General features: G+C 69.7%; 39 protein-coding genes and 2 pseudogenes. 25 read left to right on the top strand and 16 right to left on the bottom strand.

Annotated elements, in window-relative coordinates; translation table 11 throughout:
- Positions 1–142: 142 nt before the first annotated feature.
- The 3 genes from ACWDR4_RS43175 to ACWDR4_RS43165 are packed head-to-tail and all read right to left on the bottom strand — an operon-like array spanning position 143 to position 2,431.
- A complete protein-coding gene (locus ACWDR4_RS43175; protein ID WP_450416799.1) occupies positions 143–1,240 on the bottom strand; it encodes a hypothetical protein in 1,098 nt (365 codons plus the stop codon).
- A gap of 10 nt (positions 1,241–1,250) precedes the next feature.
- The gene (locus tag ACWDR4_RS43170; RefSeq protein WP_450416797.1) at positions 1,251–1,505 is read right to left on the bottom strand and encodes a MoaD/ThiS family protein; all 255 of its coding nucleotides are present in this window, start codon (positions 1,503–1,505) and stop codon (positions 1,251–1,253) included.
- A 38-nt stretch (positions 1,506–1,543) separates the two neighbouring features.
- A complete protein-coding gene (locus tag ACWDR4_RS43165; RefSeq protein ID WP_450416795.1) occupies positions 1,544–2,431 on the bottom strand; it encodes an alpha/beta hydrolase in 888 nt (295 codons plus the stop codon).
- Positions 2,432–2,699: 268 nt separating this feature from the next.
- Here ACWDR4_RS43165 and ACWDR4_RS43160 point away from each other — a divergent pair, with 268 nt between their 5' ends.
- The 6 genes from ACWDR4_RS43160 (at position 2,700) to ACWDR4_RS43135 (ending at position 8,549) form a co-directional block, all read left to right on the top strand.
- Entirely contained in the window at positions 2,700–3,500 is an 801-nt protein-coding gene (locus ACWDR4_RS43160) for a response regulator transcription factor (protein ID WP_450416793.1), read from the top strand.
- Between the two features lie 116 nt (positions 3,501–3,616).
- On the top strand, positions 3,617–4,660 hold the full coding sequence (locus ACWDR4_RS43155; protein ID WP_450416791.1) for a LacI family DNA-binding transcriptional regulator: 1,044 nt from the start codon (positions 3,617–3,619) through the stop codon (positions 4,658–4,660).
- Between the two features lie 113 nt (positions 4,661–4,773).
- Positions 4,774–5,979 (top strand): S1C family serine protease, encoded by a 1,206-nt coding sequence (locus ACWDR4_RS43150; RefSeq protein WP_450416789.1) that lies wholly within the window; start codon positions 4,774–4,776, stop codon positions 5,977–5,979.
- A 69-nt stretch (positions 5,980–6,048) separates the two neighbouring features.
- Positions 6,049–6,246, top strand: a complete 198-nt coding sequence (locus ACWDR4_RS43145) for a hypothetical protein (protein WP_450416787.1) — start codon at positions 6,049–6,051, stop codon at positions 6,244–6,246.
- A gap of 117 nt (positions 6,247–6,363) precedes the next feature.
- Positions 6,364–7,101 carry a response regulator transcription factor gene (locus tag ACWDR4_RS43140; RefSeq protein WP_235477107.1) on the top strand — a complete coding sequence of 246 codons (738 nt, stop codon included), beginning with the start codon at positions 6,364–6,366 and terminating at the stop codon, positions 7,099–7,101.
- On the top strand, positions 7,098–8,549 hold the full coding sequence (locus tag ACWDR4_RS43135; protein ID WP_450416785.1) for a sensor histidine kinase: 1,452 nt from the start codon (positions 7,098–7,100) through the stop codon (positions 8,547–8,549). The genes ACWDR4_RS43140 and ACWDR4_RS43135 overlap by 4 nt, the downstream gene beginning before the upstream one ends.
- Positions 8,550–8,779: 230 nt before the next feature.
- Here the strand turns inward: ACWDR4_RS43135 and ACWDR4_RS43130 are convergent, their stop codons facing one another.
- A complete protein-coding gene (locus ACWDR4_RS43130; RefSeq protein ID WP_450416783.1) occupies positions 8,780–9,757 on the bottom strand; it encodes an AraC family transcriptional regulator in 978 nt (325 codons plus the stop codon).
- Between the two features lie 131 nt (positions 9,758–9,888).
- Here ACWDR4_RS43130 and ACWDR4_RS43125 point away from each other — a divergent pair, with 131 nt between their 5' ends.
- Positions 9,889–11,994: a pectinesterase family protein gene (locus ACWDR4_RS43125; RefSeq protein ID WP_450416781.1), complete on the top strand. Its 2,106-nt coding sequence runs from the start codon at positions 9,889–9,891 to the stop codon at positions 11,992–11,994.
- Positions 11,995–12,179: 185 nt separating this feature from the next.
- Positions 12,180–12,902, top strand: coding sequence for a response regulator transcription factor (locus tag ACWDR4_RS43120; protein ID WP_450416779.1), 723 nt, complete (start codon positions 12,180–12,182; stop codon positions 12,900–12,902).
- Here the strand turns inward: ACWDR4_RS43120 and ACWDR4_RS43115 are convergent.
- The 3 genes from ACWDR4_RS43115 to ACWDR4_RS43105 form a co-directional block, all read right to left on the bottom strand.
- A complete protein-coding gene (locus ACWDR4_RS43115) occupies positions 12,860–14,656 on the bottom strand; it encodes an ABC transporter ATP-binding protein (RefSeq protein ID WP_450416777.1) in 1,797 nt (598 codons plus the stop codon). The genes ACWDR4_RS43120 and ACWDR4_RS43115 overlap by 43 nt on opposite strands.
- Before the next feature lie 69 nt (positions 14,657–14,725).
- A complete protein-coding gene (locus ACWDR4_RS43110) occupies positions 14,726–14,848 on the bottom strand; it encodes a hypothetical protein (protein ID WP_450416775.1) in 123 nt (40 codons plus the stop codon).
- Between the two features lie 395 nt (positions 14,849–15,243).
- Complete coding sequence (locus tag ACWDR4_RS43105; protein WP_450416773.1) at positions 15,244–17,058, bottom strand: bifunctional metallophosphatase/5'-nucleotidase; 1,815 nt, start codon at positions 17,056–17,058, stop codon at positions 15,244–15,246.
- Positions 17,059–17,248: 190 nt separating this feature from the next.
- On the opposite strand from ACWDR4_RS43105, the gene mshD reads away from it, so the two are divergent.
- The 10 genes from mshD to ACWDR4_RS43055 all read left to right on the top strand — a co-directional run bounded on the left by mshD (position 17,249) and on the right by ACWDR4_RS43055 (position 27,144).
- Positions 17,249–18,184: a mycothiol synthase gene (mshD, locus tag ACWDR4_RS43100; protein ID WP_450416771.1), complete on the top strand. Its 936-nt coding sequence runs from the start codon at positions 17,249–17,251 to the stop codon at positions 18,182–18,184.
- Positions 18,185–18,276: 92 nt separating this feature from the next.
- Positions 18,277–18,663: a GntR family transcriptional regulator gene (locus ACWDR4_RS43095; protein WP_450416769.1), complete on the top strand. Its 387-nt coding sequence runs from the start codon at positions 18,277–18,279 to the stop codon at positions 18,661–18,663.
- Complete coding sequence (locus tag ACWDR4_RS43090) at positions 18,660–19,586, top strand: ABC transporter ATP-binding protein (RefSeq protein ID WP_450416768.1); 927 nt, start codon at positions 18,660–18,662, stop codon at positions 19,584–19,586. The genes ACWDR4_RS43095 and ACWDR4_RS43090 overlap by 4 nt, the downstream gene beginning before the upstream one ends.
- The gene (locus ACWDR4_RS43085) at positions 19,583–20,587 is read left to right on the top strand and encodes an ABC transporter permease (RefSeq protein WP_450416766.1); all 1,005 of its coding nucleotides are present in this window, start codon (positions 19,583–19,585) and stop codon (positions 20,585–20,587) included. Before ACWDR4_RS43090 ends, ACWDR4_RS43085 begins: the two co-directional genes overlap by 4 nt.
- Positions 20,584–21,582, top strand: a complete 999-nt coding sequence (locus ACWDR4_RS43080; protein WP_450416764.1) for an ABC transporter permease — start codon at positions 20,584–20,586, stop codon at positions 21,580–21,582. The genes ACWDR4_RS43085 and ACWDR4_RS43080 overlap by 4 nt, the downstream gene beginning before the upstream one ends.
- A gap of 160 nt (positions 21,583–21,742) precedes the next feature.
- A complete protein-coding gene (locus tag ACWDR4_RS43075; protein WP_450416762.1) occupies positions 21,743–24,112 on the top strand; it encodes an RNA degradosome polyphosphate kinase in 2,370 nt (789 codons plus the stop codon).
- On the top strand, positions 24,093–25,241 hold the full coding sequence (locus ACWDR4_RS43070; RefSeq protein WP_450416760.1) for a CHAD domain-containing protein: 1,149 nt from the start codon (positions 24,093–24,095) through the stop codon (positions 25,239–25,241). The genes ACWDR4_RS43075 and ACWDR4_RS43070 overlap by 20 nt, the downstream gene beginning before the upstream one ends.
- Positions 25,238–25,657: an NUDIX hydrolase gene (locus ACWDR4_RS43065; protein WP_450416758.1), complete on the top strand. Its 420-nt coding sequence runs from the start codon at positions 25,238–25,240 to the stop codon at positions 25,655–25,657. Before ACWDR4_RS43070 ends, ACWDR4_RS43065 begins: the two co-directional genes overlap by 4 nt.
- 298 nt (positions 25,658–25,955) lie before the next feature.
- Positions 25,956–26,801 (top strand): hypothetical protein, encoded by an 846-nt coding sequence (locus tag ACWDR4_RS43060; protein ID WP_450416757.1) that lies wholly within the window; start codon positions 25,956–25,958, stop codon positions 26,799–26,801.
- A gap of 154 nt (positions 26,802–26,955) precedes the next feature.
- Positions 26,956–27,144 (top strand): hypothetical protein, encoded by a 189-nt coding sequence (locus tag ACWDR4_RS43055; protein WP_450416755.1) that lies wholly within the window; start codon positions 26,956–26,958, stop codon positions 27,142–27,144.
- 54 nt (positions 27,145–27,198) lie between these two features.
- On the opposite strand, the gene ACWDR4_RS43050 is transcribed toward ACWDR4_RS43055, so the two are convergent.
- Positions 27,199–27,519 (bottom strand): metal-sensitive transcriptional regulator, encoded by a 321-nt coding sequence (locus ACWDR4_RS43050; protein ID WP_450416753.1) that lies wholly within the window; start codon positions 27,517–27,519, stop codon positions 27,199–27,201.
- Between the two features lie 247 nt (positions 27,520–27,766).
- Here ACWDR4_RS43050 and ACWDR4_RS43045 point away from each other — a divergent pair, with 247 nt between their 5' ends.
- Both ACWDR4_RS43045 and ACWDR4_RS43040 read left to right on the top strand, forming a co-directional pair.
- Positions 27,767–28,387, top strand: coding sequence for a DUF47 domain-containing protein (locus ACWDR4_RS43045; protein ID WP_450416751.1), 621 nt, complete (start codon positions 27,767–27,769; stop codon positions 28,385–28,387).
- Between the two features lie 7 nt (positions 28,388–28,394).
- Positions 28,395–29,393 (top strand): anion permease, encoded by a 999-nt coding sequence (locus ACWDR4_RS43040; protein WP_450416749.1) that lies wholly within the window; start codon positions 28,395–28,397, stop codon positions 29,391–29,393.
- Positions 29,394–29,444: 51 nt separating this feature from the next.
- On the opposite strand, the gene ACWDR4_RS43035 is transcribed toward ACWDR4_RS43040, so the two are convergent.
- Entirely contained in the window at positions 29,445–29,729 is a 285-nt protein-coding gene (locus ACWDR4_RS43035; protein WP_450416747.1) for a hypothetical protein, read from the bottom strand.
- Between ACWDR4_RS43035 and ACWDR4_RS43030 the strand changes: the two are divergent.
- Positions 29,713–30,029, top strand: a pseudogene (locus ACWDR4_RS43030) (hypothetical protein). The gene ACWDR4_RS43035 and the pseudogene ACWDR4_RS43030 sit on opposite strands and share 17 nt — an antisense overlap.
- A 20-nt stretch (positions 30,030–30,049) precedes the next feature.
- Here the strand turns inward: ACWDR4_RS43030 and ACWDR4_RS43025 are convergent.
- Positions 30,050–31,066 carry a helix-turn-helix domain-containing protein gene (locus ACWDR4_RS43025; RefSeq protein WP_450416746.1) on the bottom strand — a complete coding sequence of 339 codons (1,017 nt, stop codon included), beginning with the start codon at positions 31,064–31,066 and terminating at the stop codon, positions 30,050–30,052.
- A gap of 149 nt (positions 31,067–31,215) precedes the next feature.
- Between ACWDR4_RS43025 and ACWDR4_RS43020 the strand changes: the two genes are divergently transcribed.
- Positions 31,216–31,581: a peptidoglycan-binding domain-containing protein gene (locus ACWDR4_RS43020; RefSeq protein WP_450416744.1), complete on the top strand. Its 366-nt coding sequence runs from the start codon at positions 31,216–31,218 to the stop codon at positions 31,579–31,581.
- 122 nt (positions 31,582–31,703) lie between these two features.
- On the opposite strand, the gene pstB is transcribed toward ACWDR4_RS43020, so the two are convergent.
- The 4 genes from pstB to pstS all read right to left on the bottom strand — a co-directional run bounded on the left by pstB (position 31,704) and on the right by pstS (position 35,869).
- Entirely contained in the window at positions 31,704–32,480 is a 777-nt protein-coding gene (gene pstB / locus ACWDR4_RS43015) for a phosphate ABC transporter ATP-binding protein PstB (RefSeq protein WP_450416742.1), read from the bottom strand.
- Between the two features lie 71 nt (positions 32,481–32,551).
- Complete coding sequence (gene pstA, locus ACWDR4_RS43010) at positions 32,552–33,610, bottom strand: phosphate ABC transporter permease PstA (protein ID WP_450416740.1); 1,059 nt, start codon at positions 33,608–33,610, stop codon at positions 32,552–32,554.
- Positions 33,607–34,617 (bottom strand): phosphate ABC transporter permease subunit PstC, encoded by a 1,011-nt coding sequence (gene pstC / locus ACWDR4_RS43005; RefSeq protein WP_450416738.1) that lies wholly within the window; start codon positions 34,615–34,617, stop codon positions 33,607–33,609. Before pstC ends, pstA begins: the two co-directional genes overlap by 4 nt.
- A gap of 124 nt (positions 34,618–34,741) precedes the next feature.
- The gene (pstS, locus tag ACWDR4_RS43000; RefSeq protein ID WP_450416736.1) at positions 34,742–35,869 is read right to left on the bottom strand and encodes a phosphate ABC transporter substrate-binding protein PstS; all 1,128 of its coding nucleotides are present in this window, start codon (positions 35,867–35,869) and stop codon (positions 34,742–34,744) included.
- 490 nt (positions 35,870–36,359) lie between these two features.
- On the opposite strand from pstS, the gene ACWDR4_RS42995 reads away from it, so the two are divergent.
- Positions 36,360–37,922: an FAD-binding oxidoreductase gene (locus ACWDR4_RS42995; RefSeq protein ID WP_450416734.1), complete on the top strand. Its 1,563-nt coding sequence runs from the start codon at positions 36,360–36,362 to the stop codon at positions 37,920–37,922.
- Positions 37,923–38,294: 372 nt separating this feature from the next.
- Here the strand turns inward: ACWDR4_RS42995 and ACWDR4_RS42990 are convergent.
- Together ACWDR4_RS42990 and ACWDR4_RS42985 are read right to left on the bottom strand one after the other, a co-directional pair.
- Positions 38,295–38,447: pseudogene (locus ACWDR4_RS42990) on the bottom strand (acyl carrier protein); the annotation flags it as partial.
- Between the two features lie 122 nt (positions 38,448–38,569).
- The gene (locus tag ACWDR4_RS42985) at positions 38,570–38,929 is read right to left on the bottom strand and encodes a CAP domain-containing protein (protein WP_450416733.1); all 360 of its coding nucleotides are present in this window, start codon (positions 38,927–38,929) and stop codon (positions 38,570–38,572) included.
- 7 nt (positions 38,930–38,936) lie between these two features.
- On the opposite strand from ACWDR4_RS42985, the gene ACWDR4_RS42980 reads away from it, so the two are divergent.
- A complete protein-coding gene (locus ACWDR4_RS42980) occupies positions 38,937–39,290 on the top strand; it encodes a hypothetical protein (protein ID WP_450416732.1) in 354 nt (117 codons plus the stop codon).
- Between the two features lie 655 nt (positions 39,291–39,945).
- Entirely contained in the window at positions 39,946–43,173 is a 3,228-nt protein-coding gene (locus ACWDR4_RS42975; RefSeq protein WP_450416730.1) for an alpha-L-rhamnosidase, read from the top strand.
- Positions 43,174–43,431 lie beyond the last annotated feature (258 nt).

Genomic DNA, 43,431 nt, shown 5'->3' with positions numbered 1-43,431 from the left:
ATCCCGCCCACCCGCCCCAGGCACCCCCAGCCCGTCCGGCGATTGAGGACAAGGCCCGTTCAGGGCCGGAGCGGGGGTCTGGGGCGCAGCCCCCAGGAACGGGATGGGACGGGTAGGGGCGGCGGGGGCGAAGGAAAAGCCCTTAAGCCAGCGCCCGCCCCACCAGATACACCGCCGGAGCCGCCGCCGCCAACGGCAGCGCCACCCCGGCCGTGAAGTGCACGAACCTCGACGGGTAGTCGTAGCTGGCCACCCGGTGTCCGACGAGCGCACAGGCTCCCGCCGCCACCCCGAGGAACGCCCCCTCGCTCCCCAGGTCCGTCATCCCCCCGACCGCGACCCCGGCCCCCGCAGCCGCCAGCAGGGCGACGACCACCGACGCCACCGTCGGCAACGGCAGCGCGCGGGCGAGCACCGCCACGGCGACCGCAGCCGCCCCGACCGTCACCGCGTCCGGCTCCGCCGCGAGGTGACCGGCCGCGATGATCGCCAGCGCCGCCGAAGCGACCGTGGCCATCAGGCCGGACATCCGGGTGTCCGGATCCGCGTGGGACCGGAGCTGGAGGACCAGGGTCAGCAGGACCCAGACAGCGAGCGTGCCGAGGATCGCCGCCGGCCCGTTCTCGCGCCCCGCCGCCAGCAGGGCCACGTCCGCCGTGAGCCCGCCCGCGAAGGCGAGGGCGATGCCCTGCCGGGCCGGCCACATGCCGTTCAGCCGGAACCAGCCCGCCGCGGTGACCGCCTGGAGGATGACGAGGGGCACGACGAGCGCGTACGACCCGATGGCCGCCGTACCGGAGAGGAGCAGTCCCAGCACAGCGGTGAGCGCAGCCGGTTGCATTCCGGGTTCGATGATCGGCGAACGTCCTTCGAGGCGGGCCCGCTGCGCGTCCGTGATCCGGGCGTTGCCCGCGACCGTGGCGGGCCCGTACCCGGAGTCCCCGGCAGCGTTCTGCGGGGGCAGGTACGGAGTCTCCGGCACCTCCGCCACCGCGGCCGGGGCGGCCTGGGGAGTCGTCACCGGGGCCTGCATCTGCGTCTCCCAGGTCTGGCCCTGCCACTGCTGCGTGTACTGCTGCGCCTGCGCCTCGTCGTACGCCTGCTGCTGCCCGGGCCAGGCCTGAGGCTGCTGCGGCTGTTGTTGCTGGTACGGGTCGTACCCCTGGTTCTGGTACCCGTCCCGCCCGTCCCCGTACTGGCCGTCGTACTGCTGCCCGTACGGCTGCTGCTGATCGCTCATAGCCCTGTGCTCACCCTCCTGCGAACGGCGGGAGCACCTCGACCGTGCCGCCCTCGGCCAGCCGTACCGTCTCATGTTCGCGGGTGCCCACGGGGTCACCGTCGATGAGGAACGAGCATCGGCGCAGGACGCGGACGAGTTCACCGGGGTGTCGCTCGCGGACCTCGTCGAGCGCCTCGGCGAGGGTGACCGCGTCGTACGGCTCCTCGGCGACCCCGGCCGCGGCCTTCGCGGCGGCCCAGTAGCGCACCGTGACCTTCGCCATCTCTTCTTCCTCATCGATCGGCTGTGACAGCCTTCAGGCTAGCCCGCTCGCGCGACGGCCCAGTCCCCGATCCGCCGCAACAGTTCGTCGCCCGCAGCGTTCTCCGCGTGCCCCATCCCCGGTTCCAGCCACAGTTCGCCCGCGTCCCCCGCCGCCTCCGCGAGCATCCGGGGGTGGTCCAGCGGGAAGTAGCCGTCCCGGTCGCCGTGGACGATGAGGAGCGGGGTCGGCGCGATCCGTGGCACCGCCTCCACCGGGGAGAGGGGTACGGGGTTCCAGTCCCGGTGGTGGATGCGCGTACGGAGGCCATAGCGGCCCACCAGGCGGCCCTCGGGGCGGGTCACCAGCCAGTGCACGCGTCGCATGGGGGCCGTACCCCGGTAGTACCAACGGGCCGGCGCACTCACCGAAACCACGGCGTCCGACACCGCGTCCGTGCGCCCCTCGTGCTTCTGCTGGCCCGAGGTCCCGTACAGCGCCGCGTGCCGGAGCACCACCGAGCCGCCCATCGAGAAGCCGACCGTGGCCACCCGGGTGTGCCCGAGCTCACGTGCCCAGCGGACCGCGGCGGCCAGGTCGAGGACCTCGCGGTCGCCGACCGTCGAACGTCCGCCCGAGGCCCCGTGGCCCCGGAAGGAGAACGTCACCACGGCGCCGTACTGCGCGAACGTCTCCGCCACCCGTCGAATGTGTGGCCGGTCAGCATCCCCGGTGAAACCGTGCGCGACGACGAACGCCAGATGATCGGAAAGGTGACCGGGAGGTGGCGCCGAAGCGTCGTATACAACACCTCCCGGCTCGTATACGGCATCGATCGTCACCCCGTCGTCGGTGCTCAGAAACCTACGCAGCGGGGTGCGATCGGCCGTCTCAGAGTTCGGGACGGCGAAAGATCGCGTCACATGACCTGCCGGACCAGTGCTCATGTGGGCTATTCTGCTGGGCAGAGGACTCGGGCAGCGCAGCCCCCGAGTCCTTTTGTGCTTTCGGTGGCGCTGTATACAAAACGGGATACGAAGCGGAACCTTCAGGAAACCGCAGGTGTATCCCCGGGTGTACGTCGCGCGGATCGCACAGCAGTGCCGCAAACGTCCTCGCAGGGACCGAGGAGGAACCAGACGTTATGGGCGAGCCAACCGAGAACGACCGTGTGACAACCGCGACGGCGACGACGATTCGGGTAGGTGGGACGCGATGAGTTCACTTCTCCTCCTTACCAATGCCCTCCAGCCGTCGACGGAGGTGCTTCCCGCTCTCGGCCTGCTGCTGCACAACGTGCGCGTGGCTCCGGCCGAGGGACCCGCTCTCGTCGACACCCCTGGTGCCGACGTCATCCTGATCGACGGCCGGCGGGATCTCCCGCAGGTGCGCAGTCTGTGCCAGCTCCTGCGCTCCACCGGCCCCGGCTGTCCTCTCATCCTCGTCGTCACCGAGGGCGGCCTCGCGGCCGTCACCGCCGACTGGGGCATTGACGACGTACTGCTCGACACGGCCGGTCCGGCCGAGGTCGAGGCGCGACTGCGGCTCGCCATGGGGCGCCAGCAGATCGTCAACGACGACTCCCCCATGGAGATCCGCAACGGCGACCTGTCGGTCGACGAGGCGACGTACAGCGCGAAGCTGAAGGGCCGGGTCCTCGACCTCACCTTCAAGGAGTTCGAGCTGCTGAAGTACCTCGCCCAGCACCCAGGCCGCGTCTTCACGCGCGCACAGCTCCTCCAGGAGGTCTGGGGCTACGACTACTTCGGTGGCACCCGCACGGTCGACGTCCACGTACGACGGCTGCGCGCGAAGCTCGGACCCGAGCACGAGTCGCTGATCGGGACCGTCCGGAACGTCGGTTATCGATTCGTTACGCCGGAGAAGGGCGACCGCGCGAGCGACGAGGCGAAGGCCAAGGCGGCCCTCGCAAAGCCGGAGAATGCGGGCGCTACGGGCGATACGGCGGCCCTGGACGCCGTCGAGGAGTCCACCGAGGTCACAGCCGAGGCCTGACCGGCGGTAGGCGGTCGGTCCGGTTTGCGGCGCACGGCATGGTCCGCGCTCCGGGCGGGTAGTAACGAGTTCCTTACGCCCTGCCCAGAGCGGGTCCATCCGCGTAGACTCCGCGCGTGGCCAAGGTAACCAGGGATGATGTGGCGCGGCTGGCAGGGACGTCGACTGCCGTCGTCAGCTATGTCATCAACAACGGACCCCGGCCGGTTGCCCCGGCCACGCGCGAGCGTGTCCTCGCCGCGATCAAGGAACTGGGGTACCGGCCCGACCGAGTCGCCCAGGCGATGGCATCGCGGCGCACGGACCTCATAGGCCTGATCGTGCCGGACGCGCGCCAGCCCTTCTTCGGGGAGATGGCGCACGCGGTCGAACAGGCCGCGTCCGAGCGCGGAAAGATGGTGCTGGTCGGCAACTCCGACTACGTCGCCGAGCGCGAGGTCCACTACCTGCGGGCCTTCCTCGGCATGCGGGTCTCCGGGCTCATCCTGGTCAGCCACGCCATGAACGACAACGCGGCGGCGGAGATCGAGGCCTGGGACGCCCGGGTCGTCCTCCTCCACGAACGCCCCGAGGCGATAGACGACGTCGCCGTCGTCACGGACGACCTCGGTGGCGCCCACCTCGCCGTCCGCCACCTGCTGGAGCACGGCTACGAGTACGTCGCCTGTATCGGCGGCATCGCCGAGACCCCGGCGGTCGGCGACCCGGTCTCGGACCACGTGCAGGGCTGGCGGCGCGCGATGGACGAGGCCGGCGTCTCCACGGAGGGCCGTCTGTTCGAGGTCCTCTACAACCGGTACGACGCCTACAAGGCCGCCCTGAAGATCCTCGCCGACCCGGCCACCCGCCCCCCGGCCATCTTCTGCTCCACCGACGACCAGGCGATCGGCCTGCTGCGCGCGGCCCGCGAACTGCGCATCGACGTCCCCGGCGAACTGGCGGTGGCCGGCTTCGACGACATCAAGGAAGCGGCCCTGACGGACCCGCCTCTCACCACCGTCGCCTCCGACCGCCCGGGCATGGCCCGCGCGGCCGTGGACCTGGTCCTCGACGACGGCGTACGAGTGGCCGGATCGCGCCGCGAGCGGCTGAAACAGTTCCCTTCGCGGTTGGTCGTACGACGTTCCTGCGGCTGCGAACAGCCGTCCGCTCAGCCGTAACCGCAGGTCCGTAGGCACCCGGCGCGGGTCTTTATTTCGGGCATACGAGGTTCTGTCGGGCTTCTCAGGGAGCACTCAGCCAGCTCTCATGCTTGGGCGACAAGCTCTGTTCCATGACCGAGAGCTTCCGCCGCAGCGGCGAGTACGAGACCCCCCAGGGCCACGAGCCGCAGTCCGCGTACCCCCAGCAGCCCGTTGCCTCTTCTCCTCAGACCTCCTCCCCGGTGAACCCGGAGTGGCCGCCCCCGCCGGCGTACGAGCCGCCGACGGTCCAGCAGCCCGCGTACCACCAGGAGCCGGCCCCGGCCCAGCAGACTCCGTACGGCCAGCAGGCCTCGTACGAGCAGCCCGCAGCCGCGGCAGCCGCGCCCACCGCCACCCTGCTCGCCGAGGCCCCGGCCGACGGCCCCGAGGATGAGGCCGCCCCGGCCCGCAAGAAGCGTGCGAAGGGCCCCTTCGCCCTCCTCGCCGCCGTGGCGATCGTCGCCGCGGCCATCGGCGGCGGTACGGCGTACGGCATCCAGGAGCTGACCAACTCGGACTCCGCCGTGACCTCCAGCAGCACGAGCACCAACGTGGTGCCGTCGAGCGCGAAGGGCACGGTCTCCGGGGTCGCCGCGGCGGTCAGCCCGAGCATCGTCGAGATCAACGCGACCTCGAACGCGGGTTCCTCGACCGGTTCCGGTGTGATCATCACGTCCGACGGCGAGATCATCACCAACAACCACGTCATCTCCGGCGCCTCGTCCATCAAGGTGTCGACGAGCGACGGCAAGACGTACACCGCGCAGGTCGTCGGCACCGACAGCAAGAAGGACCTGGCCCTCATCAAGCTGGAGAACGCCTCCGGTCTGAAGACGGCGACCCTCGGCGACTCCGCCGGTGTCCAGGTCGGCGACGAGGTCGTGGCGATCGGCTCCCCCGAGGGCCTGACCGGCACGGTCACCAGCGGCATCGTGTCCGCCCTCAACCGTGACGTCACCGTCGCGACGGAGGAGAGCCAGAGCCAGGACCAGCAGCAACAGGGCGGCGGCAGCGGCGGCGGGTGGCCGTTCGAGTTCGGCGGCCAGGAGTTCAACGGCGACACCGGCTCGTCCACCACGACGTACAAGGCCCTCCAGACGGACGCGTCCCTCAACCCCGGCAACTCCGGCGGCGCGCTCATCGACATGAACGGCAACATCATCGGCATCAACTCCGCGATGTACTCGGCGAGTTCGTCGTCGTCGGACGCGGGCAGCGCGGGCCTGGGCTTCGCGATCCCGATCAACACGGTGAAGTCCGACCTGGCGACACTGCGCTCGGGCTCGACCACCTGAGCACGAACCCGCTGACCCGCTGACCCGCCGAGACCTTCGCGCACGAGAAACAGAGAACAGGGGTACGTCATGATCAAGCAGGTTTCGCACAAGCTGACCGCCGGTACGGCGGCCACCGGCCCGGCCGCCCTGGACCTCGCCCTCGGCGTGGCCTTCGCCCTGCACCCGCCGACGGCGGCGACCCGGGCCCCGGAGGTGGCGACGGTCACGCGGACGGCAGCCGCCCGCAGGGCGACGACGCGCAGCCGCCGCCCAGCACTCAGCTGACCTCTCAGCTGCGTCTTCCGCTGATCTTTCCGCTGCCTTTCCTTTCCGCAGCAGACCGGAAACGTGCGAGGCTGAAGGCGCCCGCCACGTCCCACCGCACCCGAGGAATCCACGACCATGAGCCCCGCCGAAGGCGACCGTGACACCCAGCGCATCCTGATCGTCGACGACGAGCCGGCCGTGCGAGAAGCACTCCAGCGCAGCCTCGCCTTCGAGGGATACGACACGGAGGTCGCGGTCGACGGCGCGGACGCCCTGGAGAAGGCGACCGCGTACCAGCCCGACCTGGTCGTCCTGGACATCCAGATGCCGAGGATGGACGGCCTGACGGCGGCCCGCAGGATGCGCGGCGCGGGCACGACCACGCCCATCCTGATGCTGACGGCCAGGGACACGGTCGGCGACCGCGTGACCGGCCTGGACGCGGGCGCGGACGACTACCTGGTCAAGCCCTTCGAGCTGGACGAGCTGTTCGCCCGGGTACGGGCCCTGCTCCGCCGCAGCTCGTACGCAGCCGCGGCCGTCGCGGGCAGCATCCCGGAGGACGAGGCGCTGACCTTCGCCGACCTGCGCATGGACCTCGCGACACGTGAGGTGACGCGCGGCGGCCGGGCGGTGGAACTGACCCGCACGGAGTTCACCCTCCTGGAGATGTTCCTGGCCCACCCGCGCCAGGTCCTCACCCGCGAGCAGATCCTGAAGGCGGTCTGGGGCTTCGACTTCGAGCCCTCCTCCAACTCCCTCGACGTGTACGTCATGTACCTGCGCCGCAAGACGGAGGCGGGCGGCGAGCCGCGCCTCGTCCACACGGTGCGGGGCGTGGGGTATGTGCTGCGCCAGGGCGGCGCGGAGTGAGCCGACTGGTACGCCGGTTCCGCACCCTGCCGATCCGCGCGCGACTGTCGATGCTGGTCGCTGCCGCTGTGGCGTTCGCGGTGGCGGCGGTGTCGGTGACGTGCTGGTTCATCGTGCAGGGGAAGTTGTACGACCAGGTCAACCAGGACTTGCAGAAGTCGCTGAGCGTGCCGCGGCTACAGGATCAGGCCGAGTCAGCGGTCAACAACTGCACCCAGCAGGTCTCGCAGGATCTTGGCAACGGCCCCCGGAACACCTATTTCCAGGTGGTCACGGAGGACGGAAAGTCATGCGTCCTGCCGTACTCCGCCGGCACGGTCAAGGTCGCCCAGTCCGACAAGGACGTGGTCAAGAAGGGGAACACCACCCAGGGCAAGTTCCGCAACGGCACCGACGCGTCGGGCAACGACGTACGGGTCCTCGTCCTTCCCATGTTCACGATCACCGACCCGACCACGAACACCACCTCCAATGCCGGTCTCCTCGTCGCCCTCCCCCTGAAGAACACCCAGTCCACCCTCAACGACCTCGCCCTGATCCTCCTGTTCGTCTCCGGCATCGGAGTGGTGGGCGCGGGCGCGGCGGGCCTGGCGGTGGCGAGGGCGGGCCTACGCCCGGTCGACAAGCTCACCGAAGCCGTCGAACACGTGGCCCGCACCGAGGACTTGAGCATCCGCATCCCCGTGGACGAGGAGAGCGACGACGAGATCGCCCGCCTCTCCCACTCGTTCAACTCGATGACCTCGGCGCTGGCCAACTCCAGGGAACTGCAACAGCAGTTGATCGCGGACGCGGGCCACGAACTACGCACGCCGCTCACTTCGCTCCGCACGAACATCGAGTTGCTGACCCGCAGCGAGGAGACAGGCCGCCCCATCCCGGAGGCGGACCGCAAGGCGTTGCTCGCCTCGGTGAAGGCCCAGATGACCGAACTGGCGGCCCTGATCGGCGACTTGCAGGAACTGTCCCGCTCGGAGGGCCAGCGAGGCGAACGCGTCCAGGTGGTGGCCCTGGAGGACACGGTGGAGTCGGCCCTGCGCCGAGCCCGCCTGCGCGGCCCGGAACTGACGATCACGGCGGACGTCCAGCCCTGGTTCGTCCGCGCGGAACCCTCCGCCCTGGAGCGAGCGGTGGTCAACATCCTCGACAACGCGGTGAAGTTCAGCCCCGAGGGCGGCACGATCGAGGTCCAGCTCGCGTCCGGTGTACTCACGGTCCGAGACCACGGCCCCGGCATCCCGGCCGACGAGATCCCCCACGTCTTCGACCGCTTCTGGCGCTCACCGAGCGCAAGGGCCCTCCCGGGCTCGGGGCTGGGCCTGTCGATCGTGGCGCGTACGGTGCAGCAGGCGGGCGGCGAGGTTACGTTGGCCCGCGCGAACGGTGGCGGCACGGTGGCTACGGTACGGCTGCCGGGGGCGGCTACTCCGCCGCCGGAGGCGGTGTAGGGAACTCGATCGGGTCGGCTTCCTGCCGGAAGATCTCGTATGGATCGCGGTCGGCCGGGGTGGGCGGATCCCCACCGAGTGGTGGCAGCGGGTTTCCTCGGTCGCGGAGCAGAGCAGAGGTTCCGCTCCGCGACCGAGATTTCCCCCGTTGCAGAATCAACAATGCCGGGGCGTCGTGCCTTTGTCGTTCGCAGGCGGTGCACACTTTCTTGGCCCTGCGTCTACTCCCCTCAGGACAGCGGCTGTTGCCGGTGTTCCCTCGGTGACCTTCCGTAGGCAGCCCTGAACGCTCGGGTGAAGTCCGCCGGGCGCTGGTAGCCCCAGCGGGCCGCGATGACGTGGATCGGGGTGGCGAGCAGCGAGGTGTCCGCCAGGTCGCGGTGGGCGTTCTCCAGGCGTCGGCGGCGGATCCAGGCCGCCACCGTCTCGCCGCCCGCCTGCTGCTGGAAGATGCGGTGGAGGTAGCTGAGCGAGATGTTGTGGGCTGCCGCTATCACCGGCGGGGTCAGTTCCGGGTCGTGGAGGTTCTGGCGGATGAAGGCCTGGATCTGTGTCGCCGTGGCCCGTCCTCGGGTCTCCGGCGACAACACCGCCTCCGCTTCCAGCAGTTGCGCGAACCATGCCGACAGCAGGTCCAGGACGACCGTGCCCAGGCGGGGCGCGTCCGACAGCTGAAGGGTGTCGATCTGCCGGTTCAGCCCGACCAGGAAGTCCGCCAGCAGTGCCCCGACCCCCTCCTGCCCCGGCAGGTTCCGGCCCAGCAACTCCCGTACCCGGTGCGGCGGCAGCGGCAGCAGCGCCTTGGGGAAGTCCACCGCCATGCCCGTGACGACACCGCCCTGCCGGTCGTCCGCCGATCTGACGTCGTACGCCTGCGAGCTGTCGGCCAGATGCAGGTCGCGCGAGGTGAACGCGGCGGCCTGGCCCGCGTGTTCGAGGGTCAGGCCGCCGTCGGTCAGCAACGTCAGGTGGTACAGCTCGGGATCGGACTGCCGCACCATTTTCGGGGTCCGCCAGTAGCGCGTCGGCCGGAACGACATCTGGCTCACGGTCATCGGCCCCAGTTGCATCAGCCGCTGTTCCGCCCAGAAGTCGGCTGCGTGCTCGCTGATGAGTGCGCTGGAGCGCGTCCGGCCGACCAGTTCCTGCCAGTAGTCGAACCTGTCTCCCTCAGGCACGTCGTCCGTACGGAACACCGTTCCGATCATTCCGCTTTCCCTTCGGCACTCCGGTCCCCGATCTTCGTCTCCGCATCACGGCAACCTTTCGTCGGTCGGCTGCGACAGCCAAGTGACGTGGTGCCCCCTCCAGTTAACCCCTCACTCGATCGGAAGCCGTCGTGAGCGAAACCCGCAGCAAGCCGTCCCGCAGCCGCAGCCGTCACCGCCGGCGCAGAACCGCCCTGGTCGTCGGCGCCCCGCTGGCCCTGGTCTCCGCCGGAGCCATGGCCTACGGCGGTGTCCTCGGCGTGTTCGGTGCGGACGCGCAGCCGAAGGCCTCCGCCGCGACCGCCACCGCCTCCGCGCTCGCCGGTGTCACCGACGTCGCCAACGGCTTCGCCTCGGTCAACGCCCTTGGGCAGAACGGGACTTACGGCGGCCGGGACGGCAAGACCGTCACCGTGACGACACTCGCCGACCTGGAGAAGTACGCGACCGCGGCCGAGCCGTACATCATCGTCGTCGCCGCCACCATCAACATGAACCCGGTCGGCAAGGAGATCAAGGTCCAGTCCGACAAGACACTCATCGGCGCCGGGACCTCCGGGCAGATCGTCGGTGGTGGGTTCTTCCTCGGGCAGGGTGTCCACAACGTCATTATCCGGAACCTGACGATCCGGGACGCCTACCAGGGTGTCTGGAACGACAAGGAGCACGACTTCGACGCCATCCAGATGGACGGGGCCCATCACGTCTGGATCGATCACAACGACCTTCGTCACATGGCCGACGGGCTCATCGACAGCCGCAAGGACACCACCTACCTCACCGTCTCCTGGAACAAGCTGAGCCAGGAGAACAAGGCCTTCGGCATCGGCTGGACCGAGAACACCACCGCCGACATCACCATCCACCACAACTGGATCCGTGAGACCGAGCAGCGCAACCCGTCCACCGACAACGTGGCCCACGCGCACCTCTACAACAACTACCTGGAGGACGAGGCGGGCACCACCATCAAGTCCTCGTACGGGAACTACTCCCGCGGCAAGACCAACATGGTGCTGGAGAACTCCTACTTCCAGGGCATGACCAACCCCGTCGTCCGCGACGCCACCGCCACCGTCGTCCAGCGCGGCAACGTCTTCTCCAGCACCACCGGCAAGAACGAGAGCGGGGGGTCCGGCGCCGCCTGGGACCCGAAGACGTACTACAGCTACACCCTGGACAAGGCCGCCGACGTGCCCGCGCTCCTCAAGTCCGGTGTGGGGCCCCGGAGTTCGGTGGCGAAGGCGACGACCGCGACGACAACTGCCGCCGCCGCGACCACCCTCACCGTCGCCGCCGACGGCTCCGCCCAGTACAAGACCGTCCAGGCCGCCGTGAACGCCGTACCCGCCAACAACGCCTCCCGCGTCCTCATCTCCGTGAAGCCCGGCACGTACCGCGAGATCGTGAAGGTGCCGGCGAACAAGCCGCACGTCACCATCCAGGGCACCGGCGGCAGCCGCAAGGACACCGTCATCGTGTACGGCAACTCGGCCGGCACCCAGAAGCCCGACGGATCGGGGACGTACGGCACCGCGGGCAGCGCGACCCTCGCCGTCGAGTCGGACGACTCCCAGGTCCGCAATCTCACCGTCACCAACGACTTCGACGAGGCCAAGAACCAGAGCCAGGCCGGTCACCAGGCCGTCGCCCTGCGCACCGGCGCCGACAAGGTCGTCCTCGACAGTCTCATCGTCAACGGCGACCAGGACACCCTGGAGTTGGAGACCGCCGGCAAGGACACCCTCGGCCGCGTCTACCTCACCAACTCCTACGTCACGGGCAACGTCGACTTCATCTTCGGCCGGGGCACGGTCGTGGTCGACAAGTCCGTCATCACGCTGAAGAAGCGCTGGGACGGCACCTCCGGCGGCTACATCACCGCCCCGAGCACCCCGGCCAACCGCAAGGGCATCCTCATCAACAGCACCACCGTCAACGGCGACGTGGCCGCCGGGAGCTTCTTCCTCGGCCGCAACTGGCACGCCGGCGGCGACGCGGCCCTCGACCCGCAGACCACGGTCCGGAACTCCAGTCTCAGCGCCGCGATCAAGACCGCGACCCCCTGGTCCGACATGGGCGGCTTCTCCTGGAAGGACGACCGCTTCGCCGAGTACAAGAACACCGGCGCGGGCTCGGGCGCCGCGAGCAGCAACCGCCCGCAGCTGACCGACGCCCAGGCCACCGGCCAGGAGATCGCCGACTGGCTGGGCGACTGGACACCGACGGCCGGCTGACCGTCGTACGGCCGCCCTCGCCAAAATAAAAGAGACCGGCCGGGGAGCGGGGCGCCGACGCCCAAGGGAGCGCACGCCGGCGCCCCGCTCCCCGGCCCCACCACACATCACGTACGCCTTACCTCCCCAGCCCCTCCACACCCCTTTCCCAGGCACACCACAGCCCGTAGCGCCACGTTGTACGGATGGTTGCGCGGAAGATCCTGTTGGCCGATGACGACGCGGCCGTACGTGAAGGGCTCGACCGGGTGCTCCGGTTCGAGGGGTACGAGACCGTCCTCGCCGGGGACGGCCGCGCGGCCCTCGCCTATGTGTCCGCACCGGACACCGCACCCGACCTCGTGCTCATGGACGTCACCATGCCGGGCCTCGACGGGCTCGCCGCGACCCGGCGGCTACGGGCCTCCGGGTGCACGATCCCCATCCTGATGATCACCGGACGGAACGCCGTCGGGGACCGGATCGTCGCCCTCGACAACGGCGCCGACGACTACCTGATGAAGCCCTTCGCCATCGAGGAACTCCTCGCGCGCGTACGGGCGTTACTGCGCCGGAGCCCGCAACGCGAACCCCGGCCCTCGCCGCTCGCGGGCATCGGCTTCGAGGACGTCCACCTGGACCCGCGCACCCGTACCGTCACCCGCGCGGACCGCCGACTCGACCTCACCAAGACCGAGTTCGCCCTCCTCGAATACCTGCTGCGGCGGCCCGGCCTGGTCCTCGGCCGGGGCCAGATCCTCAAGGACGTCTGGGGCTTCGACTTCGAGCCCACCTCCAACACCCTTGACGTGTACGTCATGTACCTGCGCCGCAAACTGGAGAGCCGGGGCGAACCCCGGCTCATCCACACAGTGCGCGGGATGGGCTACACCCTCAGGGCCAACGTCAGCGTCTCCTCCGGACGGTAGGGCAGGGATTGCGACGGCAGCGGTGACGCCAGCCGCGCGTACACCCCGCCCCGCGCCATCAGTTCGTCGTGCGTGCCCGTCTCCGCGAGGCGGCCCCCGTCGACGACCAGGATGCGGTCCGCGTCCGGGGCCAGGCTCAGATCGTGGGTGATCATGATGGTCGTACGGCCCGCCATCAGCCGGCGCAGCGCCGGGACGATCCGGCGGGCGGCGATCGAGTCCAGGCCGGCCGTCGGCTCGTCGAGGACCAGGACGGGCGCGGAGCGCAGCATCGCCCGCGCTATCGCGATCCGTTGCAGTTGCCCGCCGGAGAGCGTGGCCGTGCCGGGGGCGATCCGTGTCCCGTACCCCTCCGGGAGCGCGGCGACGAAGCCGTGGGCGTCGGCCGCCCGTGCCGCCGCCTCGATCTCCGCGTCGCTCGCGCCGGGGCGCCCGCACTCGATGTTCTCGCGGATCGACCCGTGCAGGATCAGCGTCTCCTGCGGCAGCAGGGCCACGTTCTCGCGCAGGAAGGTGAGGGGTACGTCGGTCAGCGGGACGCCGTCCAGGCAGATCACGCCGTCCGAGGGGTCGTAGAAGCGGGTGAGGAGTTTCGACAGGGTCGATTTTCCGGCGCCGCTCGCTCCGGTGATCAGGACCAGCTCGCCGGGGGCGGCCGTGAAGGTCACGTCACACAGCGACGGCCTGCCCGGGGCCTTCTCCGTGCCGGGGTAGGTGAAGGAGGCTCCGTGGACGCTGACCCACCCGCGTACCGGCCACGCGTCGACCGGGTGGGCCGGGTCGGCGACGGCGGGTTCGGCGTCGAGCAGCTCGCCGAGGCGTTCCGCGCCCGCGGTCGCCGCCGTCAGGGTCAGGCCGAGCTGGCCGAGGCTGCGGATCGGCGGGTAGAGGTAGCCGACGAAGGCGGCGAACGCGAGCAGCGCGCCCAGTGACATCCGGCCGGCGGAGATCTCCCAGACGCCGAGCCCGATCACCGTGAGGACGCAGAGCGTCTCGACGACCTCGACGAACTGCTCGTACATCTCGCTCAGCCGCGCCCCGCGCACACTCGCCCGCATCCAGGCGCGGGCCTCGCGGTCGAGGCGCTTCTCCTCGTCGCGGCGGCGGTTGTAGGCCTGGGTCAGGACGATGTTGCCGAGGGACTCCTCCACGACCGAGGTGATCGCGCCGTCGGCGACCCGCTCGTCCTGGCTGGCCGTCCTGATCCGGCCGGCGAAGCGGCGGGCGGCGAGGAGGAAGAGGGGGGCCAGGAAGAAGGTGACCAGGGCGAGGTCCCAGCGCAGCCAGAGGGCGGCGGCGGAGTAGAAGACGGCCGAGAAGGCGGCGGAGACGGTACCGACGACACCCGACACGACCATCTGTTCGATGGCCTCGACGTCTCCCGTCAGACGCTCCACCAGGTCGCCCTGGCGGTGCTTCTGGAAGAAGTCGGGCGGCAGATCCTGGACGTGCCGGAAGACGCCCGCCCGGAGCCGCAGCACGAATCTCTCGGCGGTCCAGGTGGCGAGCGAGTTGCCGGCGTAGCCGACGAGCGCACCGAGCACGGCGACGGCCAGCCAGGCACCGGCCGGGCCCCAGAAGGCGGAGAGGGAACCGGCCTCAAGGGCGTTGTCCGTCAGCTCCGCGAACAGCAGGATCGCGGCGGTCTCGGCCAGCGCGGACACCACCACACACGCGACGATCGCCACCAGCCACTTCCGGTCGCCCCGCGTCAACGGCCAGAACCGGCGAAAGGCCTCACGGACTTCCCTCATGGTCACTTCCTTCCTTACATGGCTGAGGCGGGGCCACCTGTCCGGTGGCCCCGCCTCACAGCGGGCCTCTCAGCCCTGGTGCCCGACCGGCCGGCGCTGGATCTTCTTCGGCGCCGCCTTCTTCACGACCTTCTTCTTGGGGGCGGCGGGCTTGGCGGCCTTCTTGACGGGGACGATCTTGTGGAAGCTCATAGGAATTCCCTCCCGGGTTATGAATCAACTGTTGGCGGTATGGGTTTTTCTGTGTTCTGCGTCAGTCCTTATGGGCGACCGGTCGACGCTTGGGAGTGACCTTCTTCGGCGCCGGGACGGCCTTGCGGGCCTTCTTGACCGGGGCGATCTTCTTGAAGCTCATGGTTTGCTCCTTCTGCCGTTGCTGTTTGCTTTCGACATGGAAAACATTACGGGATTCCGGAGCCAGGAAAAGCCAATTCCGCTTAGACCTCAATGAATTGCACCTGAGACGAATTTTCAGGACATCCAGGGAACCGATCGACAATTCACACAGGACTTATTACGGGCATTACAAAGGGGCCCAGGGCGAGATGCCCTGGGCCCCTTCGATGCGACTACTGCCGCTACTGCTACTACTGCAAGATCGTGATCCGGTTCGCCGCCGGCGGCGCGATAGGCGCCGTGGCCGTCGAGTTGGCGGTCAGGTAGTCCGCCAGTGCCGCCAGATCGTCCGCACCGACCAGGTCGTTCGTGCCCTGGCCCAGCGTCGTGAAGCCGTCGCCGCCGCCCGCGAGGAAGCTGTTCGTCGCGACGCGGTAGGTGGCGGCCGGGTCGATCGCCGCACCGTTCAGCTTGACCGAGTCGGCGATCACGCGAGCCGCGCCCGCCTTCGTCAGGTCGAGCGTGTAGGTGAGCCCGGACGACACCTGGAGCACCTTCGGCGAGGCCGCGTTCGTGCCGCTCACCTGCTCCTGGAGTACGGAGATCAGCTGCGCGCCGGTGAAGTCCTGGAGGTTCACCGTGTTGGAGAACGGCTGGACCGTGAAGCCCTCGGCGTAGGTGACGACGCCGTCGCCTTCCGTGCCCTTGGCCGCGTACGTCAGCCCGGCCCTGATCCCGCCCGGGTTCATCAGCGCGAGGTCGGTCTCCGGGTCCAGCTCCTTGCCGTACGCCAGTTGCGCGTCGGCGATGAGGTCGCCCATCGGGGACTCGGTGCCGACGCTGGTGATGTCGCCCGAGATGTAACCGATCGCGCGGTTGCCGATCGGCGCCGCGAGGGTGTTCCACTTGCTGATCAGCGCGGTCATGTCCGCGGCCTTGGCGACGGTCCGGGTGACCATGTGGTTCGCGGAGGAGACGGCCGTACGGGCGATGTCACCCGTCCAGCGGTCGTACGTCAGCGTGGTGTCCGTGTAGAGGCGGCCGAAGGACGCGGCCGAGGTGACCGTGCGCGGCTTGCCCGACGGGTCGGGGATCGTGCAGGCGTACGCGGCATGCGTGTGGCCGGTGACCAGCGCGTCGACCTTCGGGGTGATGTTCTTCGCGATGTCGACGATCGGACCGGAGATACCGGAGCCGTCGCCCCCCGCGTCACAGTCGTAGTTGTACGAGCCGGAGGCCGGCAGACCGCCCTCGTGGATCAGCGCGACGACCGACTTGACGCCCTGCTTCTCCAGCTCCTTGGCGTACTTGTTGATCGTCTCGACCTCGTCCTTGAACTTGAGGCCCTTCACACCCTCGGCGGAGACGACACCCGGGGTGTCCTCAAGCGTCACGCCGATGAAGCCGATCTTGACGCCGTTCTTCTTCCACACCCAGTAGGGCTTGAGGATCGGCTTCTTGGTCTTCTCGTCGAGCACGTTCGCGGCGAGGTAGGGGAAGTCGGCACCCTCGAACTTCTCGCCCTTGACGTAGCAGCCGTCGGTCGGGTGGCAGCCGCCCTTCTGCAGGCGGGCCAGTTCCTTGGCGCCCTCGTCGAACTCGTGGTTGCCGACCGAGGTGACGTCGAGGTCGAGGCCGTTGAGCGCGTCGATGGTGGGCTCGTCGTGGAAGAGGCCCGAGATCAGCGGGGAGGCACCGACCATGTCGCCGCCGGCCGCCGTGATCGAGTACGGGTTGTCCTTGCGGGCCTCGCGCAGATGCGTGGCGAGGTACTCGACACCGCCCGCGTCGATCGTCTTCGTCGTGCCGTCGGCCTGGATCTCGGTGACCCGGCCGGAGGAGCCGGACGGCGGCTCCAGGTTGCCGTGCAGGTCGTTGAAGGACAGCAGCTGCACGTCCTGGTAACGGCTCGGCTTGCTGTGGCCGCCGGGCTTGTACGTCGTCTCGCCCGCGCTGGCCGGCAGCGCGACGGCGAGCGCGCCGACCGTGGCGATACCGGCGGCGGTGGCGAGCAGCGCGCGCGTACGGCGTCTGCGGCGGTGGTACGGCTGGGGTGTGGCTGGCATGTGCCCCCCTGAAGTTCGTAAGAGGAGAGGAAGGGACGCCCGAAACGGACGTAAGAAGAACGTGAGAACTCAGTCCCGTCCCGGCGCAGCCTAGGGTCAACGCGCGTAGCGCGACAGGGGTTCAGGGTTACGGAACGGTTGCCTCCCAGGGCACTTCGCCATGAATCGGGCAGGCCTTACCCTCGTAGCCATGACCAGCGACGACACCGCGCCCCCCGTGCCCCCCGGCCTGTCCCGCTCCATCGACACCCTGGCCGCCCTCTCCCCCGGGCAGGCCGACGCCGTTCTCGCGCTGCTCGCGGACGCCGCCCGGATCGACGGCCAGCAGGCGGTGTCCGAGCAGGGGCGGCTGCAACTGCGCCGGGGCGCCCGCGAGGGCGTGTCGCACTTCCTGCTCTCCGTCGGCGACGAACTCGTCGGCTACGCACAGCTGGAGGACACCGACCCGGTCGAGGCCCCGGCCGCCGAACTGGTCGTCCACCCGGCCCACCGCGGCCACGGCCACGGCCGCGCCCTGGGCTCGGCCCTGCTGGCCGCCTCAGGCAAGCGGCTGCGCGTCTGGGCGCACGGCGGCCACTCCGCCGCCCGGCACCTCGCCCAGGTCCTCGGCCTCGCCCTGTTCCGTGAACTGCGCCAGCTGCGGCGCCCGTTGACCGACCTCGACCTGCCCGAGCCCAAGCTCCCCGAGGACGTGACGGTACGGACCTTCGTCCCCGGCGAGGACGACACGGCCTGGCTCGCCGTGAACGCCGCCGCCTTCGCCCACCACCCCGAACAGGGCTCGCTGACCCAGCGCGACCTCGACGACCGCAAGGCCGAGGACTGGTTCGACCCGGAGGGCTTCTTCCTCGCCTTCCGCGAGGGCGAACTCATCGGCTTCCACTGGACGAAGACGCACGCGGCGGAGGGCCTCGGCGAGGTGTACGTCATCGGCCTGCGCCCGGGCGCCCAGGGCGGCGGCCTCGGCCGGGCGCTCACGACCATCGGCCTGCGCCACCTGGCGGGGAAGGGCCTGCCCACGGCGATGCTGTACGTCGACGCGGACAACACGGCGGCGGTCCGGCTGTACGAGCGGCTGGGCTTCGCGACCCACGAGACGGACCTGATGTACCGCACGGAGTCATAACGTCACCAGGTACCGGGGGCGGTGATCTTGACACCGCCCCCTCTCTTGGGCCACCCTTTCACTACTTCATTAGTGAAAGGGTGGTTGTACGCGTGGTCGAGTACCGCATCGACAGGCGCACGGGCGTCGCCACCTACCTCCAGATCGTCCAGCAGACCAAACAGGCCCTGCGCCTGGGCCTGTTGGAGCCCGGCGACAAGCTGCCCACGGCCCGTGAGGTCGTGGAGGCCACCGCCATCAACCCGAACACCGTCCTGAAGGCCTACCGCGAGCTGGAACGCGAAGGCCTGGTCGAGGCCCGACGGGGTCTCGGCACCTTCGTCCGGAAGTCGCTGGGGGCGGCCCCGGCGGACTCCCCGTTCGGCGCCGAACTCGACGACTGGGCCGAGCGGGCCCGCGCGGCCGGGCTCGAACGGGACGACGTGGCGGCGCTGTTCAACTCCGTACTCGACACGCATTTCAAGGGGGACCAGGAATGAGCGACACCGCCATGGAGGCGGCCGGGCTGGGCAAGCGGTTCGGCCGGCGGAAGGGCTGGGCGCTGCGCGAGTGCGCGTTCCGGCTGCCCGCCGGGCGCGTCTGCGCGGTCGTCGGACCCAACGGCGCCGGCAAGTCGACGCTGCTGGCCCACGCGGCCGGTCTGCTCAGGCCCACCGAGGGCACGCTCACCGTCCTCGGCACCAGCCCGGGGGCGGCGCGCGAGCGCATGGCGTACGTCGCCCAGGACAAGCCCCTGCACCCCCAGCTCACCGTCGAGGACACGCTCCGGCTGGGCCGGGAGCTGAACCCCCGGCGCTGGGACGCCACCGTCGCGGACCGGATCGTCGCCGACGGCGCCCTCGACCCCGACGCCAGGATCCGCACCCTCTCCGGCGGTCAGCGCACCCGGGTCGCGCTCGCCCTCGCCCTCGGCAAGCGCCCCGAACTGCTGCTCCTGGACGAGCCGATGGCCGACCTCGACCCGCTCGCCCGGCACGAGCTGATGGGCACCCTGATGGCCGACGCCGCCGAGAACGGCACCACGGTTGTCATGTCCTCGCACGTCGTCTCGGAGCTGGAGGGCTCCTGCGACCACGTCCTCCTCGTCGGCGCCGGCCGGGTCCGCCTCGCCGGCGACCTGGACGACCTGATCGCCGCCCACACCCTGGTCAGCGGCCCGGCCGCCGACCTCGACGGGCACACGGTGATCGAGTCCCGTACGACGGGCCGCCAGACCACCGCCCTCATCCGCCCCGGGGGCCGCCTGACCGGCACCTGGCAGAGCGCCACCCCCACCCTGGAGGAACTGGTCCTCGCCTACCTCCGCTCCCCCGAGGCCCCGTCCCTGCACCTCGACACGGACGGCTCGGGCGGCTCGGGCGGCTCGGACGACTCGGCCGAGTCGGTGGAGGCCGCCGTATGACCACCCTGACCGCCGCCGAGGCCCCGGCGCGGAAGCAGTCCCGGCGCCCGTACCGCCCCCACGGCCTCACCTGGGCCCTCCTCCGCGTCCACCGCTCCGCCCTCTGGTTCTGGCTGCTGTACGTCGCCGTGGCCACCGGCGTGCTCCTGTGGACGGCCGGACCGGGCGCGACCGCCGCCCTGGACGAACTGTCAGCCTCGGGCTGCCGCGACGGCGGCATGCCCAGCCTGGGCTGCGACACGCTCGGACCGGCCGGGAACCGCTGGGACTCGGGCGTCGTCCTCGGCAGCCTCCTCATTTTCTTCGCCCCGTTCCTGATCGCGGCCTGGGCGGGCGGCTCGCTCATCGGCCGCGAGATGGAGGACGGCACCGCCCACCTGGCCTGGACGCAGTCCGTGTCCCCGGCCCGCTGGCTCGCCGCCAAGCTCGCCGTACCCGCCGTACTGATCACGGCCGGCATGCTCCTGCTCACCGTCCTGCACCGCCTGATGTGGTCGGCCGGCGCCGACCTGCGGCCGGGCAACTTCAACTGGTACGACGGCCAGATCTTCGAGCCCAACGGCACCCTCGCCACCGCCTACGCCCTGCTGGGCCTCGCCCTCGGCGTCCTCGCGGGCCTGGTCGCACGCCGCTCGCTGCCCGCCCTCGGTTTCGCCTTCGCCGGCCTCGGCATCGTCGTACAGCAACTCCAGTCCCTGCGCCCGCACCTGTGGCCGGCCGTGACCCGGACGAGCGCCACCGGGTTCGAGGACGACGGCAGCCTGACGGTCGGCAAGGGCTCCTACACCTCGACCGGGGCCCGCATCCCCGACCTGTTCTGCGACGACAAGGCCCCGTGCGTCGCCCGTCACGACGTCGCCGGCGTGTACCGCGACTACCACCCGTCCTCGCACTTCTGGCCCCTCCAGCTCGTGGAGACCGGCATCCTTCTCGCCCTCGCGACGGTGGCCGTACTGATCGCGTTCGCCCTCCTCAAGCGCCGCACGGGAGCCGCCGTATGACCACCACGACCGCACTCGCCGCCCCCGCAAGACCGCGGCGCCCCCGCCTGCGGAGCCCCCACGGTCTGCCCGGGGCACTGCTGGTCCTGCACCGCTCGGCCCTCTGGTTCTGGCTGCTGCTGGTCGCCGTGGCCGCCGGGGCACTGCTGTGGATGTACGGCTGGGGCGCCGACGCGGCCTTCGCCGAGTTCTTCCGCAGGGGCTGCGTGGACGGGGTCCTGAACGACGGCTGCGACTACATCGGCCCCGCCCACACCCGCTACGACACCGCCGAGACCGTCAGCGGCGGCCTCATCAACCTCGTACCGCTGCTCACCGCCGTCTGGGCGGGCGCCGCGCTCATCGGCCGCGAACTGGAGAACGGCACCGCCCACCTGGCCTGGACGCAGTCCGTGTCCCCGGCCCGCTGGCTCGCCGCCAAGCTCGCCGTACCGGCCGCGCTGCTCACCGCAGGCACCCTCCTCCTCGTCCTCCTGCACCGCCTGGCCTGGGGCGCGCACACCGAGCTGTTCCGCGGGATGGGCACCCGGCAGTGGCACGACGACGGCACCTACTTCGCGAACGGCACCCTCGCCCCCGCCTACACGCTGCTCGGCCTGACGCTCGGCGCTCTGACGGCACTGCTCGTGCGGCGGTCGCTGGCCGCCATGGGCACCACCTTCCTCGCCTTCATGTCCCTTGAGTACGTGATCACGTCGCTGCGTCCGCACCTGTGGCCGGTCGAGACCCTGACCAGCAAGGACGGCTATCCGGACTACATCGGCATGGTCGTCGGCGACGGCGCCCTGACCTCCACCGGGAAGCGCGTCTCCGACCCGATCTGCGTCGCCGACACCCAGTGCCTCACCGACCACGACATCGTCGGCTACTACCGCGACTACCATCCGTCCGCCCACTTCTGGCCCCTCCAGCTCATGGAGACCGGCATCGTCCTCGCCCTCACCGCCGCCGCGACGGCCGCCGCCTTCTGGCTGCTGCGCCGCCGCACGGCCTGAGGACACCGGGACCCGGCCCGCGTATGCCCCTTCCACCGGGGAGAAGGGGCATATGCGCACCCCGCCGATAGAGGTGCTCACCCCCGCGAGCCGCCCCCCGATATCCCGCACGTCATGTCCTCGTAACCAGTGATTCAGCCAGGCTTGCGAGGCTCACCCAATGACGCCCGCCGTGCCTGAGCCTTCACCGCCCCCAGGGGGCACCCACGGGACCGGAGCGGCCCCGCCGGTACCGGTCGTGCTCCCGCCCGCGCGTTCCGACGCGCCCGTCCCGGCCCCGGCGCGGAACAATGGGGTCATGAGCCAGCCAAACGCCCAGTCGCAGGTACAGCACGCGCAGCCCTCCGTCGGTTCCCTGACCTCTCACCGCCCGCACACGGTGTCGGCCGTGGTCTCCGACCTGGAGCCGGACATCGACGCCGACCTCGACGAGTACGAGGAGGCGCCCTACGACGGGGAGCTGCTGCCGCAGGGCCGCTTCCTCGACCGGGAGCGCAGCTGGCTCGCGTTCAACGAGCGGGTGCTCGAACTGGCCGAGGATCCCAACACCCCGCTCCTCGAACGGGCTAACTTTCTGGCGATCTTCGCCAGCAACCTGGACGAGTTCTTCATGGTCCGGGTGGCCGGTCTCAAGCGCCGCATAGCCACCGGCGTCGCCACCCGCTCCGCCTCCGGCCTCCAGCCCCGCGAGGTCCTGGAGATGATCTGGGCCCGCTCCCGCGAGCTGATGGCCCGGCACGCCGCCTGCTACCAGGAGGACGTGGCCCCGGCGCTCGCCGAGGAGGGCGTGCACCTGGTCCGCTGGGCCGAGCTGACGGAGAAGGAGCAGGCCCGCCTGTTCACCCTCTTCCGCCACCAGATCTTCCCGGTCCTCACCCCGCTGGCCGTCGACCCCGCGCACCCCTTCCCGTACATCTCGGGTCTCTCCCTGAACCTCGCGGTGGTCGTACGGAACCCGGTGAGCGGACACCGCCACTTCGCGCGCGTGAAGGTGCCGCCGCTGCTGTCCCGCTTCCTGGAGGCCTCCCCGAGCCGGTACGTGCCCATCGAGGACGTCATCGGCGCGCACCTCGAAGAGCTGTTCCCCGGCATGGAGGTCCTGGAGCACCACGCCTTCCGCCTCACCCGCAACGAGGACCTGGAGGTCGAGGAGGACGACGCCGAGAACCTTCTCCAGGCCCTGGAGAAGGAACTGATGCGGCGCCGCTTCGGGCCGCCGGTGCGGCTCGAGGTCGAGGAGTCCATCGACCGGTACGTACTCGACCTGCTGGTACGGGAGTTGAAGATCACGGAGGCCGAGGTGTACCCGCTGCCGGGTCCGCTCGACCTCACCGGCCTCTTCGGCATCTCCTCCCTCGACCGGCCCGAGCTGAAGTTCCCCAAGTTCATCGCCGGCACCCACCGCGACCTGGCCGAGGTGGAGTCGGCGTCGGCCCCGGACATCTTCGCGGCCCTGCGCGAACGGGACGTCCTCCTCCACCACCCGTACGACAGCTTCTCCACCTCCGTCCAGGCCTTCCTGGAGCAGGCGGCGCTCGACGACGACGTCCTCGCCATCAAGCAGACCCTGTACCGGACCTCGGGCGACTCCCCGATCGTGGACGCCCTCATCGAGGCCGCCGAGGCGGGCAAGCAGGTCCTCGTCCTCGTCGAGATCAAGGCCCGCTTCGACGAGCAGGCCAACATCAAGTGGGCGCGCAAGCTGGAGGAGTCCGGCTGCCACGTCGTGTACGGGCTCGTCGGCCTGAAGACCCACTGCAAGCTGTCCCTGGTGGTCCGCCAGGAGGGCGACACGCTGCGCCGCTACTCCCACGTCGGCACCGGCAACTACCACCCGAAGACGGCCCGCCTGTACGAGGACCTGGGCCTCCTGACGGCCGACCAGCAGGTGGGCGCGGACCTCTCGGACCTCTTCAACCGCCTGTCCGGCTACTCCCGCCGCGAGACCTACCGCCGCCTCCTGGTGGCCCCCAAGTCCCTGCGGGACGGCCTGATCTCGCGGATCAACAAGGAGGTCCAGCACCACCGTGCCGGACGCCCCGCGTACGTCCGCATCAAGGTCAACTCGATGGTGGACGAGGCGATCATCGACGCCTTGTACCGCGCCTCCCAGGCGGGCGTCCCGTGCGACATCTGGGTCCGCGGCATCTGTGCCGTACGGCCCGGGGTCCCGGGGCTCTCCGAGAACATACGGGTCCGTTCCGTACTCGGCCGCTTCCTCGAACACTCCCGGGTCTTCGTCTTCGGCAACGGCGGCGAGCCCGAGGTGTGGTTCGGCAGCGCCGACATGATGCACCGCAACCTCGACCGCCGCATCGAGGCACTGGTCAGGGTCACGGACCCGGCCCACCGGGCCTCGATCAGCCGGATGCTCGAAACCGGTATGTCCGACACCACGCAGTCCTGGCACCTGGGCCCGGACGGCGAGTGGACCCGGCACGCGACGGACCCCGAGGGCCACCCCCTGCGGAACGTCCAGGAGATGCTCATAGACGCCCGGAGGCGTAGGCGTGGCACAGCAACACCTTGACCCGACCGACCCCACGACGGCCGGACCCGTGACCGCCGACGCCCTGGCGGACTACCTGAGGGCGCAGGCGACGGAGTTCCTCCGCGCCCTGCGCCTGCACAGGGAGACCGGCACAGGCTCCTCCGGATCTTCCCCGGAGGAGCCCGTGGACGCGGCCCGCGCCCTACGCCACGCGGCCCGCCGCATCACAGGCACCCTCCACACCTTCCGCCCCCTCCTCGACCCCACGTGGTCGGAGACGATGCACCCCGAACTGGCGTGGCTGTCAGGCACGCTGGCGAGGGAACACGCATACGCGGCCCGCCTGGAACGCCTGCTGCTGGCGCTACAGCGCTTGTCGGGGGCGGTACCGTTCCCGGCGCAGGCGAACGCCGGCGCCGTTGTGGGCAGCCGGACCAGCCCCGCTGTGGGCAGTCGTTCCGCTAGGGCGGATCCCGTCCCACTGAAAGCGGAACCCGGCAACGCCGGCCCCCCGACCCACCCCGCAACCCCAGACCGCAGCAACCTGACAGTAGGCGCAGCAAAAGCAGGCGCCCTGCTGGAGCGCCAACTAACCCTCGCCCGCACCCGATCCCACTCGGCAGCCCTACAAGCCCTGGGCTCAAGCCGCTTCCACGCGGTAGCGGACAACGTCGCGGTACTGGCCAGCGAGGTCCCCCTCACCCCCGCAGCCACCACCACCCCCACCGACCTACGCCCCCTCGCCGCCGCAGCGGACGAACGCCTCTGCGACGCCGTCACCACCCTCCCCCTCCTCACCGCCGGCCACCCCTACAACGCCGAGGCCCTCATCCACGGCCTCTCCCCCGACCCGGCCCCCCACCCCCAGGACGCCCCCTGGCACCACGTACGCCTCCTCCTGCGCCTGCGCCGCTACGCCCACGAGGTCCTGGACGGCGACGAGGCCCGCGTGGACGTACGCATGCTGACGGCAGGCACGGCACTCAACCGCCACCGGGACGCCTCAGAGGCCGCCGCAGCAGCCGCGGCAGCGGCACGCACCCCGCGCATCGCCCCGGCGACGGCGTACGCCCTCGGCGTGCTCCACGCCGACCAGCGCCACGAGGTAGAGGCGGCCCGGTTCGCGTTCCAGCAGTCGTGGGAGAAGAAGGCGATGAGCACAAGGTGACGTCCGCCGACGAACACCCCGTACTGGCGGCGGGCTGCGTCCTGTGGCGCCGCTCGCCGGTGGACGACGGCCTGGAGATCTGCCTGGTCCACCGCCCGAAGTACGACGATTGGTCGCACCCGAAGGGCCGACTGAAGCACGACGAGGAAACCCTCACCGCAGCACTGCGCGAGGTCGAGGAGGAGACGGGCTACGAGGCCGCCCCCGGCGCACCCCTCACGACCACCCACTACGAGGTCAACGGCCGCCCCAAGCAGGTGAGTTACTGGGAGGCGGAGGCCGTCTCGGGCACCTTCGCCCCGAACGACGAGGTCGACCTCATCCTCTGGCTCCCCCCGGCGGCGGCACGAGAACGCCTGACCCAGCCCCGCGACAAGGACCTGATCGACGAGGTAGTGGCCCTGCGACGCGGGTAGCTACAGCGGGTCCGTCTGATGCCCCTTGCCGTCCGTCCGGGCCAGACTGCGGGCCCGGCGGGCCGGCCCGCGCCAGCCACAACTGCATCTCGCGAAGCAGAAAGGCCCGTGCTCCACCATGGAAACGGAGTGTTCTCCGGGGAACTGAGCCGACTCGCTTCCATCCTGCTGCGCCACACCCACCACGGTACCCACACCCGAGCAAAGCACCGGTATCCGCGTGACGACCTCCCCCACCCCTCGTTAAGCGGAAGGACAGGGGCCGTGGACCGACGGCCCGGTTTGGGGGTGGGCGGCGATGGACCGGCGGCGGCACTGGCGAGCGAACGGGGCGGTCGTGACGGCCGCCCTGACGACGGGTCTCCTGATCTGCGTCACCGGCTGCACGGGCAGCGGCGAAGCCGCCACCGGGGACGCACGCCCCGCCACCGACGCGGTCCGCGTCCTGCACGGCGCCGCCGCGACCCTGGTCGACGCGGGCACCTCCAGAACCACCACGTCCATGGAGATGGCCACCGGCGGCACCCGGGTCACCATCCGGGGCGAGGGCGTCTACGACTACGGCAAGCAGCTCGGCCGCCTCAAGGTCCTCCTCCCCCAGGACCCGGCGGGAGCCAGCCCGCACCGCCCGATCACCGAACTCCTCGCCCCGGGCGCCCTGTTCATGAAGAACCGGGGTGCGGGCGTCCCGGCCGACAAATGGGTACGGGTGGACACGGCGACCCTGTCCGACGGCAACCTGGTGACGGGCGGGGCCACGGACCCGTTCGCCGCCGCCGAGATCCTGCGCGGGACGCGCGAGGCGACCTACGTCGGCCGGACCCGGGTCGCCGGCACCGAGGTACGGCACTTCCGGGGCACCGCCGACCTCGCCGAGGCCGCGAAGAGCGCCTCACCGGGCAACAAGGGGCCACTGGGAGCGGCGGCGAAAGGGTTCGCCACCGCCGAGGTCCCCTTCGAGGCCTACCTCGACGACAAGGGCCGTATCCGCAAGCTCCTGCACCGGTTCAGCTTCGTCAACGGCCAGCACAAGGGCACGGTCGCGGTCGCCTCGACGACACTGCTGTACGACTTCGGGGCCCCCGTGCACGTACGGCTGCCAAGGCCGGCGGACATCTACGCGGGCCGTATCGCCGAGCAGTGAGACTGCCGTCCGGAAATGAGGGAAGGTGAGCCGGGCGAGCAACCCGGCCCGCCCGGGCTGCGTCCGCCGTAGCGCAAGGACTAGCCCGTCCGTGCCATGCGCGGTGTGTAGACCACTCCCTACTCTAGGAAGCGGTGACGGCAGAGAAGAGGTGATGCACGTGGCTCCGGTCGGCGGTACGGCAGTTCAGGACCACGTGGCCCTCGCCGAGATCGAGCTGTGCGGAGACCTGATCATCGCGGCCTCGGCAGCCGCCGAGGAGCGGCTCAGTCTGGAGAGCATCGACGAGGTGCTGAAGGTGGCGGAGGAGCGCGAGGGGCGCAAGGTCACGTCAGCTGGCTGAAAAGCGACGGGTACCACAGGATGACGGGCGCCACAGGAACCGGCGCCGGACGGCTCAGGTACGCAGCAGACGACCGATCGCCTTGGTCGCCTCCTCCACCTTCGCGTCGATCTCCGTACCACCCTTGAGGGCCGCGTCCGCGACGCAGTGGCGCAGGTGCTCCTCCAGGAGCTGGAGCGCGAAGGACTGCAGGGCCTTGGTGGAGGCGGAGACCTGGGTGAGTATGTCGATGCAGTAGACGTCCTCGTCGACCATCCGCTGGAGCCCGCGGATCTGCCCCTCGATCCGGCGCAGCCGCTTCAGGTGCTCGTCCTTCTGCTTGTGGTACCCGTGCACGACGTCGGGCGTCTCCGCGCCGGCCTCTGTGGTCGTCATCGCGTAGTCCTCCCGTTGAACAAGCACCGTCTGAACAAGCACCATCGAACAAACATGAGACGCAAAAGCGCCCATATACCCCTGCCGGGTATATGGTAACCAACTTTGCTGGGTATAGGGCCGGGTATAGACCACTGTGCAGTCCACGCTGTCCGATGGGCGACACTGGGGGACGACCCGTTAGCCGTGGCCGGATGTTGCGCCTAGCATCAGCCTGACCGAACCCGAAGGACTCCGAGGACCCCACGTGCGATTTCGTCTGACCCCCAGGGAGACGAGCTTCTACGACATGTTCGCCGCTTCCGCGGACAACATCGTCACGGGCTCGCGACTCCTCATGGAACTGCTCGGGGCGGACGCCTCCGGCCGGGCCGAGATCGCAGAGCGTATGCGGGCCGCGGAACACGCCGGTGACGACGCCACACACGCGATCTTCCACCAGTTGAACTCCTCGTTCATCACGCCCTTCGACCGCGAGGACATCTACACGCTCGCATCGTCCCTCGACGACATCATGGACTTCATGGAGGAGGCCGTCGACCTGGTCGTCCTCTACAAGGTGGAGGAACTGCCCAAGGGCGTCGAGCAGCAGATCGAGGTCCTGGCGCGGGCGGCGGAGCTGACGGCGGAGGCCATGCCGAACCTCCGCACGATGGAGAACCTCACGGAGTACTGGATCGAGGTGAACCGCCTGGAGAACCAGGCGGACCAGATCCACCGCAAACTCCTCGCGCACCTGTTCAACGGCAAGTACGACGCGATCGAGGTACTGAAGCTCAAGCAGATCGTGGATGTGCTGGAGGAGGCGGCGGACGCCTTCGAGCACGTGGCGAACACGGTGGAGACCATCGCGGTCAAGGAGTCCTGACCCTTACATGGACACCTTCGCGCTGATCGTGACCATCGGGGTCGCGCTCGGATTCACGTACACGAACGGCTTCCACGACTCGGCGAACGCGATCGCGACGTCCGTGTCGACCCGTGCCCTCACGCCCCGCGCGGCACTGGCGATGGCCGCGGTGATGAACCTGGCCGGCGCGTTCCTCGGCAGCGGGGTCGCGAAGACGGTCAGCGAGGGCCTGATCGAGACGCCCGAGGGCTCCTCGGGCATGGCGATCCTCTTCGCGGCCCTGGTAGGCGCGATCACCTGGAACCTGGTCACCTGGTATTTCGGCCTCCCCTCGTCCTCCTCCCACGCCCTGTTCGGCGGCATGGTGGGGGCGGCGCTGGCGGGCGGTACGAAGGTCTACTGGTCCGGCGTCGTGGACAAGGTCATCATCCCGATGTTCGTCTCCCCGCTGGTGGGCCTCCTGGCCGGCTACCTGGTCATGACGGCGATCATGTGGATCTTCCGCCGAGCAAACCCCTCGAAGGCCAAACGCGGCTTCCGCATCGCGCAAACCGTCTCGGCGGCGGGCATGGCCCTGGGCCACGGTCTCCAGGACGCCCAGAAGACGATGGGCATCGTGGTGATGGCCCTGGTCATCGCGGACGTCGAGGACTACGGCGACCCGATCCCCGTCTGGGTCAAGATCGCCTGCGCGGTGACACTGTCCCTGGGCACGTACGCGGGCGGCTGGCGCATCATGCGCACCCTGGGCCGCAAGATCATCGAACTGGACCCGCCCCAGGGCTTCGCAGCGGAGACAACAGGCGCGTCGATCATGTTCGCCACGGCCTACCTCTTCAAGGCCCCGGTCTCCACGACCCACGTGATCACCTCGGCGATCATGGGCGTGGGCGCGACGAGGCGGGTGAAGGCGGTGCGGTGGGGCATCGCCAAGAACATCGTCCTGGGCTGGTTCATCACGATGCCGGCGGCGGGGCTGGTGGCTGCGGTCGGCTACGGGGTTGTGTGGCTGGCGTTCCTGTAAGGGGACCCGGTGGCCCTCATCGGGTGGTGGGCGGGGCTTCGGCGGAGTGAGTCAGCTGCCGGGCCAGCTGATCGTCTGCCCCTCGGGGGTGACGGTGATGCCGAAGCGATCCAACGACGGGGTCCCGTCCCGGCGCCAGCGGGTGACGTGCTCCTCCATGGCGTCCCACAGCAGGGTGGGCCCGCCCTGACGCACCACCCAGTCGTCGCGGTCCTGGTGGAGGACGGCCCACGCCTCGCCCTCGACGTCGATCAGGACGTGTTCCTCTCGGCCGTCGCGGTCGAGGGTGACGTGCTGGGCGCGGGGTGCGGGGTGCGGGGTGCGGGTCGGGATCACAGGCCACCGCGGGCTCGACGCGGAAGTGGAGGAACGCGTTCGGGCGAGGCGGGACGAGGGTACGACGTCGCGGAACTGCTCGCCGTCTCGTGCATCGCCGACGGACCCGACGCCTGGTTCGCGGAGGCGGTTCTGGAACGCGGCGGCAGTGAGATCCTCGTCGGCCTGGTCGACGAGCTGTTGGCTGTGTGGGACGGGAAACCGGCGCGGGGATACGGCGGGACAGCGGACGTCGTGGCCTACGCCGACCGCAACGGCATCCCCGTACGGGTCCTGTGGCCCGAGGGAGCCACCCGCTGACGGCCGGCCGTCCGCATCGTTCACGAGGCGTTCTGTCCGACCGTGTCCCGTCCGGTTCCCCTTCTGAGCAGGGACGCCCCGAGCGGGGTCAGGGTGTGGAGGACGGTGTTGGCCCGGCGGTGGCTGGTGATGAGGCCGGTGTCCCGCAGGACGGTGGTGTGGTGGGTGGCGGTCGCCGCGGAGACTCCCGCGTGGCGGGCCGCTTCGGTGGTGGTGGCCCCGGTCGCGGTGGCCCGCAGGATGACGGAGCGGGTGTGGCCGAGGAGGGCTGCCAGCGGCGGCCCGGGACGGCCGTCGACAACGTTGTGCGCGGTGGCCGGTTCATGGAGGAGGGGGTACATGAGGACGGGCGGGAGACCCGGGTCGACCAGCGCGACAGGCATGTCCCAGCAGAAGTAGGAGGGGACGAGGAGCAGCCCGCGCCCGTTCAGATGGACGTCCCGCTCGGTACCGCCGCCGTCGAACTCCAGGACGGGATGTCTCCATCGCACGGCCGGCGTCAGACTGCTGAGCAGGCCCTCGACCCCGTGGTCGAGCAGTGACCTCGCATGCCGGACCCGCTCCGCTTCGAGGCACTCACGCATCCGTTCCTCGTACGGTGTGATGACCGCCTGGTAGTAGGCGCGGAGCAGCTCGACCAGCTGGCTCCGCATCTCGTGACCGGCGAGCAGCGGCGCCCAGCCCGGAGCGCCCGCGACGTCGGAGAGCATCGTGATCTCCCGCGTCACCTGAGCGGGTGGGGTGGCCAGGACGGCCTTCAGCCCGTGGCCGAGACCTTCGGATCCCTCCATGGGGGTGAGGAAGTCCGGGAAGTAACTCGCGCGGGGGAAGAGCGGCAGCAGAACGTTCCTGACGGCACGCCCCAGTTCGGTCCCGTGCAGCCGAGCGGATGCGGTGCGGTGCCAGTCCGCGAACGCCCAGCGCCCTTTCCTGGTCTGGAACCTGTGCAGGCTGGAGGCTATTTCCCACAGGGAATGCGGTGCTGCCACCACCCGTGTCCTGGCGAGATCCTCGGCGGTGAAATGGAAACGGACCATCCCCGTCCCTTCGCCCTGCCATCTGCGACTCTTCACCTGTTTCAAAGGAGCGTGACAGAGAGAGTCGCGCACCGGAACACTTGTTCAGGTCAGCCGGGATCTGTACCGAAGAAGGAAATCCGACCACGCCAACAACGAGGAGAACTGTCATGCGCAGAACAATGCGGGCGATGACCCCGCTCGTCCTCGCGGCCTCGCTCGTGACAGCGGGCAGTACCGCCGCCTTCGCGACCAGCACGGCGACCACGGCCACCACGGCGCCGGTGACCATCCAGAACGAACACGGCTGTGCCTACTCCAGCTCCCACCCCACCCTGAGGAGGGGCAGCGTAGGCAACGCCGTACGACACCTGCAGTGCCTCCTGCAGTACTGGGGCTACCCGTACGTGGCCGTCGACGGCGAGTTCGGCCCGCTGACGGAGACCGCGGTCAGGGACTTCCAGGCCTACTGGGGCGTCCCGGGCGGCGCGGACGGCGTGGTGGGCACGAACACCTGGGCCTACCTCCACCGCTGAGGTGCCCGTCGACCGGGCACACGAACGGGCCCGCCCCGGACCGGAGTCCAGGGGCGGGCCCTCTTCGACCTCGCGGTGGCACCGCCATGCAGCACCGCGAGGGGCTCGACCCGACGCTCGGCTCAGCCGAAGCGCCCGGAGATGTAGTCCTCGGTCGCCTGCACCGACGGGTTGGAGAAGATGCGCTCCGTGTCGTCTATCTCGATCAGCTTGCCGGGCTGCCCGACCGCCGCGAGGTTGAAGAACGCCGTACGGTCCGAGACACGCGCCGCCTGCTGCATGTTGTGCGTCACGATGACGATCGTGAACCGTTCCTTCAGCTCACCGATCAGGTCCTCGATCGCGAGCGTCGAGATCGGGTCGAGGGCCGAGCACGGCTCGTCCATCAGCAGGACCTTCGGTTCGACGGCGATCGCCCTCGCGATGCACAGACGCTGCTGCTGGCCACCCGACAGCCCCGAACCGGGCTTGTTCAGGCGGTCCTTGACCTCGTTCCAGAGGTTCGCGCCCTTCAGTGACTTCTCCACGACATCGCTCAGCTCGGACTTCTTGTACGAGCCGTTCAGCCGCAGCCCCGCCGCCACGTTGTCGAAGACCGACATCGTCGGGAAGGGGTTCGGCCGCTGGAAGACCATGCCGACCTCACGCCGTACCGCCACCGGGTCGACCCCGGCGCCGTACAGGTTCTCGTCGTCGAGCATGACCTTGCCGTCGACCCGCCCGCCGGGCGTGACCTCGTGCATGCGGTTCAGGGTGCGCAGGAAGGTGGACTTGCCGCAGCCGGAGGGGCCGATGAAGGCCGTCACCGAGCGCGGCTCGACCGTCATCGAGATGTCCTCGATCGCGCGGAAGGAGCCGTAGTAGGCGCTGAGGCCGCTTACGTCGATTCGCTTGGCCATGGATATCACTGCTTCTTTCGAGGGGTCAGCCGGCCGCCGGGCCGGCTACAGGTCGCTGTCGAACGGCCGCGTCAGCGACCTGTCTTCGGTGCCTTCCAGCGGGCGATACCGCGGGCACCGAGGTTGAGGATCATCACGAAGGCGATCAGCGTGAGCGACGCCGCCCAGGCCCGGTCGTACGCCGCCTCCGCCCCTCCACTGTTCGCGTACTGCTGATAGATGTACAGCGGCAGCGAGGCCTGCGCACCCTCGAAGGGGTTGTTGTTGATGAAGGGGTTGCCGAAGACGAGCAGCAGCACGGGTGCCGTCTCGCCCGCGATACGGGCCACCGCCAGCATGATGCCGGTGGTGATACCGCCGATGGCGGTCGGCAGGACCACCTTCAGGATGGTGCGCCACTTCGGGATGCCGAGCGCGAGGGACGCCTCACGCAGCTCGTTCGGTACGAGCTTCAGCATCTCCTCGGTCGACCGCACGACCACCGGCATCATCAGGATGGCCAGGGCCAGCGAACCGGCGAAGCCGAAGGGCTGCATGTCGAACTGCAGCATGAGGCTGAGGATGAAGAGGCCCGCGACGATCGACGGGATGCCCGTCATGACGTCCACGAAGAAGGTGACGGCCTTGGCCAGCTTGCCGCGCCCGTACTCCACCAGGTAGATCGCGGTGAGGACGCCGATCGGCGCGCCCATCGCGGTGGCCAGGCCGACCTGCTCCAGGCTGCCGATGATGGCGTGGTAGATGCCACCGCCCGGCTCGTTGTCGGCGACCACGCCCATCGAGTGGCTCAGGAAGTAGATGTCGAGGACCTTCACCCCGCGCGCGACGGTCACCCAGACCAGGGAGACCAGCGGCACGACGGCGAGCAGGAAGGCGACCCAGACCAGCGAGGTCGCGATGCGGTCCTTGGCCTGCCGCTTGCCCTCGACGCGCGTGGCGATGACGTACGTACCGACGACGAAGAGGATCGCGGCGATCAGGCCCCACTGGATGTTGCTCTCCAGGCCGGCGGCGAGGCTGATGCCGATCCCGAGGGCGACGGACCCGGCGGCCAGGGCGTAGGGGAACCACTTGGGAAGGCGTGCGCCCTGGAGGGAGCCGGTGGGCTTCTGGGCTACGACGGTGCTCATGCGTTGGCCCCCGAGTACTCGGCACGGCGGGCGATGATCGCGCGGGCCGCACCGTTGACCAGCAAGGTGATGACGAACAGGACGAGACCGGAGGCGATGAGCGCGTCACGGCCGTACTCCGACGCCTCACCGAACTTGGCGGCGATGTTCTGCGCGAAGGTGCCGCCGCCCGGGTTGAGCAGGCTGCCCTGGATGAGGAAGCTCGGGGAGAGGACGGTGGCGACGGCCATCGTCTCGCCCAGCGCGCGGCCGAGGCCGAGCATCGACGCGGAGATCACACCGGAGCGGCCGAAGGGCAGCACCGCCATGCGGACGACCTCCCAGCGCGTGGCGCCGAGGGCCAGCGCGGCCTCCTCGTTCATCCGCGGGGTCTGCCGGAACACCTCACGGCTGACGTTGGTGATGACCGGCAGGATCATGATCGCGAGCAGGACGCCCACGGTCAGCATCGAGCGCGGCGCGCCCTCTTCCCAGGAGAAGATCCCGGTCCAGCCGAGGTAGTCGTTCAGCCAGCCGAAGAGGCCGTTCATGTTCGGTACGAGGATCAGGGCGCCCCACAGGCCGTACACGATGGACGGCACGGCGGCGAGCAGGTCGATCACGTACGCGATCGGGCCGCTCAGCCTGCGCGGGGCGTAGTGCGTGAGGAACAGCGCGATGGCGACGGCGACCGGGACCGCGATGACCATGGCGATGATCGAGGAGACCACCGTGCCGAAGGCCAGGACGGCGATGCCGAACACCGGCGGGTTGAGGTTGGCGTTCCACTCGAAGGTGGTGAGGAAGTTGCCCTCGTCCTTGCTGATCGCGAGGGTCGCGCGATAGGTGAGGAAGACGGCGATCGCGGCCATGATCGTCAACAGCAGGATGCCCGAGCCGCGGGAGAGACCGAGGAAGATCCGGTCACCGGGTCGGGTGGCACCACGGGAGGCACGCTTCTGCTCGACCGCGGTGGGCTGGGGGGCGGGAGGTGGGTTGTCTGTGCTGTTCTTGGTGGTTATGTCCATCGGGTTCTCCGGTCTGCGGGGCCGTACCCGGGGGCGCGGCTCCTGGCGGCGGTGCACCGGACGGTGCGGCCGGGACCCGCTCGACAGCCGAAGCTGGGCAGCGGATCCCGACCGCACACTCAGATCAGGCCAGGCTCTCGACGGTGGTGCGAACCTTGGCGATGATGTCGGCGGGGATCGGGGCGTAGTCGATACCGCTCAGGATGCCCTGACCCTCTTCGCTGGTGATGTAGCGGAGGAAGGCCTTGGTGGCGGGCAGGGTGTCGGACTTGTTGCCCTTGTCGCAGGCGATCTCGTACGTGACCAGGGTGATCGGGTACGCGCCGTCGGCCTTGGTCGTGTAGTCCAGCTTCAGCGAGTAGTCGTTGCCGGTGCCGACGACCTGGGCGGCGGCGATGGCCTTGGTGGCGCCGTCGGAGGTGGGCTTGACCGGGGCGCTGGCGCCGGTGTCGATGGACACCGAGGTCAGGTCCTTGGCGTACGACTGCTCCATGTAACCGATCGCGCCCTCGGTCTGCTTGACCTGGGCCGCGACACCGGAGGAACCGGAGGCCGCCTGGCCGCCCTCGGCCTGCCACGCCTTGCCGCCCTCGTAGGGCCAGTTCTCGGGGGTGGTGGCGATCAGGTACTTGGTGAGGTTGTCCGTGGTGCCGGAGTCCTCGGAGCGGTGGAAGGCCTGGATCTTGGTGCTGGGCAGCGTCGCGTCCGGGTTCAGCGCCTTGATGGCGGCGTCGTCCCAGGTCTTGATCTTGCTGTTGAAGATCTTGGCGAGGGTGGGCGCGTCCAGGACCAGGTTGTCGACACCCGGGAGGTTGTAGGCGAGCGCGATGGCGCCGCCGACGGCCGGGAGGTCGATGGCGGTGCCGCCGGTGCAGACCGACTTGGAGGCGGTGACCTCTTCGGGCTTCAGCGCGGAGTCGGAGCCGGCGAAGGCGACCGTGCCCTGCGTGAACGCGGTGACGCCGGCGCCGGAGCCGCCGCCCTTGTAGTTGATCTGCACGCCGGGGCAGGCGGCCGTGAAGGCCTTGACCCAGGCGTCGATCGCGTTCTTCTGCGCGGAGGAGCCGTCGGCGAGCAGCTGGCCCTTGGCGTCGTCGCACTTGATGGAGCTGTTGGCGGCGGTGGAGGCACCGTCGCTGGCACCCGTGCTCGTGCCGGTGTCGTCGGAGCCGCACGCCGTGAGGGCCAGGGCGCCGGAGACGGCGAGAGCACCGAGGGTGAGGGCCCGCCGGTTCATGCGCTGAAGCTTCACTTTCGGGTGTTCCTTCCAGGAGCCGCCGTCCTGAATTCCGGCGGCGCGCGAGGTAACGAAGAATGGATGGCTCTCAGGCGTCCACAGAGGCACACCGAGTACCGGGTAAGGCCGAAATTAGGCAGATCAGGTGAAGCCACCTACGGGCGGAGGTAAACGGAGGGTGAACCCCTGCGGTCGGTGCGGTGAGGTCACGGAACGCTTACGGGGAGAACACATGTAGGTCCCGACCAGAGGATCACCTCCGGCCGGTCGACTGCTGCGGTAAAAGCCCGGAAGCCGACGAAACTCGGACCGAGCCCGAACGAAAACCGGACCGACCCCGCACCGAACCCCGAACCGAGCCCGCACCGAACCCCGGACGGAACCCATCCTTCCACTTCCTCCCGCGAACACGTTCGCCAATGGAACCCACGATCCATGGAACCCGTCTCGTTCGACGGGAGCCAACGCGGGCTCAAACGGAGGAACCGAGAACCCGAGGAGCACCATGCAGCGGCGTACGTTCATGGGAGGCGGCGTGGCCGCCCTGGCGGCGATGACGACGGCGTGCACGGGCGCGAAGGGCGACACGGGCGCGCGGGCGGACACGGGAGGCGCGACCGGCACGACGACCACGCCCCTCACCTCCACGAGCGCCTCGGCCCCGGCCAACTGGACGGCCCTCGGCCGCGACCTCGACGGCCCGCTGATCCGCCCCGGGGACACCTCCTGGCCGGCGGCCCGGCAGCTCTACAACACCCGCTTCGACGATCTGAAACCGGCCGCGGTGGCGTACGTCTCCCACGCCGACGACATCCGTACGGCGCTGTCGTACGCCCGCGCCCACTCCGTCCCGGTCGCGATCCGCAACGGCGGCCACTCGTACGCGGGTTGGTCCTCGGGCAACGGCCGCCTGATCATCGACGTGTCAAAACTGAACCGCATCAGGACAGCCGGCGGCACAGCGATGGTAGGAGCAGGCTCAAAGCTGATCGACGTCTACCGCGCCCTGACGGCGAAGGGCGTCACGATCCCGGCGGGCTCGTGCCCGACGGTCGGGGTCTCGGGCCTGACGCTGGGCGGCGGCCACGGGGTGGTGTCCAGGGCGTACGGCCTGACCTGCGACAGCCTGACCCAGGCGACGCTGATCACGGCGGACGGCCGCGAACTGACGGCGAACGCCACGACGAACAAAGACCTGTTCTGGGCCCTGCGGGGAGCGGGCAACGGCAACTTCGGCGTCGTCACGGAACTCCACTTCCGCACCCACCCCGCACCGCAAGCGGTATCGGCGTACATGTCCTGGCCATGGCGGATGGCGGCGGCGGTGATGAAGGCATGGCAGGAGTGGGGCCCGAGCCAGCCGGACGAGATCTGGTCGTCGCTGCACGTGGCGAACACGGCCGGAGGCACCCCGACGATCTCGATCTCGGCGTTCTCGCTGGGCGGCTACACAGACCTGCAGAACGCGGTGGACCGCCTGGCGGACAGAATCGGTTCTCCGGCCGCGAGCGTCTCCCTGAAGCGCCGCTCGTACGAGGAGTCGATGGAGGTGTACGCGGGCTGCTCGTCCTTCGCGACGGACGCCCAGTGCCACCTCCCGGGCTCGACGCCGGGCCGCTCTCCCCAGGGCGCCCTGGGCCGGGAGACATACGCGGCCCGCTCGGACTTCTACGACCGCTCCCTCTCGACGGCGGGCATCCAGACCCTCCTCACCCAGATGACATCGGTGCGGGGCGGCTCGGGCAGCATCGCGTTCACGGCACTCGGGGGCGCGGTGAACCGGATCTCCCCGACGGCGACGGCATTCGTCCACCGCCGCTCCAGGATGCTGGCCCAGTACATCGTGTCCTGGCGCGCGGGCACGACGGGCAACACAGCCCAGTCCTGGCTGACAGAGGCCCACCAGGCGATGTCCCCGTACGCCTCGGGCGCCGCCTACCAGAACTACACGGACCCGACCCTGAAGAACTGGCGCAAGGCGTACTACGGGGACGCGGCGACCCGCCTGACAAAACTGAAGCACCAGTACGACCCGAACCGCGTGTTCACGTACCCGCAGGCCCTGTAGGGGCCCTTTCCCACGCGTCACACGCACCCGGCGACGCGCAGCACCTGCTCCGGCAGCCGGGTCTCGGTCTCCCGGACCCGGGTCAGGAACTCCAGGCCGCGCGCGGGCGAGGTGGCCGGGGCTGAAGCCGTACGAGACCGGGCGGGGCCTCAGAAGCTGAACGGCAGTGGTGGCCGGCGGAGATCCGGTCACGGACGAGGTCGATGACCGACGGGCCCGTCGTTCACCGCGCCGCCGGAGAGCGGCTCCGCGTCGGCCACGCGCGGGACGACCGCACTGGGCAGGCTCTTCCAGCGTGCGTTCACGGGGCCGGCCCCGACAGGGCGTCCCACGGGTACGGGCGGAGTGGAACATCGCGAACATGATCCTGTCGTCCGGGAAGGTCACGTCGAACCACTGCTCGAGGTCGACCACTGTGTTGACCGCGGTGAGCGAGTCCAGGCCGTAGTCCGCGAGGGGTGTGTCGTGGTCCAGCGCCCGGTCGGCGGGGAGGCCGAGGTCGGTCGGACAGACGTTCGCCGGCATCAGGACCGGGCGATCAGGCCGGTGTCGTGCCCGCGGTCCCCGACCGCGTCCGCTCCTCCGTCGGACTGCCGGTCGGCGTCGTGGTGTCCGGCCCGACAGCCGCGCAGGCGTGCGGAGTCCGGCTACGCGGTCGACCCGAAGTCCTGGGTCCAGTAGTAGCCCGGCTGCGCCAGGCCGATGCCGATCTCCTTGAAGCCGCAGTTGAGGATGTTGGCCTTGTGACCGGCGCTGTTCATCCAACCGTCCATGACGCTCTCGGCAGAGGTGTAACCGGCGGCGACGTTCTCGCCCGCCGACCTGAACGTGTACCCGACCCGGGAGAGCCGGTCGCTCATGGACGAACCGTCGGAACCGGTGTGCGACATGTTCTGGTGATCGGCCATGTCCTGGCTGTGGTCCTGAGCGGCCTTGGTGAGTTTGGCGTTCTCGGTCAGCGGCGCACAACCCGCCTTCTCGCGTTCGGCGTTGACCAGAACCAGCACTTGATCCGTGGGACCGGATTCCGCACTGCCGGCGGAGGCGCTGGGAGTACTGCCGGTGCTCGTGGCCTCCGGAGTACTGGAGGGGGAGCTGGACTCGAGCGTGCCGGCGGTGGGCGTGGCGGTCGGACTGCCGGCCGCCGAAGGCGACGCGCTCGGGGAGGCACTGGTGGGAGAGGCGCTCGGGGTTCCGGACGGAGTGGCGGAGGCAGAGGCAGGGCTGCCCGACGCGGAAGCCGAGGCGGAGGCAGCCACGACAGGCGACCATGAGGGCTTCGGGCGGGCCACCGGATCCGACGTGCCCCATCCCCACCAGGAGAACGAGACGACGTTCCAGCCGCCCAGCCCGTTGCCGCTCGCCTGAGCGGCCGAGGGAATGCCCACGGCTCCCACGGCCACCACGACAACTGCGGCACCGGCCATTTTCCTGCGTTTCGATTTCGGGTGTTTCGATTCCTGGCGTTTCGATTTCAGGCGGTGCTTGGTCATACCTGGCCTCATTCACTGGTCGCGAGCCCGGTCATTATGGGGATCGCCGAGCACCCCGGGCAACGAACACCCGCGCCGTCGCCCCCAGAACACGAGACTGTGCGAATCCGGCCGTCTTCACAGTCCCTTGAACACGCGCACACACTTGTGACCAGGTCGAAGACTCTCTCACGCAGCCGCGATCACCGACCTGAAGGATCAGTTGAATTACCCCACCTGCGGCAACAAACGCCCGATTGGCCTTCAAACGAACATAATTACGGCCTTCGACAATCAGCCAATCGACACCATCACGCCCAATTCCGGCGTGATGCACATCACTTCAATTCAAGGTGTACGGAATTACACCGCTCCCACGAGCACCGAATCACCGGCCTCACGACGGCAACCTGACAGCGACGGGCGGCAACTGAAGGAGGGGAAGTCCGTCACAACGATTGACCCCGGCCCCACACGGCTCTACGTTACCCACGCCTCTCCCGTTTGAATCGATTCATCCATTCCGTGCAAGTTGCGAGTGAGGAGTCGTAATGATCAGCAGGAGGAACATTCTCGTGGCCGCGACCGCCACGGCCCTGGCGGCAACCGTCGACGGCGTACCCGCGACGGCCGCACCGGCGGCCGGTGGTACGACCGCACCGGCGTCCAGACAGGTTCGCGTCACCGCGCCCACCGTGGAATACGTCCGGCACCCCCTTGGCCTCGACGCCCAACACCCCAGGCTGAGCTGGCCGTTGACTTCCAAGAAGACCGGCGTGCGGCAGAGCGCCTACCAGGTCCGGGTGGCCACAAGCCCCCCGCTCCTCTCCCGTCCGGACGTCTGGGACAGCGGAAAGGTCACGTCCGCCGAGTCCGCCCTCGTGCCCTACGCGGGCCCCGCACTCGAGCCACGAACGCGCTACCACTGGTCCGTACGCGTGTGGGACACCGACGGACAGGTCTCCGGCTGGAGCGCGCCCTCCTGGTGGGAGACCGGACTCATGGACACCGGGCAGTGGGCCGCCGACTGGATCTCCGCGCCGGCGGACCTCACGGACGCGCCGTCCTTCGAGGGCGGTTCCTGGATCTGGTTCCCCGAGGGCGACCCGACCAACAGCGTCCCGGCGGCCACCCGTTGGTTCCGCGGTACGACCCAACTCCCCGACGGGATCACGTCGGCCACCCTCGCCATCACCGTGGACAACGTGTACGCCGTCTCCGTGAACGGCGTCGAGGTGGCCCGCACCGACCTCGCCACGGACCACGACGGCTGGCGCCGCCCGGCCGTGATCGACGTACTGGACCAGGTGCGAGCCGGTGACAACGTTGTCGCCGTCTCCGCCACCAACGCGACCGTGGGCCCGGCGGGGCTCATCGCCGTCCTTGTCGTCCGTACCGCCTCCGGTGAGCAGAAGGTGTTCACCGACGGCTCCTGGAAGGCCACGGACCACGAACCTGCCGCGGGCTGGCGCGAGTCCGGCTTCGACGACGGTGGCTGGCCGACGGCCAGGGTGGCCGCCGTGTGGGGCGGCGGGCCGTGGGGAAGGGTCGTCCCGGTCTCGTACGCCGTCACCCAACTGCGGCACGAATTCCGGCTGCCGCGCCGGAAGGTGGCACGCGCGCGCCTGTACGCCACGGCACTCGGCCTGTACGAGGCCCACCTCAACGGCAGCAAGGTGGGCCTCGACCACCTCGCCCCCGGCTGGACGGACTACCGCACCCGCGTCCAGTACCAGACTTACGACGTCACCACGTTCCTCCGCCCCGGCGCCAACGCCATCGGGGCCTATCTGGCACCCGGCTGGTACGCGGGCAACGTCGGCATGTTCGGCCCCGGCCAGTACGGGCAACGCCCGTCTCTCCTCGTCCAGTTGGAGGTGGAGTACACGGACGGCACGACCGAGCGCATCACATCGGGCACCGGCTGGCGAGCCGCCACCGGCCCGATCGTCGCCGCCGACCTCCTGAACGGCGAGACGTACGACGCCCGCAGGGAGACCCCCGGCTGGACCTCGCCCGGCTTCGACGACGGAAGCTGGCTCGGCGTACGCGGTGCGGGGGACGTCGGTCCCGGCCTGATCGTCGCGCAGGTGGACGGCCCGGTACGCGTGGAACGAGAACTGACGCCGCGACAGATCACCCAACCCAAGCCCGGCGTCTACGTGTTCGACCTCGGCCAGAACATGGTCGGCGCGGTACGCCTGCGAGTGTCGGGCGACGCGGGGACGACGGTCAGCCTCAGACACGCCGAGGTGCTCAACCCCGACGGCACCGTCTACACCGCGAACCTGCGAAGCGCGGCGGCGACAGACACGTACACCCTCAAGGGACCGGAAGAAAAGGGTCAGACAAAAGCGGAGGAGATCTACGAGCCTCGCTTCACCTTCCACGGATTCCGCTATGTCGAGGTGACCGGTTTCCCGGGTACTCCCACCGCACAGTCCGTCACCGGGCGCGTCATGCACACAGCCGCCCCCTTCACCCTCGACTTCGAGACCGACGTACCGATGCTCAACCAGCTGCACCACAACATCACTTGGGGGCAGCGCGGCAACTTCCTCTCCGTTCCGACGGACACACCCGCGCGCGACGAGCGCCTGGGCTGGACGGGAGACATCAACGTCTTCGCGCCCACGGCCGCGTACACGATGGAGTCGGCCCGCTTCCTGTCCAAGTGGCTTGTCGACCTCCGGGACTCCCGGACCACGGAGGGCGCGTTCACGGACGTGGCGCCGGTGGTCGGCACCCTCGGCAACGGCACGGCCGGCTGGGGCGACGCGGGCGTCACGGTCCCCTGGGCCCTCTACCAGGCATACGGCGACCGCCAGGTACTGGCCGACGCCTGGCCATCCGTCAGGACCTGGCTGACGTACCTGGAGCGGAACAGCGACCGTCTACTACGCCCGGCACAGGGATACGGCGACTGGCTGAACGTCGACGACGAGACCCCCAAGGACGTCATCGCCACCGCGTACTTCGCGCACAGCGCCGACCTCGCGGCCCGGATGGCCGGGGAGTTGGGCGAGGACGCCGCCCCGTACAGCGACCTCTTCGCACGGATACGCACGGCCTTCCAGAACGCCTACGTCACGTCCGACGCCCGTATCAAGGGCGACACCCAGACGGCGTACGTCCTGTCCCTGTCGATGGACCTACTACCGAACGCGCTACGAAAGGCGGCGGCGGACCGCCTGGTCTCTCTGCTCTCGGCCAAGGACTGGCACCTGTCGACCGGCTTCCTCGGCACTCCCCGACTACTGCCCGTCCTGACCGAAACGGGCCACACCGACGTCGCCTACCGCCTGCTGGAGCAACGCTCCTTCCCCAGCTGGGGCTACCAGATCGACCGGGGCGCGACCACGATGTGGGAACGCTGGGACTCCGTCCGCCCCGACGGCGGCTTCCAGACCCCGGACATGAACTCCTTCAACCACTACGCCTACGGCTCGGTGGGCGAATGGATGTACACGAACATCGCCGGCATCGCACCGGGCCGACCGGGTTACCGCGAGATCGTCGTCCGCCCCCGCCCCGGCGGAACGGTCACCACCGCCCACGCCACGTTCACCTCGCTCTACGGCCCCGTCTCCACCCGCTGGCGCCAACGGTCCGACCGCTTCACGCTGACGTGCACGGTGCCGCCCAACACGACCGCCGAGGTGTGGATCCCCACGCCCGACCCGAAGACGGTCACCCACACACACGGAACGTTCCTACGGCAGGAGGAGGGCTGCGCGATCTACCGCGTAGGCTCCGGCACCCACCACTTCACCACCTGATCAAGCGGGTGCACGTCCTCAGCCCATCCGGCTGATACTCAACCCGCCCGGCTGATTTTTAGCCCGTCCGGCGTTTGAGGACGAGGCCGTTCAGGCCGAAGCGGGGGTCTGGGGGCGGCAGCCCCCAGGGATGGGACGGGTAGGGGCGGCGGGGGCGAGAAACCCGGCGGCTACGCCGCCAAATCCCGCAGCCCCCCCCCCCCCCCCCCCCCCCCCCCCCCGGCCCCCCCCCCCGCCCCCCCCCCCCCCCCCCCCCCC

The organism is Streptomyces sp. NPDC000878 (genome assembly GCF_053599695.1).
Note: the sequence above shows the minus strand (reverse complement) of the source record. Positions and strands in the feature narration are given on the sequence as shown.

Bases quoted from the DNA above. Each gene is read 5' to 3' on its own strand.
- ACWDR4_RS43120 (WP_450416779.1), top strand. From the start codon at position 12,180: ATGGTTGCGCGGAAGATCCTGTTGGCCGATGACGACGCGGCCGTACGT.
- ACWDR4_RS43140 (WP_235477107.1), top strand. From the start codon at position 6,364: ATGAGCCCCGCCGAAGGCGACCGTGACACCCAGCGCATCCTGATCGTC.
- ACWDR4_RS43105 (WP_450416773.1), bottom strand. From the start codon at position 17,058: ATGCCAGCCACACCCCAGCCGTACCACCGCCGCAGACGCCGTACGCGC.
- ACWDR4_RS43020 (WP_450416744.1), top strand. From the start codon at position 31,216: ATGCGCAGAACAATGCGGGCGATGACCCCGCTCGTCCTCGCGGCCTCG.
- ACWDR4_RS43080 (WP_450416764.1), top strand. From the start codon at position 20,584: ATGACCACCACGACCGCACTCGCCGCCCCCGCAAGACCGCGGCGCCCC.
- ACWDR4_RS43025 (WP_450416746.1), bottom strand. From the start codon at position 31,066: ATGGTCCGTTTCCATTTCACCGCCGAGGATCTCGCCAGGACACGGGTG.
- ACWDR4_RS43040 (WP_450416749.1), top strand. From the start codon at position 28,395: ATGGACACCTTCGCGCTGATCGTGACCATCGGGGTCGCGCTCGGATTC.
- ACWDR4_RS43075 (WP_450416762.1), top strand. From the start codon at position 21,743: ATGACGCCCGCCGTGCCTGAGCCTTCACCGCCCCCAGGGGGCACCCAC.
- ACWDR4_RS43130 (WP_450416783.1), bottom strand. From the start codon at position 9,757: ATGATCGGAACGGTGTTCCGTACGGACGACGTGCCTGAGGGAGACAGG.
- ACWDR4_RS43150 (WP_450416789.1), top strand. From the start codon at position 4,774: ATGACCGAGAGCTTCCGCCGCAGCGGCGAGTACGAGACCCCCCAGGGC.
- ACWDR4_RS43055 (WP_450416755.1), top strand. From the start codon at position 26,956: ATGCACGTGGCTCCGGTCGGCGGTACGGCAGTTCAGGACCACGTGGCC.
- pstA (WP_450416740.1), bottom strand. From the start codon at position 33,610: ATGAGCACCGTCGTAGCCCAGAAGCCCACCGGCTCCCTCCAGGGCGCA.
- ACWDR4_RS43090 (WP_450416768.1), top strand. From the start codon at position 18,660: ATGAGCGACACCGCCATGGAGGCGGCCGGGCTGGGCAAGCGGTTCGGC.
- ACWDR4_RS43145 (WP_450416787.1), top strand. From the start codon at position 6,049: ATGATCAAGCAGGTTTCGCACAAGCTGACCGCCGGTACGGCGGCCACC.
- mshD (WP_450416771.1), top strand. From the start codon at position 17,249: ATGACCAGCGACGACACCGCGCCCCCCGTGCCCCCCGGCCTGTCCCGC.
- ACWDR4_RS43050 (WP_450416753.1), bottom strand. From the start codon at position 27,519: ATGACGACCACAGAGGCCGGCGCGGAGACGCCCGACGTCGTGCACGGG.
- pstC (WP_450416738.1), bottom strand. From the start codon at position 34,617: ATGGACATAACCACCAAGAACAGCACAGACAACCCACCTCCCGCCCCC.
- ACWDR4_RS43160 (WP_450416793.1), top strand. From the start codon at position 2,700: ATGAGTTCACTTCTCCTCCTTACCAATGCCCTCCAGCCGTCGACGGAG.
- ACWDR4_RS43060 (WP_450416757.1), top strand. From the start codon at position 25,956: ATGGACCGGCGGCGGCACTGGCGAGCGAACGGGGCGGTCGTGACGGCC.
- ACWDR4_RS42975 (WP_450416730.1), top strand. From the start codon at position 39,946: ATGATCAGCAGGAGGAACATTCTCGTGGCCGCGACCGCCACGGCCCTG.
- ACWDR4_RS43175 (WP_450416799.1), bottom strand. From the start codon at position 1,240: ATGAGCGATCAGCAGCAGCCGTACGGGCAGCAGTACGACGGCCAGTAC.
- ACWDR4_RS43085 (WP_450416766.1), top strand. From the start codon at position 19,583: ATGACCACCCTGACCGCCGCCGAGGCCCCGGCGCGGAAGCAGTCCCGG.
- ACWDR4_RS42995 (WP_450416734.1), top strand. From the start codon at position 36,360: ATGCAGCGGCGTACGTTCATGGGAGGCGGCGTGGCCGCCCTGGCGGCG.
- ACWDR4_RS43165 (WP_450416795.1), bottom strand. From the start codon at position 2,431: ATGAGCACTGGTCCGGCAGGTCATGTGACGCGATCTTTCGCCGTCCCG.
- ACWDR4_RS43115 (WP_450416777.1), bottom strand. From the start codon at position 14,656: ATGAGGGAAGTCCGTGAGGCCTTTCGCCGGTTCTGGCCGTTGACGCGG.
- pstB (WP_450416742.1), bottom strand. From the start codon at position 32,480: ATGGCCAAGCGAATCGACGTAAGCGGCCTCAGCGCCTACTACGGCTCC.
- ACWDR4_RS43170 (WP_450416797.1), bottom strand. From the start codon at position 1,505: ATGGCGAAGGTCACGGTGCGCTACTGGGCCGCCGCGAAGGCCGCGGCC.
- ACWDR4_RS43110 (WP_450416775.1), bottom strand. From the start codon at position 14,848: ATGAGCTTCCACAAGATCGTCCCCGTCAAGAAGGCCGCCAAGCCCGCC.